The 56,679-nt window shown below is 68.0% G+C and carries 53 protein-coding genes, 4 tRNA genes and 1 pseudogene (1 of these 58 only partly in view); 31 read left to right on the top strand and 27 right to left on the bottom strand.

The window, feature by feature from the left end; all coding sequences use genetic code 11:
* Positions 1-158 precede the first annotated feature (158 nt).
* The gene (locus tag ACWEKR_RS22445) at positions 159-587 is read left to right on the top strand and encodes an HNH endonuclease (protein ID WP_452356242.1); all 429 of its coding nucleotides are present in this window, start codon (positions 159-161) and stop codon (positions 585-587) included.
* Positions 588-788: 201 nt separating this feature from the next.
* Here the strand turns inward: ACWEKR_RS22445 and ACWEKR_RS22450 are convergent, their stop codons facing one another.
* The 6 genes from ACWEKR_RS22450 to ACWEKR_RS22475 all read right to left on the bottom strand — a co-directional run bounded on the left by ACWEKR_RS22450 (position 789) and on the right by ACWEKR_RS22475 (position 6,353).
* On the bottom strand, positions 789-1,436 hold the full coding sequence (locus ACWEKR_RS22450; protein ID WP_452356126.1) for an HNH endonuclease: 648 nt from the start codon (positions 1,434-1,436) through the stop codon (positions 789-791).
* Positions 1,433-2,734 carry an AAA family ATPase gene (locus tag ACWEKR_RS22455; RefSeq protein ID WP_452356127.1) on the bottom strand — a complete coding sequence of 434 codons (1,302 nt, stop codon included), beginning with the start codon at positions 2,732-2,734 and terminating at the stop codon, positions 1,433-1,435. The genes ACWEKR_RS22450 and ACWEKR_RS22455 overlap by 4 nt, the downstream gene beginning before the upstream one ends.
* A 63-nt stretch (positions 2,735-2,797) precedes the next feature.
* Positions 2,798-3,049 carry a hypothetical protein gene (locus ACWEKR_RS22460; protein WP_452356128.1) on the bottom strand — a complete coding sequence of 84 codons (252 nt, stop codon included), beginning with the start codon at positions 3,047-3,049 and terminating at the stop codon, positions 2,798-2,800.
* A 145-nt stretch (positions 3,050-3,194) separates the two neighbouring features.
* Positions 3,195-4,373: an ImmA/IrrE family metallo-endopeptidase gene (locus tag ACWEKR_RS22465; protein ID WP_452356129.1), complete on the bottom strand. Its 1,179-nt coding sequence runs from the start codon at positions 4,371-4,373 to the stop codon at positions 3,195-3,197.
* The gene (locus ACWEKR_RS22470; RefSeq protein WP_452356130.1) at positions 4,288-4,962 is read right to left on the bottom strand and encodes a hypothetical protein; all 675 of its coding nucleotides are present in this window, start codon (positions 4,960-4,962) and stop codon (positions 4,288-4,290) included. The genes ACWEKR_RS22465 and ACWEKR_RS22470 overlap by 86 nt, the downstream gene beginning before the upstream one ends.
* A gap of 281 nt (positions 4,963-5,243) precedes the next feature.
* Positions 5,244-6,353: a tyrosine-type recombinase/integrase gene (locus tag ACWEKR_RS22475; protein ID WP_452356131.1), complete on the bottom strand. Its 1,110-nt coding sequence runs from the start codon at positions 6,351-6,353 to the stop codon at positions 5,244-5,246.
* 65 nt (positions 6,354-6,418) lie between these two features.
* Between ACWEKR_RS22475 and ACWEKR_RS22480 the strand changes: the two genes are divergently transcribed.
* The 9 genes from ACWEKR_RS22480 (at position 6,419) to ACWEKR_RS22520 (ending at position 10,754) form a co-directional block, all read left to right on the top strand.
* Positions 6,419-6,494: transfer RNA gene (locus ACWEKR_RS22480), tRNA-Lys, on the top strand.
* A gap of 682 nt (positions 6,495-7,176) precedes the next feature.
* Positions 7,177-7,440 (top strand): hypothetical protein, encoded by a 264-nt coding sequence (locus ACWEKR_RS22485; protein WP_452356132.1) that lies wholly within the window; start codon positions 7,177-7,179, stop codon positions 7,438-7,440.
* Between the two features lie 34 nt (positions 7,441-7,474).
* Positions 7,475-8,140 carry a TetR family transcriptional regulator gene (locus ACWEKR_RS22490; RefSeq protein ID WP_452356133.1) on the top strand — a complete coding sequence of 222 codons (666 nt, stop codon included), beginning with the start codon at positions 7,475-7,477 and terminating at the stop codon, positions 8,138-8,140.
* A 94-nt stretch (positions 8,141-8,234) separates the two neighbouring features.
* Positions 8,235-8,307, top strand: a tRNA-Glu gene (locus tag ACWEKR_RS22495).
* A gap of 29 nt (positions 8,308-8,336) precedes the next feature.
* A tRNA-Asp gene (locus ACWEKR_RS22500) sits at positions 8,337-8,410 on the top strand.
* A 58-nt stretch (positions 8,411-8,468) separates the two neighbouring features.
* Positions 8,469-8,542: transfer RNA gene (locus tag ACWEKR_RS22505), tRNA-Phe, on the top strand.
* 336 nt (positions 8,543-8,878) lie between these two features.
* Positions 8,879-9,559 (top strand): GAP family protein, encoded by a 681-nt coding sequence (locus ACWEKR_RS22510; RefSeq protein WP_452356134.1) that lies wholly within the window; start codon positions 8,879-8,881, stop codon positions 9,557-9,559.
* Between the two features lie 82 nt (positions 9,560-9,641).
* Positions 9,642-9,824, top strand: coding sequence for a hypothetical protein (locus ACWEKR_RS22515; protein ID WP_195085694.1), 183 nt, complete (start codon positions 9,642-9,644; stop codon positions 9,822-9,824).
* A gap of 210 nt (positions 9,825-10,034) precedes the next feature.
* Positions 10,035-10,754, top strand: coding sequence for a polyprenol monophosphomannose synthase (locus tag ACWEKR_RS22520; RefSeq protein ID WP_228829718.1), 720 nt, complete (start codon positions 10,035-10,037; stop codon positions 10,752-10,754).
* A 270-nt stretch (positions 10,755-11,024) separates the two neighbouring features.
* Here ACWEKR_RS22520 and ACWEKR_RS22525 read toward each other — a convergent pair whose 3' ends face one another.
* Together ACWEKR_RS22525 and ACWEKR_RS22530 are read right to left on the bottom strand one after the other, a co-directional pair.
* Positions 11,025-12,437 carry a 1-acylglycerol-3-phosphate O-acyltransferase gene (locus ACWEKR_RS22525; protein WP_452356135.1) on the bottom strand — a complete coding sequence of 471 codons (1,413 nt, stop codon included), beginning with the start codon at positions 12,435-12,437 and terminating at the stop codon, positions 11,025-11,027.
* Positions 12,438-12,476: 39 nt separating this feature from the next.
* On the bottom strand, positions 12,477-14,945 hold the full coding sequence (locus ACWEKR_RS22530) for a glycerol-3-phosphate 1-O-acyltransferase (RefSeq protein ID WP_452356136.1): 2,469 nt from the start codon (positions 14,943-14,945) through the stop codon (positions 12,477-12,479).
* Between the two features lie 197 nt (positions 14,946-15,142).
* Between ACWEKR_RS22530 and nbtS the strand changes: the two genes are divergently transcribed.
* Entirely contained in the window at positions 15,143-16,453 is a 1,311-nt protein-coding gene (gene nbtS, locus ACWEKR_RS22535) for a nocobactin biosynthesis salicylate synthase NbtS (protein WP_452356137.1), read from the top strand.
* A gap of 54 nt (positions 16,454-16,507) precedes the next feature.
* Here the strand turns inward: nbtS and ACWEKR_RS22540 are convergent, their stop codons facing one another.
* A complete protein-coding gene (locus ACWEKR_RS22540) occupies positions 16,508-18,124 on the bottom strand; it encodes a (2,3-dihydroxybenzoyl)adenylate synthase (RefSeq protein WP_452356138.1) in 1,617 nt (538 codons plus the stop codon).
* Positions 18,125-18,258: 134 nt separating this feature from the next.
* Here ACWEKR_RS22540 and ACWEKR_RS22545 point away from each other — a divergent pair, with 134 nt between their 5' ends.
* The 3 genes from ACWEKR_RS22545 to ACWEKR_RS22555 all read left to right on the top strand — a co-directional run bounded on the left by ACWEKR_RS22545 (position 18,259) and on the right by ACWEKR_RS22555 (position 21,272).
* A complete protein-coding gene (locus ACWEKR_RS22545) occupies positions 18,259-19,137 on the top strand; it encodes an oxidoreductase (protein ID WP_195085689.1) in 879 nt (292 codons plus the stop codon).
* Between the two features lie 96 nt (positions 19,138-19,233).
* On the top strand, positions 19,234-19,704 hold the full coding sequence (locus ACWEKR_RS22550) for a carboxymuconolactone decarboxylase family protein (protein ID WP_159843268.1): 471 nt from the start codon (positions 19,234-19,236) through the stop codon (positions 19,702-19,704).
* Positions 19,705-20,159: 455 nt separating this feature from the next.
* Positions 20,160-21,272: a 3-deoxy-7-phosphoheptulonate synthase gene (locus ACWEKR_RS22555; protein ID WP_195085687.1), complete on the top strand. Its 1,113-nt coding sequence runs from the start codon at positions 20,160-20,162 to the stop codon at positions 21,270-21,272.
* Here ACWEKR_RS22555 and ACWEKR_RS22560 read toward each other — a convergent pair.
* Together ACWEKR_RS22560 and ACWEKR_RS22565 are read right to left on the bottom strand one after the other, a co-directional pair.
* Positions 21,249-21,782, bottom strand: coding sequence for a class I SAM-dependent methyltransferase (locus ACWEKR_RS22560; protein WP_452356139.1), 534 nt, complete (start codon positions 21,780-21,782; stop codon positions 21,249-21,251). The two genes, ACWEKR_RS22555 and ACWEKR_RS22560, sit on opposite strands and share 24 nt — an antisense overlap.
* Complete coding sequence (locus ACWEKR_RS22565; RefSeq protein ID WP_452356140.1) at positions 21,779-22,399, bottom strand: GNAT family N-acetyltransferase; 621 nt, start codon at positions 22,397-22,399, stop codon at positions 21,779-21,781. The genes ACWEKR_RS22560 and ACWEKR_RS22565 overlap by 4 nt, the downstream gene beginning before the upstream one ends.
* A 101-nt stretch (positions 22,400-22,500) precedes the next feature.
* On the opposite strand from ACWEKR_RS22565, the gene ACWEKR_RS22570 reads away from it, so the two are divergent.
* The 3 genes from ACWEKR_RS22570 to ACWEKR_RS22580 all read left to right on the top strand — a co-directional run bounded on the left by ACWEKR_RS22570 (position 22,501) and on the right by ACWEKR_RS22580 (position 25,452).
* Entirely contained in the window at positions 22,501-23,412 is a 912-nt protein-coding gene (locus tag ACWEKR_RS22570) for a sigma-70 family RNA polymerase sigma factor (RefSeq protein WP_452356141.1), read from the top strand.
* A gap of 268 nt (positions 23,413-23,680) precedes the next feature.
* Positions 23,681-24,847, top strand: coding sequence for a pyridoxal phosphate-dependent aminotransferase (locus ACWEKR_RS22575; protein ID WP_452356142.1), 1,167 nt, complete (start codon positions 23,681-23,683; stop codon positions 24,845-24,847).
* Between the two features lie 50 nt (positions 24,848-24,897).
* On the top strand, positions 24,898-25,452 hold the full coding sequence (locus ACWEKR_RS22580) for a dihydrofolate reductase family protein (protein ID WP_452356143.1): 555 nt from the start codon (positions 24,898-24,900) through the stop codon (positions 25,450-25,452).
* Between the two features lie 11 nt (positions 25,453-25,463).
* On the opposite strand, the gene ACWEKR_RS22585 is transcribed toward ACWEKR_RS22580, so the two are convergent.
* From ACWEKR_RS22585 to ACWEKR_RS22595, 3 genes are all read right to left on the bottom strand, one after another.
* Positions 25,464-26,108 carry a LysE family translocator gene (locus ACWEKR_RS22585; RefSeq protein ID WP_452356144.1) on the bottom strand — a complete coding sequence of 215 codons (645 nt, stop codon included), beginning with the start codon at positions 26,106-26,108 and terminating at the stop codon, positions 25,464-25,466.
* 77 nt (positions 26,109-26,185) lie between these two features.
* Entirely contained in the window at positions 26,186-26,731 is a 546-nt protein-coding gene (locus tag ACWEKR_RS22590) for a hypothetical protein (protein WP_452356145.1), read from the bottom strand.
* Positions 26,731-27,168 (bottom strand): DUF6973 domain-containing protein, encoded by a 438-nt coding sequence (locus ACWEKR_RS22595; RefSeq protein WP_452356146.1) that lies wholly within the window; start codon positions 27,166-27,168, stop codon positions 26,731-26,733. Before ACWEKR_RS22595 ends, ACWEKR_RS22590 begins: the two co-directional genes overlap by 1 nt.
* Before the next feature lie 4 nt (positions 27,169-27,172).
* Here ACWEKR_RS22595 and ACWEKR_RS22600 point away from each other — a divergent pair, with 4 nt between their 5' ends.
* Positions 27,173-27,784 carry a hypothetical protein gene (locus tag ACWEKR_RS22600; protein ID WP_452356147.1) on the top strand — a complete coding sequence of 204 codons (612 nt, stop codon included), beginning with the start codon at positions 27,173-27,175 and terminating at the stop codon, positions 27,782-27,784.
* Positions 27,785-27,930: 146 nt separating this feature from the next.
* Here ACWEKR_RS22600 and ACWEKR_RS22605 read toward each other — a convergent pair whose 3' ends face one another.
* Positions 27,931-28,074 (bottom strand): hypothetical protein, encoded by a 144-nt coding sequence (locus ACWEKR_RS22605; protein WP_452356148.1) that lies wholly within the window; start codon positions 28,072-28,074, stop codon positions 27,931-27,933.
* A 365-nt stretch (positions 28,075-28,439) separates the two neighbouring features.
* Between ACWEKR_RS22605 and ACWEKR_RS22610 the strand changes: the two genes are divergently transcribed.
* The 5 genes from ACWEKR_RS22610 (at position 28,440) to ACWEKR_RS22630 (ending at position 35,245) form a co-directional block, all read left to right on the top strand.
* Complete coding sequence (locus tag ACWEKR_RS22610) at positions 28,440-30,554, top strand: acyltransferase family protein (RefSeq protein WP_452356243.1); 2,115 nt, start codon at positions 28,440-28,442, stop codon at positions 30,552-30,554.
* Positions 30,555-30,702: 148 nt separating this feature from the next.
* Entirely contained in the window at positions 30,703-32,361 is a 1,659-nt protein-coding gene (locus ACWEKR_RS22615) for a DNA repair helicase XPB (protein WP_452356149.1), read from the top strand.
* A 41-nt stretch (positions 32,362-32,402) separates the two neighbouring features.
* Positions 32,403-33,071, top strand: a complete 669-nt coding sequence (locus tag ACWEKR_RS22620; protein ID WP_452356150.1) for a DUF3239 domain-containing protein — start codon at positions 32,403-32,405, stop codon at positions 33,069-33,071.
* Positions 33,072-33,124: 53 nt separating this feature from the next.
* Positions 33,125-33,763: a LysE family translocator gene (locus ACWEKR_RS22625; RefSeq protein ID WP_159843294.1), complete on the top strand. Its 639-nt coding sequence runs from the start codon at positions 33,125-33,127 to the stop codon at positions 33,761-33,763.
* A 90-nt stretch (positions 33,764-33,853) separates the two neighbouring features.
* The gene (locus ACWEKR_RS22630; protein WP_452356151.1) at positions 33,854-35,245 is read left to right on the top strand and encodes a M1 family metallopeptidase; all 1,392 of its coding nucleotides are present in this window, start codon (positions 33,854-33,856) and stop codon (positions 35,243-35,245) included.
* Between the two features lie 4 nt (positions 35,246-35,249).
* Here ACWEKR_RS22630 and ACWEKR_RS22635 read toward each other — a convergent pair whose 3' ends face one another.
* Positions 35,250-36,080: a hypothetical protein gene (locus ACWEKR_RS22635; RefSeq protein WP_452356152.1), complete on the bottom strand. Its 831-nt coding sequence runs from the start codon at positions 36,078-36,080 to the stop codon at positions 35,250-35,252.
* A 296-nt stretch (positions 36,081-36,376) separates the two neighbouring features.
* Here ACWEKR_RS22635 and ACWEKR_RS22640 point away from each other — a divergent pair, with 296 nt between their 5' ends.
* The gene (locus ACWEKR_RS22640) at positions 36,377-36,907 is read left to right on the top strand and encodes an LppU/SCO3897 family protein (RefSeq protein ID WP_452356153.1); all 531 of its coding nucleotides are present in this window, start codon (positions 36,377-36,379) and stop codon (positions 36,905-36,907) included.
* On the opposite strand, the gene ACWEKR_RS22645 is transcribed toward ACWEKR_RS22640, so the two are convergent.
* Complete coding sequence (locus tag ACWEKR_RS22645) at positions 36,908-39,202, bottom strand: helicase-associated domain-containing protein (RefSeq protein WP_452356154.1); 2,295 nt, start codon at positions 39,200-39,202, stop codon at positions 36,908-36,910. It lies immediately after the preceding gene.
* Positions 39,203-39,312: 110 nt separating this feature from the next.
* Here ACWEKR_RS22645 and ACWEKR_RS22650 point away from each other — a divergent pair, with 110 nt between their 5' ends.
* Positions 39,313-39,501 (top strand): hypothetical protein, encoded by a 189-nt coding sequence (locus ACWEKR_RS22650; protein WP_195085671.1) that lies wholly within the window; start codon positions 39,313-39,315, stop codon positions 39,499-39,501.
* 83 nt (positions 39,502-39,584) lie between these two features.
* On the opposite strand, the gene ACWEKR_RS22655 is transcribed toward ACWEKR_RS22650, so the two are convergent.
* Positions 39,585-40,211 carry a resuscitation-promoting factor Rpf1 domain-containing protein gene (locus ACWEKR_RS22655; RefSeq protein WP_159843302.1) on the bottom strand — a complete coding sequence of 209 codons (627 nt, stop codon included), beginning with the start codon at positions 40,209-40,211 and terminating at the stop codon, positions 39,585-39,587.
* 407 nt (positions 40,212-40,618) lie between these two features.
* A complete protein-coding gene (locus tag ACWEKR_RS22660) occupies positions 40,619-40,861 on the bottom strand; it encodes a hypothetical protein (RefSeq protein ID WP_452356155.1) in 243 nt (80 codons plus the stop codon).
* Positions 40,862-41,049: 188 nt separating this feature from the next.
* Here ACWEKR_RS22660 and ACWEKR_RS22665 point away from each other — a divergent pair, with 188 nt between their 5' ends.
* Entirely contained in the window at positions 41,050-41,469 is a 420-nt protein-coding gene (locus ACWEKR_RS22665) for a cold-shock protein (RefSeq protein ID WP_452356244.1), read from the top strand.
* A gap of 78 nt (positions 41,470-41,547) precedes the next feature.
* On the opposite strand, the gene ACWEKR_RS22670 is transcribed toward ACWEKR_RS22665, so the two are convergent.
* Positions 41,548-43,083, bottom strand: a complete 1,536-nt coding sequence (locus ACWEKR_RS22670; protein ID WP_452356156.1) for a sulfatase-like hydrolase/transferase — start codon at positions 43,081-43,083, stop codon at positions 41,548-41,550.
* Positions 43,084-43,196: 113 nt separating this feature from the next.
* Between ACWEKR_RS22670 and ACWEKR_RS22675 the strand changes: the two genes are divergently transcribed.
* Positions 43,197-43,790 (top strand): TetR/AcrR family transcriptional regulator, encoded by a 594-nt coding sequence (locus ACWEKR_RS22675; RefSeq protein WP_452356157.1) that lies wholly within the window; start codon positions 43,197-43,199, stop codon positions 43,788-43,790.
* Between the two features lie 21 nt (positions 43,791-43,811).
* Here the strand turns inward: ACWEKR_RS22675 and ACWEKR_RS22680 are convergent, their stop codons facing one another.
* The 3 genes from ACWEKR_RS22680 to ACWEKR_RS22690 form a co-directional block, all read right to left on the bottom strand.
* On the bottom strand, positions 43,812-44,393 hold the full coding sequence (locus ACWEKR_RS22680) for a DUF2771 domain-containing protein (RefSeq protein ID WP_452356158.1): 582 nt from the start codon (positions 44,391-44,393) through the stop codon (positions 43,812-43,814).
* Positions 44,390-46,294: an MFS transporter gene (locus ACWEKR_RS22685; protein WP_452356159.1), complete on the bottom strand. Its 1,905-nt coding sequence runs from the start codon at positions 46,292-46,294 to the stop codon at positions 44,390-44,392. Before ACWEKR_RS22685 ends, ACWEKR_RS22680 begins: the two co-directional genes overlap by 4 nt.
* Positions 46,295-46,385: 91 nt before the next feature.
* A complete protein-coding gene (locus ACWEKR_RS22690; RefSeq protein WP_452356160.1) occupies positions 46,386-47,159 on the bottom strand; it encodes a glutaminyl-peptide cyclotransferase in 774 nt (257 codons plus the stop codon).
* 47 nt (positions 47,160-47,206) lie between these two features.
* Between ACWEKR_RS22690 and ACWEKR_RS22695 the strand changes: the two are divergent.
* Both ACWEKR_RS22695 and ACWEKR_RS22700 read left to right on the top strand, forming a co-directional pair.
* Positions 47,207-47,903, top strand: a pseudogene (locus ACWEKR_RS22695) (DUF3027 domain-containing protein); the annotation flags it as partial.
* A 1,336-nt stretch (positions 47,904-49,239) separates the two neighbouring features.
* The gene (locus tag ACWEKR_RS22700; RefSeq protein WP_452356245.1) at positions 49,240-52,326 is read left to right on the top strand and encodes a sacsin N-terminal ATP-binding-like domain-containing protein; all 3,087 of its coding nucleotides are present in this window, start codon (positions 49,240-49,242) and stop codon (positions 52,324-52,326) included.
* Between the two features lie 45 nt (positions 52,327-52,371).
* Here the strand turns inward: ACWEKR_RS22700 and ACWEKR_RS22705 are convergent, their stop codons facing one another.
* Entirely contained in the window at positions 52,372-52,989 is a 618-nt protein-coding gene (locus ACWEKR_RS22705; RefSeq protein ID WP_228829715.1) for a TetR/AcrR family transcriptional regulator, read from the bottom strand.
* A 126-nt stretch (positions 52,990-53,115) separates the two neighbouring features.
* On the opposite strand from ACWEKR_RS22705, the gene ACWEKR_RS22710 reads away from it, so the two are divergent.
* Positions 53,116-55,173, top strand: coding sequence for a neutral/alkaline ceramidase (locus ACWEKR_RS22710; RefSeq protein WP_452356161.1), 2,058 nt, complete (start codon positions 53,116-53,118; stop codon positions 55,171-55,173).
* 8 nt (positions 55,174-55,181) lie between these two features.
* Here ACWEKR_RS22710 and ACWEKR_RS22715 read toward each other — a convergent pair whose 3' ends face one another.
* Positions 55,182-55,421, bottom strand: a complete 240-nt coding sequence (locus ACWEKR_RS22715; RefSeq protein WP_159843316.1) for a DUF2530 domain-containing protein — start codon at positions 55,419-55,421, stop codon at positions 55,182-55,184.
* Positions 55,422-55,536: 115 nt separating this feature from the next.
* On the opposite strand from ACWEKR_RS22715, the gene ACWEKR_RS22720 reads away from it, so the two are divergent.
* The gene (locus tag ACWEKR_RS22720; RefSeq protein WP_452356162.1) at positions 55,537-55,974 is read left to right on the top strand and encodes a MarR family winged helix-turn-helix transcriptional regulator; all 438 of its coding nucleotides are present in this window, start codon (positions 55,537-55,539) and stop codon (positions 55,972-55,974) included.
* Positions 55,975-55,999: 25 nt separating this feature from the next.
* Here ACWEKR_RS22720 and ACWEKR_RS22725 read toward each other — a convergent pair whose 3' ends face one another.
* Positions 56,000-56,293, bottom strand: a complete 294-nt coding sequence (locus ACWEKR_RS22725) for a hypothetical protein (protein WP_452356163.1) — start codon at positions 56,291-56,293, stop codon at positions 56,000-56,002.
* Positions 56,294-56,426: 133 nt separating this feature from the next.
* Positions 56,427-56,679: the 3' portion of a YccF domain-containing protein gene (locus ACWEKR_RS22730; RefSeq protein ID WP_452356164.1), read on the bottom strand. The gene runs 149 nt beyond the window's last position; 253 of the gene's 402 nt are visible here — the last part of the coding sequence; its start codon lies off the right edge, out of view — the gene reads right to left on this strand; the stop codon is at positions 56,427-56,429.

Below are 56,679 nucleotides of genomic sequence, written 5' to 3' on the forward strand. Positions count from 1 at the left end.
AACTTGTCCGACACGGCCGAACATCATGCACCACAACCGATCACAGTCCATCGCTACCCACCGACAACCAGTCAAAACGACGTGAGACACGGTCTAAGTCTCAGAACAGCTTTCGGCCGTTGCGATGGGATGCGTTCCGGGCTGCGATTACCGGCGCGATGGGAGGTGACTATCTAACCCCGGTAGACGTGACGTCCAAGCAGATACAAGGCGGTCACGCCACGAGACCAGTCCGAGTTCGAATTGGGCAGAGAGCATTCCGGAACAGCCTGCTAGCCAACTACGGGGAGCGATGCGCGTTCACCGGCGATCTCCCGCCAGCGGTGCTGGAGGCATGCCACCTCTACAGCTACGCACAAATAGGGAAGCACCACGAACACGGAGGGATCCTGCTCCGACGTGACCTACACACGTTGTTCGACCGGGGAGTGATCACAGTAGACAAGCACGATCGAATCGACCTCGCCGAACAATTCCATGAATTCCAAATCTACCGCGACCTGCACCAACAACCACTTTCCATTAGCCTCAGTGACGAACAGCGGAGGTGGTTCAGCCTGCACTGGTCTCAATATCGTAAGTCCTGAACATGGTGCGACCTCTTCGAGCGGAGCGGATTGATAAGGCGGGCGCATAGCCGGTGGCTCGTCGAGTCAGACTAACCAGTCTGCCGTATGATATAAAGGGAGCTGACTAGCCGCGTTGGTCTATCGGCTCAGCGATGGCTGGGTCGACGACCCGGCCATCTGTACCGCCTCGGCGAGTAATTCCGGCGATGGCCGGGTGGCTCATAAGGTACCCTGTTTGAGTGGAAAGTCTTCACGCTCTAGGTAGGCCTCAACCGTGGCGGTGAACTCACCCTCGGCGGCATCTAGGCGAATTGCGGATTCCAGAACCCCTCGCATTGGATCATCGGCAATGTGCCACCGTTCGAGCATTTCTTTGATATGCATCAAGCGACGCACCCGCGCGTGGACAAGGTCGATTCGGTTCAATTTCAGCTGCGTGACTGTAACATCTCCCCGCTGGGCGCCAAGCCGCGATGACGCAAAATCGCCGTGGAAACGTAAATGTTCGTCTATGTCGTCTTCGTACGGATTAAGAATTCCATTCGTGGCGTGGTAGAAGTCTCCCTTGTTCGAGTTGCATACGGGACATGCCCACGTGAGATTTGCCCACCGATGGGCAAGCTCGGGATGTATGGCTTTGGGTATTATGTGTTCGACGTGCGGGTATGCCACGTCCGCGACGAAACTTTCGCAATATGCGCACTTTCTATCGGTCTCTTCGCTCAAGGCATCCCGTATCTCCGGGTGTCGCCATTTCTCATGTTTTTTCTCGACCCCGGAGTGTCTGGCCGCAACATATTCAGTCGTCCACTGTTCTTCGTTATCGGCAAGCACCTCAGGCTTGTCCCTCTTTGTCAAACGCCTCATGCGTCCGGGTCCTGCCTCTGGCGATCAGTTACGGCGATCACTGCCTCGGAGAATTCCGGCTCCAAGCCGAACGCCTTCAGCTCGTTCCGCAACTGCCGCAAGCTCAATTCATTCAGACCGCCTGTGGCATAACGGTTGACGATAGACTCGAAGAGATTCTCTGCCCATTTAGGCATCGTGCTTTCTAGACCTAGTACCCGCCGAAGTGTCTCGTCGGCGCCCGCTGCTTTATTTGAATAGTTCAACCATCTCGATTCGACCCGCCTATTTTTGTTGTAGTCCAGTGCGTAAACGGCAGAGTCGGCGGCTGAAGTTACAACGAATGGGCTATGTGTCGCAATGATGAATTGAACGTGAGGGAATGCGCGCAAAAAGCTCGGAATGATTTCACGCTGCAAGCTGGGATGGAGATGGTTCTCCGGTTCGTCGAGGAGTACTGTGAAGCGCTTTTCTGTTCTTGAGCGGAGGAATAGCTGCCATGCCATTTCAAGAATCGCGCTTAGACCCCCGGACGAATCGTCCAGAATGAAGTCGCCGGTCTTCGTCTGTACGATGATGTCCGGTGTTCGCACCTGCATGCCTCTGTAGCCGAGTGAGGATGGCATCACGAAACTTAGAATATCTTGGAAGCCTTCCCATAGTTCAGCTGCGTTTTTATTGTATTCAACATTTGGATTTCCGCGCGTACCGAATACGGCCGCCGAAATCAGGGATTCCTTGAATACCATCTGTGGTGACTTCTGTGTCCAGCCCCCGGACCATCGCGTGCGAATTTCTCCGGTAAACTGCTCGAACAGTGTTCCGGGCTCACTGAATATCGTTGGAATGCTGTCGACGCGTGAATAAGCGCCAGCGGTTACGCGGTGAGAGCTTAGGAATGCTCCGGCCACGGTGGTGCTGTGGGGCATGCGCAAGTCGTACTCGAAGCGCTGGGAATCTGGCGCATTCACTGGGACCATGATTGGCGTAGATTGTCCTGATCCGTATTCTAGTGTGCCGATTTCCGCCCAGTCCCCGTCATTCAATAGCTTCCACCTGCCACGGCGCCGAACGGTGTACCAGCGCTCGAATGATTCGCGGTCGCGTCCGGGGGAGGCAGAAAACTGCCTTTGCCATTTGAAATGGGTCCCGAGAATCCCTAGTATGGTGCTCTTGCCCGTGGCGTTCGCGCCAGTGAGTATGGTAAGCCGTGGATGGAAGTCAATCCGTACATTGGCGAATTGCCGCCACTCCGTAATAGACAACGAGGCGAACCCTGGAGGCAGAGAGCTGGTTGAGCGCGATGAGTCGCTTGTCACAGAGGTACTCTACGTGGCATGAAGCGCTGTCGTCTGGCTAATCTTTCAGCGACCAAGGGTAGTTCAGTCGATGCGAGTGGCGTTGAGGTCGAGGCGGACGTTGTCGGAGCGCGGAACCGCAACGATGCGATCCTGGCGGGCATACCGCTCGTGGGGGATCACAAAGTAGGCGGCGGGTGCGCGAGCCTGCGGCCGTAAGCCGCTGTAGACATGCGTCTCATGTCGAGGGTCCACAATGCTGACCTCGAAGACCGGCTGTTCGGGTTCGGCGATCAGCCTCGGGATGGCGATACCGGTATCGGTGAGCCGCCACAAGGGCTGTAGCGGACGCAGTTGAGCGGCGGCTGGGCTGGTTGCTAACGCCAGGGTGGGGCCGGTTGGGCCTGTAGTGCCTCAAGGAAATCGACTAGTGCGGTCTGCCGGGCCCGTTCGGAGTGGTACTCGCGGATGTGAGCAATAGTTAGACCGCATGTAGCCGGAACCCGCGTGTGGGGTGGCTGGGAAGTGTATCGCTGGTGACCTCGGTTCCTTGAGCGGCTCGCAACTCAGCGCCGAACGTCAGCGCATGCACGTCGCTTAAAGGGAGATTTAGCTCGTCGGCGATTACCCGGGCGCTGACCGTCGAACCCGCCCGCCGGAGCACCTGCGGGAACACTCGCGACATCTCATAGTTCGTCATCCCGCCAGGCTCCGATGACCGGAACCCGCGTGTGGACAAGTCGATACAGATCTGACGGTAGATCCAATCACTGATCCGGCCGGCTTTGTGCGCCGCCAGGGCCAGCGCCATAGCGGACACCTTGAACTGGTTACGCACAGTCAAGATGTCGGCGACGGACGGGGCCGACGACAGATACTCGACGACGCTCGCCGTCGGTATCAGGAACTCTGAGGCGAACGCGTCAGCTTCCCTCTCCACGGCAGCTGTTTCGCACAGCTCACCGTCGTGCAGGACCAGGTGACCGATCTCGTGTGCCAAGTCGAACCGTATCCGTTCTGGCGACTTGCGGCGCGCGAGGAACACATACGGGGTTCCGGATCGCCACATCGAGTACGCATCGACCGCGTCGGCGAACGGCGGCAAACTATAGACGCGGACTCCACGCGATTCGCACAACTGCACAAGGTTCGGCAGCGGCTTGGTTCCGAGCCCCCAAAAACCGCGTAGCAGCTGCGCGGCTGTCTCCGGGGCATTGCCGGCCAGCGACGGAAGCGCCATCTCGGGCAGGACGAACCGTTGGGAGATCCAACGGTCAATCTCCACGCCCGATACCCCGGCCGCAGCTGCGGCATCACGTTCGCGGGCGCTAGCTCGCCGGGCAGCACGGAAACGAACCTCGCTCGAGTCGAACACCGGCGCACCGTCGCGATGGAAGTACGCGACCGGGAAATCCAATGCCCCCGCGAGCGCCGCGGCGACACTCCGCGGGGCTTCACCTGACTCGTACCGGGCGATCGTGCGGGGAATGACCGACAGCTTCCGTGCAAGTTCGGCTTTCGTCATTCCCCGACGCATCCGTGCGATCCGAATCCTGTCCGGATCCAGGTATGCCTCAGCCGACTTCGACGACCCGGAAGTCAACGTCTTGTCCTCCGATGTCGCGCGGCCTCGCGCTGTCACTGTCCGGCCTCCATTCATCGAGGATGACTCGCACTCTCCAACCTGTGAACTGGCCGTCTTTGAACCCGACCGGTAGGGATATTTCCACACGCACAGCATCGGTGTCTCGGTAGTACACGAGGAACCACGGTCCGTGTGGCGGCTGCTTGCGGAGGTCACTGTCGTGATCACCGCTGCTGCCGCGAAGTGCTTGGACGGTGATCAGCGGCACAGTGCCGTTTACTGCCTCTTCCGTGGCTCTTCCTCGGCGGCGCGCAGCTGACGGGCCTCTGGGATGGTCGATGACGCCAGTAAGCTCGTTGCCTCCGACGACGGAGAGAGTGTATGTGCCGTCGGTTCGTTGAGAGATGGGACGATTTTTGGGATCGTCTGGGACCCAGAGATTCGTCACGGCCAGTCGTTCGCGCATTGTGCCGACGACGTAGATCCACCGCATGAGACCCGCTGCCGTGACCGGGTGATGCTTGGTCATGTTGCCAGCCCAGGTATCGCCCACCTCGATGGCGGCCGCGACGTCCGAGGCCATGATGCCCATCTGGCTGAGATATGCGGGGGCGTCCGGAGGTTCGATGACGATCGGGTGATGAAACGGCATTGGCTGGCTCATGGTGCTGATACCTCCGTCGCGCCTCAATTTTCTGTTAGAAACCGGTCAATGACCAGGTCACGGGCAGATTAGCACACCTGCCGTACCGGTACCTCGTTGACGTGTTTGTTCAGAGATGCGGATGCTGGATACCTGAGGGAACCAGGGATCGTTCCCCTCGACCGGGACAATGGCACGTCAAAGGTCGATTCGGATACGAACGCGCACGTGACCGCGTTCCGGAGCTGGTCCGACGACATATTGCAGCCGACTGTTGTCACCAGTCCCGCGAGAGGGCACAACTAGTCCAGTGCGGCACGCACGGTATCCCAGCGCGACTTCGCGCGATGTGCGTACCGCATGGTCGTGGTCACCGAGGCGTGTCCGAGGAGCCGTGACACATCTTCGATAGGGATGCCGCGCTCCAAGAGTCGGCTCGCATAGGTATGGCGGAGGTCGTGCAGTCGGACATGACCGATCTGGTGACGGTGCTTCCCCTTTCCGACGTACGAAATCCGCACCGAAGCCTCGAAACGGTCACGGAGGTTGCTCGAATCGAATGGGCGACCTTGCGTGTGCGCCAAGACCAGACCGGAGTGAACGCGGGCGTTTCGCGGGTACTTCACAGGCATCGGGGCAGGTTTGCCCATCCCTACCCGGTCCAGGCGCGCTCTCAAGATCCTGGTGAGCTTGTCACCGATCGGGATCGTTCGACGCTCGTAGTCCTTCGGCGGATTCATCTCGTGCTCGACGGGGTCGTAGGCCCACTCCACAACAATCTCCCGCCGCTTGAAATTCACGCTCTCCCAGTGCAGGCCCAAGGCCTCACCGAGACGGACGCCGGTGCCGAGTAGCAGCTCGACCACAACGAGGTCGAAGGCCTCCAGGGACGCCTCAATCGCTGCCACTTCCTCATCGTCCAAGTAGCGTTCAGGCATCGGCCCCGGCTTCGGCAGGGTGATTCCCTTGCACGGATTGACGTCGATACGCCGTCCCAGGTGCGCGGCTTTCAATGATGACGACAGCAAGTAGTAGCACTTTGCGACGGTCGACGGCGCCATCCCGCGGTTGGTGAGCTCCGTCACCCACTTCTGTACGTCGTCGGTCGAGATAGACCGCAGGACTTCCTTCTCCCACCGCGGCCGGACGTGGTCGCGCAGGCGGGCTGCATCCGAGCGACTTGTGCTCTTTCTCACAATCCGTGCCGCTTGCCAGCTGGCTTCCCATTGGCCCCAGGTCAGCCTGTCGACCCCAGCCGGGGTTGGTGATCTCCGCTCGCTGACTTCCTTCGCTCCGGCCTCCCGCTCTGCATCCGACTTCCGTGTGAAAGTGCCGGCGCTCCGCTTCTTGCCGCTCGCGTCCCTGTAGACGCCCCTGTACTTGCCGCTGGGGAGCTTTTCCGCCCACGCCATAGCCCCGGTGACCCCTCCAATCGGTTCGTGCCCCACGGCCGCTGTCCGCTATGCTTGCCAGCCGAGCCCCTTTAGCTCAGTTGGTAGAGCTGGTGACTTTTAATCACTAGGTCGTAGGTTCGAGTCCTACAGGGGGCACCATCACGATGGCAGGGCGCGGGGGCTGCGAGCCCCACGTTTGCCCCACGATTCTAGTGTTTCCACTGGTAGAAGCGCCACAACCTGCGGATTAAAAGTCCGTAGCTCTACCAACTGAGCTATAGGGGCGCGGAGGAACAGTGTAGTGGGATCGGGGGCGGATGCCCCAATCGGGGGAGTTCGTGTCGGCGGGCGGGATGGATGGGTGGGGGCGGCGTGGCGGCCCGGGTGTGGCGGGCGGCGATGCCGAGGTGGGTAACGCGGCGTGCGCGGCGGGCGATGCAGGCGGTAAACACTTGCCACCCAGCTTTGTTCATCTTAGCTGGATCTGGATATCATTCAATCATGTTGGCTGGCAATGTCTTTGGATTTGCAGGGGGTGAACGGCTCTGGCCGGGGGAGGCGCGCGGGACGAGTTGGCGGGCGAAACCTGGGCGGCGACCCGTCGTCCGGGCTGCTGGTTCGCTCGCGTGAACAATCCTGGGCCGCTGCCGAATTCGCACACCCTCCGGACCGCCCGGTGTGGTTGCCAAATATTTGCCGTAACAGAAATCGGAATCGGACGGCTATCCGACTCGCCGGTTTGCCGCGTGTCGGAACCGGATTCCGGGTACGGTGACGCCTTGGTGAATTCCGAAAGAATCGCCGACCCGTTCGGCGCCTTGGAATTCGGATTGTCGTTGCTGTGTCCGAGAGTGCCGCGGTCGGTCCGGCCGGCCACGGCTCGCCGGAACTCGATGCCGCAGGAGGAGGCACGTTCGAGACGAAGAAATGCCCGGATGCGCACCCCCTGCGGCGCACCCGGGCAGGCAAACTATACCAGCTGGTGTGGTTCAGGTTTTTCGCGAGTTTTCGTACCGAAGGTTTGAAATCGGTCGAAAACCGGGTTCCACGTATTGATAAAACTCATGAATTCGCGCCGAGGGTCCGTTCCTTCGGGGGTGGCTGATTGGCGGCGAGTAGGCTTCGGAGGCGTTTCGAGCATGGCACGGCAGCAAGAGCGGGCGCGCCGGACACGGGCGGCGATTATCAGGTCCGCCGCCGTTGAGTTCGGGAAGAGCGGCTATGCCGCTGCATCGCTCAACCGCATATTGGAAGGGTCGCGGGCCACCAAGGGCGCGATGTACTTCCATTTCGATTCGAAGGAAGATCTGGCACGCGCGGTGCTGGAGACCGCGGTGGAACGCTACCGCGCGTCCGCCGAGCGCTGGCTGGCCCGAACGGATCTCAGTCCGCTGGACATCCTGCACGGGGTGGTCGACGAGATCGCGCTGCGGTTGGAGCACGACATCATCGTGCAGGCCGAGTACCGCCTGATCATCGAACCCGACTTCTACCGTGACGTGCAGGCCGGTGGCGGTCGCATCCTGGGCCGCACCACCAGGGTGCTCACCGTCCGCGCCATCGACCACGGGCAGCTGCGCGCGGATGCCGATCCCGACCGGTTCACCCGCACGCTCGCCGCCGCGCTGGCCGGCCAGCGGTACATGGTGGCCCTGCTCGGCGGACAGGTGGACCTGCGGGCGCGATTCGAGGAGGCGCTCGAGGTCGTGATCGAGGCGATGGCCACCATGGAATGGCTGGAGAAGTTCCGCAGCGACGGCTGGCGGGCGCAGGCCAGCTTGGAGGAGCTCGGTTTGAGCCTCTGACCAGCCGGTTTGGGATTCGAGTCCGGTCTGTCATAAGCTATCCCAGCTCCCAACGGACAGCCGTTGAAAGCCGGTCCGGAGAAATCCGGGACGAGCCCCCTTCGTCTAGCGGCCTAGGACGCCGCCCTTTCAAGGCGGTAGCGCGGGTTCGAATCCCGTAGGGGGTACGATCTGCGGATCGTTGGTAGCAGAGCATGGCCCTGTGGCGCAGTTGGTTAGCGCGCCGCCCTGTCACGGCGGAGGTCGCGGGTTCGAGTCCCGTCAGGGTCGCAAGCAAGCGCCGGAGATATCCGGCGTTTCGCGTATGGCATTCACTTCGGGTGCCTGCGGCCAGGTAGCTCAGTTGGTACGAGCGTCCGCCTGAAAAGCGGAAGGTCGCCGGTTCGATCCCGGCCCTGGCCACTTCACTCGTAGGCGAGCCCTGTTCACGGAGAGCGTGAACCGGGCTCGTTTCGTCGTTTTCGTGGGGGTGCAACCCCCACGCCCCGCCCGGAGGGCTTCGCCCCCGGACCCCCTTGGCCGTGGTTGGGTTCGGGGGGATCGTCCAGATCATTTCGCGGTGCGGTCGCAATCCGTGTCGTTCGTGTTCTTCGCGCTCCTGGGCCGTGTGCCTCCGCAGTGAGTAAGGCGGGTGTTCTCTGGAGTCGACCGAGCGCCTACGTGTGGTGAATCACACGGTGGCGCATCCGAGTTCGGGCTCGGGGGTGGTCGGCAGGGGGCGGGTAGGCTGGCGCGGCCATGTCGACCCTTCTTCTCGCACTCGCGGGGTTCGCCTTTCTCGACTCCCTCGATCTGCTGCTCATCGGCGTCACCACGGCCGTCGTATACGACAGCAGGCTGAGCCGCCGGTCGCCGCTGGTGGGTGGTCTGAGCCTGCTGGCGGGCGTCTTCGCGGTCACCACCGCGTTCGGGATCTGCACCGTGCTGGGAATCGGATTCCTGACCGATCTGATCGACTTCGAGATCACACCGGCGGTGCGGTACTGGGGCGAGCTTTCGGCGGGCGTGGTGTTGCTCGCTCTCGCGGGCATTCGGATGACCGGAACGACGGCCCCGGAGCGGGCGACCGCATTGCGCCGCCGGCCGTGGGTATTGGCGGGCATCGGCGTGGCCATCGGCATCGCGCAGGCGCCGACAGCGGTGCCGTATCTCGCCGGACTCGCGATGATCTCCGCCCGGAATCCACTGCCGGCGCTGTGGCCACTGATCATCGTCGCGTATTGCGCGCTCGCATTGCTGCCGCCGTTGGTGATACTCGGCCTGGCGATGCGGCGAACGACCGGGGCGCGGCGGATGTATCGAAAAGTTGTTCGCATTATCACTACTTACGGACCGCTCTCGGTTCGTGTGCTTTTCGCGATCTTCGGTGTGGCTCTCCTGTGTGACGCGCTCGTCCATTACCGCAGCCTCTGGTGGTGAATTGCGGCCGCCGTAAGTCCGGCAATGGTGGGCGAACGGGAAACGCGGTTTGCGGGGCGGTGTTCGGTGGGATGCTGGAGGTATGGCTGAGCGCTGGTATTACTGCTTGAAGCACAATCGAGCCGAGCAAGGGCGGCAGTGCTGGTTCCGCGACCGGATGGGCCCGTACCCGGACAAGGCGACGGCGGAGCGGGCCCTCGAGATCGCGCACGCGCGCAACGCGCGCGAAGACGCCCGCGACCGGGCCTGGCGGGACGGGGACTGAGTCTGCCCGAACTCGGCCCGGGCGATCCTTCCCCGGGCCGGAGAAGTTGATCTTGAGCCGCAGGTCGGAGGCTCGGGCGTGGTCACACCTGGTGCGGCCGCTCAGCCCGCGATCAGGTGTATCGAGTACGGTTCTCCAGAACTCGACGAATGCTCGGAGGTCCTGGCGTGGGCTGCGAGCGGAAACCAGGATCAGCAGGGAGGGCGACCCTTGAGGGTTACCGTTGTTGTGCCGACCTACAACGAGCGGGAGAATCTGCCGGTTGCGGTGGAGCGGCTGACCGCGCTGCCGGTGCCCGACCTGCACGTACTCGTGGTGGACGACAGCTCGCCGGACGGCACCGGCGAAGTGGCCGACAAGCTCGCCGCCGAACTGCCGAACGTGGTCGGGGTGCTGCACCGGACCGAGAAGGACGGGTTGGGCCGCGCCTACGTGGCGGGTATCACGCGCGCTCTGGACGAGGGCGCGGACGTGGTGATCCAGATGGATGCCGACCTGTCGCATCCGGCCGAAGTCATCCCGGCCATGCTGGAGAAGCTCACCACCACCGACGCGGGCGTGGTGCTCGGTTCCCGCTACGTGCCCGGCGGCTCGACCGCCGCCGAGTGGAAGTGGTACCGCAAGGCGTTGTCGGCCTGGGCCAACTTCTATGTCAACCTGATCCTGCGCCTGGGCGTCAAGGACGCCACCGCGGGCTTCAAGGCATGGAAGGGCGACACCCTGCGCGCCATCGATGTGGCCTCGATCCGCAGCAACGGCTACTCCTTCCAGGTCGAGATGAACTACCGCACCATCAAGAAGGGGATCGCGATCGCCGAGGTGCCGATCCGATTCGAGGAGCGGACGCTCGGAGCCTCCAAGATGAGCCTCAAAGTGCAGCTCGAATCGGCGCTCATGCCGTGGAAGCTGCTGTTCGGCCGTGCGGTCTGAGCGCAAGCCGCGAGCCACGGGAACGGGGCCGATGCGCAGCGGCTGACCACGCCGGTTATGCCCCGCGACCGAAACGAGCGCCGCGGCCGGGTGAAGGCGAAGTCGGCAGCGATGGTCGCCGACGCCGACGTCACGGCGACCACACTGCAGCCGCACCGGTAGGACCGCAGCACGACCGACGCGGTGGAGGAGACGACGCGTGGGCGCGCCGACCACTGCCCCAGGTCGCCCCCACCGAATCGGCAGCGCTGCCGGCATGCGATCAGCCGGTCAGTACGGCCAATCCAGGAGCGTATCGACGAACAGCTGGCGCACCCGCGCCACGTTTTCGTCCAGATCAGCCGGCTCCCATGCGCTGACATCGATCGGGTCGAGGATCGCCACGTCGACCGTTCCGGGCCGGGCTACCATCGCGTTGCGCCAGCAGATCTCGCCCGCGTTCCGGATGACGACCGGAATGACCGGTACCCCGGCCTGCATCGCGATGTGGAACGCGCCCTTCTTGAAAGGTCCGACCTCGGGGGTGTAGGAGCGGGTGCCCTCCGGAGCCACCGCGACCGACAAACCGCCGCGCAGGGTCTCGACCACCGGCCGCAACGCCGCCTTCGCCTGCGCGGTGTTCGCGCGATCGATGAACGTCACCCCGACGAAGCGCATGAGCGGGCCGAAGACCGGATTCTTGGTCAGCTCCTTCTTGCCGATCGCGGTCACGCCGCCGCCGAGCACCTCGGGCACGATGATGATGTCGAACTGGCTCTGGTGGTTGAACAGGAAAACCGCCGGCCGCGGCGATTTCGCGTTCTGCGCGCCGGTGACGCGCACGCGCACGCCCGCGATGCGCAGCGTATTGCGCGCGGCGTGCGCCATCAACGCGTCGGCCATCTGCTGCCGGTCTTTCGTCGGCGCTTTCGACGCGACGCCGTACAGCGCGCCCCCGAGCAATCCGGCGAAGCCCGCGGCGGTGCGTGCGTAATCGCCCGCGCGCGGCGATCGGCGCGGCCGGAACGTCAGGCGGTCCCACTGCCGCCGGTCGGCGATCCCGGCCAGCTCGTCGTCGGGGTTCACCGCCACCGGATGCCCGACCAGCGAGAGCATGGGTGCGTCGGCGATCGCGCCTGCGTAGGCGTAGCTGCGTCCGAGATCCACCCCGTACGCGTCGGCGAACTCCGTGATCGCCTCGGCTTTGCCGTTTCGCCATAGCGTTCTACCGTCGGGATATCCGGTGAGCACACCGTCGGTGGTGGCCATGGGCGTGTACAGCAGGTGTTCGATGCCGAGCTGCGCCGCGGCGGGCGCGACGTGGAATCTGGTCAGCGAGGTGGCCAGCACGATGGTGTGCCCGGCCGCTCGGTGGGTCCGGATCAGCTCCCACGCTTCGGGATACAGGTATCCGTACCCGGTGCGCTTGAACTGACGCCTGCCCAGCTCGTCCAGTTCCTCTTCGGAGCAACCGGCCAGCGTCTCGGACAGTTCGCGGAGGAACCGGCTGTATTCGCCGTCGGTCATGTGGTTGTGCAGTCCGCCGAGCAGCACGTCGGCGGGCTTGCGGCGTGGCCGCCGCCGCGAGCCGGGGCCGTCGACGACCGCGCCGCCGAAGTCGAAGACCGCCGCGACCGCGGGGCCTTGCGGCCCGGAGCGGATGGCGGCGAGCGCGGCGTCGAGGTCAGCGCGCGCGTCGGTCATCGATCCTCCTGCGTACCGTGATGTTGTCGAAGCGATCGTTCACCGCGCCGCCCGATTGGACGGGTCCAGTGCGGCGGCCTGCGCGATACGGGCGCCGATCACACGCAGCCGTTCGGCGAATTCCGTCCGTCGCCGGATCAAATCCTTCCCAGCCGACTCCGGATCGTCCTCGGGCACCGTCTCCAGCAGGCCGTAGTTGTCGGCGAGCTTGAGGGCGCTGGTGAACAACTCGGTGGAAACCGACTCGGGGCTGTGCAGCCGTTGCTGCAGCATCATCTGCTTGCCGACCGCCACGCATTCGGCGATGAATTCTTTGCGGTCGAGCTCGTCGCTCGGGTCGCGGTCGGCCAGCCGTTCGGCCACCACCAGCTGCGCGTCGACGAACGAGCGCAGCACGCGGTGGGCCATGGTGAAGCCGGAGGCGGTGAGCTTCGCCAGGATGTCCGAGCCGTCGGTGTCCCGGCGGGAATGGCTGTACCAGTCCGGATCCACCAGCAGCATCTCCGCGACCATCTGGTCGGCGAACTCGCCGCGATCCGGGAAGAAGAACTCGAACTTCAGCAGATCGCGCAGCCGGAATGCCTCGTCCCAACCGGTCCGCAGGGCGTCGGCGTCGTCGCTGTCGACCGCGGCCAGGATGGACAGCTCGAGGATCGCGCGATTGACGAACCAGTGCACGGCACTGTTGCGGTAGAAGGCGGCCTCCAGGTGCGCACCCGACTCGATCGAGTACACCGGCTCGATCCCGCCGCGATACACCGTGACCACCTTGGTCAGCGAAAGCTGTTCCAGCACCACGGCCAAGCCCTGCTCGTCGCGCAGGGCCTCGAGTTCGCCACGCGGCAGTTCGCGCTTGTCGATGTAACCGAGCACGGGGTTGAGCACCGTGCGCACCTCGCCGAGGGTGAGGGCGCGCCCGTCCACACCCAGCAGCGCCAGGGTGACCAACGCGTTGACCGTCACCGGGGTGACCGCGTTGATGCCGACCGCGACTTCGAATGCCAACCGCTGCACCGCCCTTCGCTCCAGTTCGGCGATCTCCGGCGGTTCGTTGTCGACGACCCCGGCTTCGGTGCGCGGCGGCGGGATCGGCTCCGTGTGGTGCAACGGGATGGTCAGCGGCGGGGCCGTGAGCGGATCGCCGTGTGCGGAGAGCCGGTCGCGGGCCGACAACGGCTCGCCGAAACGGACGTACACGTGCCCGGCGGAATGCTGCTGACTACGGATGTAGCGCGCCAGCCAGGTCAGGCCCTCCGGTTTCTTCTTGCCGCCCTCCTGCTCTGTGGCGATGGCGCCGAGTTCGTTGAGCCGCTCGTAGGTGATCGAGACGGGCACCAGCATGACGTCATCGATGCGGTTGGAACGGACGGCCGCGGCCAGGTAGTTCAGCAAGCCGTAGCGCGGCGGCCGCAGCTTGCCGGTGCGAGTGCGGCCGCCCTCGAAGTACCACTCCAGGTTGAAGCGTTTGGCCAGCAGATAGGCGAAGTACTCCTCGACGACGACTTTGTAGACCTCGTCGTCGCCGAAACTGCGCCGGATGAACACCGTTCCGGTGCGCCGGGCGACCGGGCCCATCGGCCAGAAGCTGAGGTTCGCACCGCCGATCACGTGGTTCGGCGGGAAGTCGTTGCGGGCAAGCACGTCTCCGAGCACGAACGCATCGACGTAGGAGCGGTGTGAGGGCAGGAACACCAGCGGGAAGCGGCGGTTGAGATCGCGCAACCCGGCCAGGCCGGAATCGTCGGAGTCCACCTTCCAGGTCGAGGCGTGCACCGGGCGCATGGCTTGGGTGAACAGGTCGGAGATCAGCCTGCTCTGCGCGGCCACGAGTTCGTTGAGCGCCTTCTCCGCGCGGCGGTACACCTCGTGCGGGCTCGCCCCGATCTGGTCGGCGATGAGTTCCAGCCTGCGCAGGACGTCGGGGGAGTCGAGGATCTCCTCCGCGACCAGCTTGGGCACCTTGTACCGGTCGCCGATGATGGTGCGCTCGGCGCGTTCGAGCGCCACCACCGCCGCGCGCACCACGGCGCGGGCGAACGGATCGGCGGTGCCCTTGTCGAACAGGGCCGAAGCTTCCGGGTTGTTCGCGCGCAATTCGCTGAGGCGGGCCGGCGCACCGGTCAGCACGACGTACCGGTCCGGTGACTTGGCCAGCAGTCTGCGCTGGACCAGCCGATTGGGCTTGCGCGGGTTGGTCAGCAAGGCGAGATCGGCGAAGGTGACGCGGCGCACGCCGTCGCGTTCGGGCGGCAGCCACAGCACGCGGATCGGCACCACCAGCGGATCGTCGCGTCTGCCGACCAGCCGGGCGGCGACGGCGCCCGCGTCCAGGTCCAGCTGTGTGACCGGCGCGTCGGTGCCGAACTCCGCGCTGATCCCGCCGTCGGCGAGCCACTTGCCGACCAGTTCGCGTTCCACCCCCGAGGCGGCGTCGATCAGGGCCACCACCGATTGTGGTGCGGTCCCGGGCCGGGCTGTCGCGAGTGAATCGCCGCGGTGATCGATCATTCCACTATTCAATCCCGGAGGGTCTATTCCGCGCAGGCAGTCGGCGCGGTGAGTTCGTTGCGGACGCGAATGGCGTGTCTCGCGAAGAGGCGTGGCGAAAGCGCTTGCCGCTGTGGCCGCGAGCACACCCGCACTGCGATGGAGGTAATGCTAACCTTACCTCCATTAGTTAGGCCAGGGTAACCTTTGGAGGATCGTTGTCGACCACGGAACGCCTGCGGGTTGAGTATGTGACCGATCCGGCGGCAGCGATGTCCCGGCTGGCAGGGGCGGATCGGTTCGGCGAGTATGTGATGTACGAGCGTCCGGGGGAGTGGGTGTTCGCCGCCGATCCGATCGGCAGTGTCGAACTGGACGTCCGCGAACTGCGCATCGCCTGGGAAGGGCAGACCACCACCAGCCCGTGGGAAGGCAATCCCGCGGGAGTGATCGACCGCGCGCTCGCCGCGCTGCCTCTCGACGGGCGGAATGCCTACGGCTGGATCGGATTCGAGTTCTGCGCCTGGGCGCTCGACGCCACCGAGCACCTGGACCCGCGCACCACGCTGGCGCATCTGATGGTTCCCCGGATCGAAGTGCGGGTCGGGGAATTCGGCGTGCGGATATCGGGCGCGACGCCGACGGAGACCGGAGACATCCACGACCTGATCGCGCAGTCGCAGAACGCCGAACTGCCGCAAGCGCATCCGGCCGACATCCGCATCGACCCCACCGGCTATCGCGACCGGGTGGCCGAGGCGGTCGGCGAGATCCAGGCCGGGCGATACCAGAAGGTCATCCTGTCCAGGAAGGTCGACCTGCCGTTCGCCGTGGACGTTCCGGCCACCTATCGGCTCGGACGCGCGCACAACACTCCGGCACGGTCGTTCCTGCTGCGGCTCGGCGGTCTGGAGGCGGCGGGCTTCAGCCCCGAACTGGTCGCGTCCGTGGACGACGACCGGGTGGTGACCACCGAGCCGCTGGCAGGCACCCGTGCTTTCGGCCGCGGCGCCGCGGCAGACTCGGCCGCGAGGGCCGAGCTGATCACCGACCCGAAAGAGATCGTCGAACACGCCATCTCGGTGCAGACCTCCTTCGCGGAGATCGCGGTCGTCGCCGATCCCGGCACGCCCGCGGTCTCGGATTTCATGGCCGTGCGCGAGCGGGGCAGCGTGCAGCATCTGGCCTCCACGGTGCGTGGGCGGCTGGCCGCGGACCGCTCCAGCTGGGACGCGCTGGAGGTGCTGTTCCCGTCGGTGACCGCCTCGGGGATTCCGAAGCGCGAGGGCGTCGACTCGGTGTTCCGCCTCGATCACGACCCGCGCGGGTTGTACTCCGGTGCGGTGGTCACGGTTTCGCCGACCGGCGCACTGGAGGCGACCTTGGTGTTGCGCGCGGTGTACCAGAACGCCGAGGGAGCCTGGCTGCGCGCGGGAGCGGGCATCGTGGGCCAGTCCCGGCCGGAGCGCGAGTTCGAGGAGACCTGCGAGAAGCTGGGCAGCATCGCGCCTTACGTCGTCAAGGCGTAACGGAAGGCGGGGGCAGTGCACGAGCGGTGCGCTGCCCGCCGGTCTCCAGGCGCCCTACAGGTCGGCGCGCAGCGCCTTCTTGTCGATCTTGCCGACCGCGGTGACCGGCAGTTCGTCGCTGCGGCGCAGCACATCCGGCAGTTTGTAGGTGGCCAGCCCCCGCGCGGCGAGGAAGGTCTTGATCTCCGCCAGCGTCGGCATCTCGCCGTCGACGACCAGCACGGCGCACACCTTCTCGCCCAGAGCCGCGTCGGGCAGCCCGACGGCGGCGGCATGCCGGACGGCGGGATGGGCGAGCAGGTGTTCCTCGAGTTCGTCGCAGGAGACATTCTCGCCGCCGCGGTTGATCACATCCTTGATCCGGCCGGAGACCACCAGATGCCCGCTGGGCAGGCGGCGGACGAGATCACCGCTGCGATAGAAGCCGTCCGGGGTGAACGCGCGCGCGTTGTGCTCGGGCGCTCGGTAGTAGCCGCGAATCGTGTACGGACCTCGGGTCAGCAGTTCGCCCTCCGCGCCGGGGGCCACTTCGTTGCCGTCGCCGTCCACAACGCGGATCTCGTCGGCGGGGGAGAGCGGACGGCCCTGGCTGGTGTGCAGCAATTCGGCCGGATCGTCGAGCCGGGTGTAGTTGAGCAGACCCTCGGCCATGCCGAAAACCTGCTGCAATGTCGCGCCCAGCGCCGGGGTCACTTCCTTCGCGTTGACCTCCGCCAGTCGTGCGCCGCCCACTTGGAGCAGGCGCAGCGAGCTCAGGTCGGCCTCTTCCCATTCGGTGGCCGCGCACCAGAGCTGGGCCAGCGGGGGCACGACGGCCGTGACCGTGACACGGTGCCGCTCGATCGCGGCGAACGCGTTCTCCGGGCTCGGGTCGCTGACGAAGGCCACCGCACCGCCGACCGCGACGGTGCCGAGGATGCCGGGGCAGGCCAGCGGGAAGTTGTGCGCTGCGGGCAGCGTCGCCAGATACACGTCGCGCTCGGTCAATTCGCACACCTCCGCACTGGCGGTGGCGTTGTAGGCGTAGTCGTCGTGCGTGCGCGCGATCAGCTTCGGCAGGCCGGTGGTGCCGCCGGAGACCAGCATCAGGGCGATGTCGCCCGGATCGATCTCGGGCAGCTCGCTTCCGTCGCGCGGAATCGAGGCGAGGTCGGTGAACGGGCCGGGATCGCCGAGGACGAGGACATGGCGCAGCGACGGCACCGCCTCCCGCACGGTCGAGGCCAGTTCCCGGTAGTCGAACTCGCCCGTCCGGTCGGCGACGATGTAACCGACCGCGTCGGAAAGCCGTGCCAGATGCTCGATTTCGGCCTGTCGATGCGCGGGCAGGCCCAGTACGGGAATGATCCCGGCGCGCAGCAGGCCGAACAGCACGGTCAGGAACTCGGGCACGTTCGGCAGCTGGACCACCACGCGGTCACCGGGCGCGATGCCGAGCGCGAGCAGTCCATGGGCCATCCGGTCGGCGGCGGTGTCGATATCGGCGTAGCTGCGCGTGCTCGCCGCGTCGACCAGCGCGGGGCGCCCGGGATGGCGTTGTGCGGTCGAGCGCAGGAGGTCTCCCAGCGGGCGTCCGGCCCAGTAGCCTGCCGCTCGATACTCCGCGGCCTTGTCGGCAGGGAAAGGTACGTAGCCGTCGCGATGCGCGGACTCGGTCGGAGTGGAAGTCACGGTCAGCCTCACAGGTTCGAGCAAAGGTTCCCTTATATAGGTTAGGCAACCCTACTTGGAAGGCCGGCGCATGGAATAGGCCGCGGCGTGTTCGAAGCTGCCGCGCCGGGCCGTCGAGCACTAGACTTTTCGTCATGACCAGGTGGGACACCTCGAACATCCCCGATCAGAGCGGTCGGAAGTTCATCGTGACAGGGGCAAACAGCGGCCTGGGGGCCGAAACGGTGCGCGCGCTTGCCGCCGCTGGGGGCGAGGTGGTCCTCGCCTGCCGGAACGTCGCCAAAGGGGAGCGGGTGGCCGCCGGGCTCGGTGACCGGGCGGAGGTACGCGAACTGGATCTGGCCGATCTCGCTTCGGTGCGCGCGTTCGCCGAGGGCATCGATGGGGCCGATGTGCTGATCAACAACGCGGGCGTGATGGCGCTGCCCGAAGGACGCACCGCCGACGGATTCGAAAAGCAGATCGGCACAAACCATCTCGGCCATTTCGCGCTCACCGGGTTGCTGCTGGGCAAGATTTCCGACCGTTTCGTCACCGTATCCAGCGGCGCGCACCAGGTCGGCAAGATCGACTTGGACGATCTGAACTGGGAGCGGCGCAAGTATCAGCGCTGGGCCGCCTACGGGCAGGCCAAGCTGGCCAACCTGATGTTCGCTCGCGAGCTGCAGCGCAGGTTGACCGCGGCGGGATCCGGGAAAGTCTCGGTCGCCGCGCATCCCGGCTACGCCTCCACCGAGTTGCAGTCGCACACCGAGTCGTTCCTCGACCGCGTGATGTGGGTGGGTAACCGGGTGTTCGCGCAGAACGCCGCGATGGGCGCGCTGCCGACGTTGTACGCGGCGACCGCCGACGTCCAGCCCGGCGGCTACTACGGGCCCACCGGACTCGCAGGCATGCGCGGATACCCGGGGCCGTCCGGCTCGTCGAAAGCGTCCAGGGACGAGAAGGTCGCCGCCGACCTGTGGCAGCTGTCGGAGAAACTGACCGGAGTCACCTACGATTTCACGAACTGAAGTTTTTGTGACCCACGTCCCATATCCTCGTGTCACACTCCACCTTTCCGCGTCGTCCTCTTGATGAACCACAAGGAACGGCAAAGGATGGGAATCATGGAACAGCGCTTCGAACTCTTCGCCAACCCGGTCGGCGGCAGCTTCATCAAGCGGCTCACCATGGCATCCAAGGTGATCAACGACTCCACTCTGGATGCCGCGACCTACGAACTGGTGAAGATTCGCGCCAGCCAGATCAACGGCTGCGGCTACTGCACCGACATGCACACCAAGGACGCGGCGCACGCCGGTGAGACCTCCGTGCGGCTCAACCTGATCGCCGCGTGGCACGAGGCCACCGTCTTCACCGAGGCCGAGCGCGCCGCACTGGCGCTCACCGAGGAGGCGACCCGGATCGGCGACGGCCGTGCGGTGAGCGACGCGGTGTGGCAGGAGGTGCGCAAGCATTACGACGACGACCAGATCGCCGCCCTGATCGCCGCCATCGCGATGATCAACGCTTGGAACCGGATGAACGTCATCGCCCGCACGCCCGCCGGTGATTACGTGCCCGGTCAGTGGGGGTGAGCCGGTTCGTCGGACACGGGCCGCGCCGTTCGCGGCCTCCTTCCCGCGGGACCGCGAACGGTGCTCACGCGCGACAACACCGGCCGATCAACGGTTTCCGAGCGAAGGACCGCCACGCGGCGTTCGTTCGCGGCTCGATGTGTATGCCGGCGGCGGCCAAGACTGCCGGGACGCGCTCGACAGCTGCCGGTGGCGTTCCGGACTGGGCCGGTCGACGACTTCGGGCGAAACACGCCGCGCCGACACCGTGGCAGATGACACAGTTCACCGATCGGTTGCAGGCTGGTACTGTCCCTCACGTGCAGCGCGTGTATTTCTGGTTTAGCAAGCCGGCCCAGGGTGGGCTGGTCTGCGGCTACCACGTGCGCTGACGAACTTCCACCCCGAGCCGGACGATGGACCGGCTCGACGGGATTCGCATCCGTGGGTCGGCCTCGAGAAAAGGACCCCACGACATGACAACCGCAGCCGACGTCGACGCACGGCATTCCGATCTGGATGATCAACGCACGCTCAACGTGAGCCCGCTGCGCTCGCCGGCCGAAGTGCGTCGCGTGCATCCGATCACCGACGCGCTCGCCGACACCGTCCGCGCGGGACGCAAGGCCACTGTCGACGTGCTGAACGGCGCGGATGATCGCCTGATGGTGATCGTCGGTCCGTGCTCCGTGCACGACCCGGCCGCGGCGCTGGACTACGCGCGCCGTCTGGCGGCGAAGGCCGCCGAACTCGGCGACCGGCTGCACGTGGTGATGCGGGTCTACTTCGAGAAGCCGCGCACCAGCCTGGGCTGGAAGGGCCTGATCAACGACCCGCACCTGGACGGGTCGTTCGACGTCAACACCGGATTGGGCTTCGGCCGCAAACTGCTGGTCGACATCACCGCTCTCGGTCTTCCGGTGGCCTGTGAGTTCCTGGACCCGATCACTCCGCAGTACATCGCGGATCTGGTGTCCTACGGTGCGATCGGGGCGCGCACCGCGGCCAGCCAGGTGCACCGCCAGCTCAGCAGCGCGTTGTCGATGCCGGTCGGGATCAAGAACGGCACCGACGGCGACGTCCAGGTGGCCGTGGACGGCGTGCGCGCCGCGGCGGCCAGTCACGTGTTCCCCGGCACCGACCTCGACGGTCGTGCCGCGCTGATCCGCACCACCGGCAATCCGGACTGCCACGTGATCCTGCGGGGCGGCAGCACCGGGCCGAACTACGACGCGGCTTCGGTCGCCGAGGCGTGCCTGCGACTGGAGAAGGCGTCGTTGCCGCAGCGGATCGTGGTGGACGCCAGCCACGGCAACAGCAACAAGGACCACAACAAGCAGGTCGACGTGGTCACCGACATCGCGCGGCGGCTGGCGGCGGGCGAGCCCGGTGTCGTCGGCGTCATGCTGGAGAGCTTCTTGGTCGCCGGACGCCAGGATCTGACCCTCGGCCACGCCGACGAACTCACCTACGGGCAGTCGATCACCGACGCGTGCCTGGACTGGGAGACCACCGCCGCGCAGCTGGACCATTTGGCCGACGCGGTTGGGCGGCGGCGCGCGTCGTCAGCAGCCGAGCACACCCAGTAAGTCGCCGGAGGCGATGGTCCGGACAGCGAAGCCTGCCTCGGTCAGGTGTTCGGTCAGCCGGGCGAGCGGCGGCTTCGGACTGGTCGGAGCCGTGGCGTCGGGTGTGCCGTACCCGTAGAACAGGCCCAGCGTCGCGCCCGGCGCCAGCAGTCGCCGGATCAGTGCGAGTTCCGCGGTGGGGCGCTTGGTCCAGAACAGGTTGACATTGACCGCCAGTATTTTGTCGAAACTCGCCGCCCCGGTCGCGCGCAGCAGCCGGTCCGGGTCCAGGTCGGCGAGGTCGGCATGCACCAACCGGACCCGGCCCGACTCCAGCCGCGCGGCATGTCGTCTGCCTGCCCGGGAGACAGCGGTGGCGGAGCGCTCGACGCCGACGACCATGCCGTCGATCGCCTGCTCGGCGAGGTAGCCGATCGAATCACTGGACCCGGGGCCGATTTCCAGCACCCGGTCGGCCGGCCGCACCGCCATGGTGCGCACGATCCACGCGAATCGCGGGTCGGTCGTCATCGTGCGCGAGCTTCGCCCGGCGCCTGGGCGCTAGACGTCCGGCGGTGGCGGAATTCGGCGGGCCAGTCGTCCGCCGGACCGGGCGGGTCGGTGCGCAGGCGGGCGGCGAGCCAGTGATCGCGGCGTCGACCGCGCTGAATGCTGCCGAGCCGGGACAGGCCCTCGTAGTGAAACCCGGCGCGGCGCGCGACCGCGGCCGACGCGTAGTTGCCCACGAACGCGCGCCAGGCGATCCGCTCCAGGGCCAAGCCGTCGGCGCGAAACCCGAATTCACACACCAGATCGACCGCCTGCGTCATCAGGCCGCGCGACCGCTGGGCCGGGGCGAGCCAGAAACCGATCTCGGCCGCGCTCTGGTCGCGCTCGCCCAGACCGATCATGCCGATCACCGGTCCGTCGGCGCGCAGCCGCAGAGCCCAGGTGGGGCTGCGCGCCGCCCAACCCGGGACGACCATCTCGTCGATGAAGGTCACGGCGCTGTCGCGGACGTACGGCACCGGGATGGTCACCCACTCCGCGATGGCCGGGTCCTGACAGCACGCGGTGATGGCGTCGACATCGGCCGCCGTCGGAGCCGACAGCCAGATTGTTCCGTTCGACAGCGCGTGGTGGTCCATCGCGTCATGCTGTCACGGAAGGGCCCGGCGAATCATCCGGAATCGCCTGCCGCCGATGCGGCGCGGGGCGGCTGTCGACCGGACCGTAGACTCCCCCCTCGATGGTTGCCGCGCTACTTTCCGACCTGTTCGAGTCCCATCGGGCGCATTTGCTCTCGGTCGCCTATCGGCTGACGGGCAGCGTCGGCGATGCCGAGGACGCGGTTCAGGAAAGCTGGTTGCGTTTGGCGGGCGCGCACCAGTCCGAGATCGACGATCTGCGGGCTTGGCTGACCACCGTGGTGAGCCGGATCTGCCTGGACCGTCTGCGGAGTGCGGCGGCGCGGCGGGAGAGTTACGTGGGGCAATGGCTGCCGGAACCCGTGGTCACCGCACGCACTCCGTCGAGCACTCCGGATCCGTTGGAAGCCGTGGTGCGCAAGCAGGAGTGCCGGTTCGCGGCGCTGGTCGTGCTGGACACCCTGACGCCGCCGCAGCGCGTGGCTTTCGTGCTGCACGACGGGTTGTCGGTGCCGTTCGACGAGATCGCCGACATCCTCGGCATTTCGGCCGATGCCGCGCGGCAGCTGGCGGTGCGCGCCCGCAAGGCGGTGACGCGGGCGCCGCAACCGGTGCCCGATGCCGAGCACGAGGCCGCCGTGCAGCGCTTCCTCGTCGCGCTGAGTTCCGGTGACGTGGCCGCCGTCGCCGCGGCGCTGCACCCGGACGCGGTGATGATCGGCGATGCCAACGGCACCACCGCCACCGCGATCAACGTCCTGCACGGTGCCGATCGCATCGCCCGCTTCTACCTCGGCCTGGTGCGCAAGTACGGACTGGCGGAGGCGTCGCCGGTGTACGAATTCGTCTCGGTGAACGGGCAATTGGGTCTGAAAGTAGCGGCGCGTCCGGCGGAGGAAGGCCGAAGCGGCTATCCCGCGCGGGTGGTCGGCTTCACCGTGCGGGACGGAGCGGTCTGGGGGACCTACGATCTGGCGAACCCGGCCAAGCTGGGCGGCATCCGGCTGGGTTGAATCCGGCGGGGAGGACATCGACGCGGACCCCGGCACGCTCGCCGAGCGCCTCGGAGGCGGACGGAGCGAGATGTAAGCGTGCCCGGCTGGTCCGTGATGCGGGGGACAGCTCGACCTGCTCGCCGCTGGACCACCGTCCACGGGCTTCCGGTGGTGATTCCGGACCGCGTCTGTTCGCGCGGAGCCGAATCGATCGCGCGCGGAACTCCCGACCTTGCCCGCTGACAGGGGGCGCGGAGCGATAGAGAGAGGGGGCTACTCTCCGGTTATGCCCTCGCGACACCAGACCGTTGCCCGCCTGCGCCCTTTCGCGTCCACCATATTCGCCGAGATGACCGAACTCGCCGTCCGGCACGACGCGGTCAACCTGGGCCAGGGCTTTCCCGACACCGACGGGCCCGCGAGCATGCTGGAAGCAGCGCGTCGCGCCATTGCCGACGGACTCAACCAGTACCCGCCGGGGCGCGGCATGCCGGTGCTGCGCCGGGCCGTGGCCGACGACCGGGCGCGGCGCTACGGGACCGATTACGACCCGGATTCGCAGGTGCTGGTGACGGTGGGCGCGACCGAGGCGATCAGCGCGGCGGTGCTCGGCTTGGTCGAACCCGGCGAAGAGGTGGTGCTGATCGAGCCGTACTACGACTCGTACGCCGCGGCGGTCGCGCTGGCCGGAGCCCGGCGGCGCACGGCACGCCTGGTGGCCGGCGGGGATCGGTTCGTCCTCGACCTGGACAGCCTGCGCGCCGCGATCACCCCCGCGACCCGGATGCTCATCGTCAACTCGCCGCACAACCCGACCGGCACGGTGCTCGGCCGCGCGGACTTGCAGGCGATCGCCGAGATCGCCTGCGAACACGACATCCTGGTGCTCACCGACGAGGTCTACGAGCACTTGGTCTACGACAACGCCGAACACGTCAGCCTGGCCACCCTGCCGGGCATGGCCGAGCGGACGGTCGTGGTGTCGAGCGCGGCGAAGACCTTCAGCGTCACCGGGTGGAAGACCGGGTGGGCATGCGGGCCCGCCGAGCTGATCGAAGGGGTGCTCGCGGCCAAGCAGTTCCTGACCTTCGTCGCGGGCGGGCCGTTCCAGCCCGCTGTGGCACACGCGATCGCTCACGAGCTGGGCTGGGTCGCCAAGCTGCGGGAAAGCCTGTCCGAGAAGCGTCTTCGGCTCTCCGCCGCGCTCGCCGACACCGGGATGCGGGTGTACCGGAGCGCGGGCGGCTACTTCGTCGTCGCCGATATCACTCCGCTCGGCGCGGGCGACGGCCTGGCGTTCTGCCGTGCACTGCCCGAGCGGCTCGGTGTGGCGGCGGTGCCGGTGAGCGCGTTCGCCGACGACACCGCCGCATGGAGTCACCTGGTGCGTTTCACTTTCTGCAAGCGGGACGAGACGCTGGAGGAAGGGGTCCGGCGGTTGCGTCGCGGCTGATCGCGAAACCTTGCCGCGATCTGTCAGGTTTCGCTGGCATCGTGCGTGCCATGGCAACCCAGTACTACACGGCGACCAGTCTCGACGGATACCTCGCCGACACGGACAACTCGCTCACCTGGCTTTTCGAGGTCGACGGAGCGGATGACGCGCAGGCGGGCATCGCGGGCTTCTTCGCGCAGGTCGGCGCCATGTGCATGGGCGCGACCACCTATGCGTGGATGGTGGCCAACGAGCCGCCCGAAAATTGGCACAAGAACTACGGTGATCTCCCGTGCTGGGTGTTCACCCACCGGGAGCTGCCGGCGATACCCGGCGCGAATCTCCGTTTCGTCTCCGGTGCGGTCGAGGCGGTGCACCGAGAGATGGCCGAGGCGGCCGGTGCGCGCAACATCTGGGTCGTCGGCGGCGGCGATCTGGCCGGGCAGTTCGCCGACGCGGGACTGCTCGACGACATCATGGTGAGCGTCGTCCCGGTGACGCTGGGCGCGGGCGCTCCGCTGCTGCCGCGCCGCATCCTGTCCACCCGGATGCGGCTCGTCGGCGTCGAGCAGGCCGGTCAATTCGCCGAACTGCACTATCGCCTGACTTCCGGCCCGAGCTGAGGGGTGCGGCGTCAGGCCGGTATCGGCCGGGCGCGGTCGGTGGCGAGGAGTGCGGCGACCGCGCCGAGCATGGTGCCGGTGACGTAACGCTGGGTGCGCAGCCACAACGGGCGGCCGGTGAGGAAGCTCGCCAGACCGCCCGCACCCAGGACGATCAGACCGTTCACGGTGAGTGCCACCGCGATCTGCACCGCGCCCAGGCACAGGCTCTGCAACCAGACCTTCCCGTGCTCCGGCGTGACGAACTGCGGGATCAGCGCCATGTACATGATCGCGATCTTCGGGTTCAGCAGGTTGGTGACCAGTCCCATGGTGAACAGCCGCCGGGCGGGATCCGTGGACAGCGTCGTGGGCGTGAACACCGAGACGCCGCCCGGCCGCACCGCCTGCCAGGCCAGCCACCCCAGATACGCGGCTCCCGCCAGCTTCACCGCCAGATACAGGCCCGGAACCACCGCGAACACCGCCGTGATCCCCGCCGTCGCCGCCGCCAGATACACCCCGAACCCGGCCGCCACCCCGGCCAGCGAGACCAACCCGGCCCGCCGCCCCTGCGACACCGTCCGCGACACCAGGTACATCATGTTCGGCCCTGGCGTGAGCACCATCCCCAACGCCGCTACCGCAACCCCGGCCACCGCCGCCATCTCTATCATGACCCGATCGTCGCCCGCTCCCATCCCCTTTGTCGCGGTCCACTCGCCACCCGCTGGACGTGAGCGAACGGGTTGGCTTACGCCGGTTGGAAGTACCCGGTGCTTCCAGGTGATCGCGGTGGCACCGGCTCCAGGCGGGTGTCGGGGCGCAACACGTCGCCACTGCGATACCGGTGGAAGTACTCCTTGCTTGTGTCCGTGCGGATCGATTGCAGTGGCCTGTCGCCGTCGAAGAAGACGTAGAACACTTGCGCAGGCCCGTCGCTGCCGACTGCGGTCGGGAGGTTCGGCCAGCAGTAATCTTGGAGGCCGCTGGCTTGATTCATGCGCTCCCGGGTGATGCCGGCTTTGGCCACCACGACCCGATCCCAGGTAGCCGACCAGCCCGCCGCCTGCGTCAGATCCGCTACGCTCACCTCCTCGGGCCTGCCGAGGGCTTCGGAAACCGCACGGTCGAGGCCGCTCCTCGCGCCCAACGGCTCGGCCGTGGACAACATGTCGAATGAGCCGGTGCAGGTGGCGCCGATACCGTTGTCGTGTCCGCTCTGCGATGAAGAACACGCTGTCATGGTCGCGACGACGATCCCGAGAGTCGTCAACGAGGCCGTGCGTAAGGCATTCATCATTTCGCTCCTGGAAGAGGAATGTCCGATGGGTTCGGCGAGACCGTGTCGCCGATCGGAACGCGATTACTCCACTCGATCTGCTGCCGGTTGTCGATCACGATCGCCTGCCCCGCATCGATTCGCCGGCGGACCAGGCGTTGCAGTTCCTCGGGTGAAGGATCGGGATGATCGACCGCGATTTTGCGGCCTTGCTCGTTGTTGTAGAGGTCCATGGCTTCACGCGCTGGGGTGTTCGCACCCGTTCCCTCGTGGGCTGTGGCGAACGATTCCGTCCATTCTTCGCCGTATTTCTGGGTCATCAAGGCGTTCCAGTACATGTGACGATAGGCATCGCCATGATCGTCTGCCCAAGCCGAGGGAATATCGGGGTATGCGGCTTTCGCCGCGTTCTCGGCCTGTGACTTGAGTTCGAAAAATTCGGCGACGTCCGCCACGCCGGTGGGTTTCCATGAGAAGCGTCGAGACGAGTGCCGCCTCTTCCGGTGTCATGAGTGTCGGCTGGAAGTCGGGGTAGAGCAGGCGGATTTCGGTCAACAGCAGGCCGGAGGGCCACAGACTGGCACCCGACTTCGACGGTGTGGTCTGGTATTTGTTGAGAATCTTGGCCAGTTCGGGATCCTCCGGCATCGCGGTGGCGCCGCGTTTGACTTCGTCCGACAACTCTTCCAGCCAGCGTCGCACCTGATCGGCGCCTTCCTTGTCCGCCTGCTGTACAGCCGTGAGCGCAGCCCTGATCTGGGCGGTGAGATACGCCTCGTAGCCCTCCTTCTCGACGAGACCGGAAGGGCCAAATTTCAAGAGGACTTCCCCACTCGACATCCGGGAGTCGACGCCGCCGTCGTCTCTGACGAACAGATCGAATTCCGACTCTTCCGCCTCGGCCTTCTTTTCGCGGATGACATCGATGTAGTCGACGATCGACGCGATGTGCTTGTAGATCTCCAGTTGGATTCCGGCGAGCACTTCTTTTGTGCGGCGGGCATGCTCGCGATCCTGATGTCCCCGGTCGCGCGCCGATTCGCCCGACTTTCCTCGATAGTATGTATATGACATGTCTATCGACACTGCGGCTTTGTGGGTATGGTCGTCGAGCTGAGAGGCTTTCTCTTTGAACTTGTCCGCGATCGCGATCGCGGCACGTGGATCCCAGGACAGGACCAATGGAACAGTGAGCGCGTCGACATAGTTTCCTCCGCTCACTTCTGTCCCGCCTGCTTCAGCCGAGACGCGAATTCGGCGTCCTGCGCCAGGAAGGTCTCGACCGCAGCGTCCGCGCTGTCGGCGAAACCGCGCAACTGACGCGTGTGGTACTCGATCACCTTCTCCAATGCTCCACTCAAAGAGTCGATCGTCGCCGCGATGTCCGACTTCGGGAGCGTCGGCTCCGCGCGCAGCCTTGGGCCAGGGGTACCAACTGCGCGGTCGCATCGGCATGGCCACGAACTATACGAGCGAGTTCGCGAGTCTGTTCCGGATCAAGGTCGAAATCGCCCATGACGCCCCCTCTTTCGGTCTGGCCCTCGAAGCCGGGATCATACCTGCCGACGCTGCGCCGATGCCGCCGCGACAGCGATGGAGAGGGCCGAAGACGCAGGCGGAGGCGCGTGCCCGGCGGCGAGTCGCCGGGACTCGCGCGGCCGGACCGATGACAATGCTGCGCATGGCGGCCACGGTCAGCGGGTTGGGGAATCGGCGGGCGGAGCCGATGGAAGGAGTGTCGCCGCGGGCGGCATTCCGGCGGGATGTCGAGGGAATGCGGGCGGTCGCGGTGCTGGCCGTGGTGCTTTTCCATGCCGGTGTGCCGGGGATCGGTGGTGGATTTGTGGGGGTGGATGTATTTTTCGTGATTTCCGGTTTTCTGATCACGGCAATGCTGTATCGAGAAGCGGCGGCCGGTGGCACTGTCGGGCTCGTCCGTTTCTACGGTGCGCGGGCGCGCAGGCTGCTGCCCGCCGCGGGTGTCGTGCTCGTCGCCACGGCGATCGGCGCGGCCGTGCTGCTGTCGCCGCTGCAGGCCCGCCAAGCGCTCGGCGACGGGATCGCGAGCGCGCTGTACGCCGGGAACTACCGGTTCGCCTGGCAGGGCACCGACTACCTCGCCGCGGACGCGCCACCCTCGCCGTTCCAGCACTTCTGGTCGCTCGGTGTGGAGGAGCAGTTCTACCTGATCTGGCCGGCGCTGGTGATCGTGACGGCTCGGCTCGTGCGACGCCGGGGCAGCGGTTCGGCCACCGCGCTGCCGTACCTGATCGTCCTCGCTGTCGTCGCCGCGCTCTCCTTCGCGGTCGCGCTGACCTGGACGCGCACCATGCCGCCGTGGGCGTTCTTCGCACTGCCCGCGCGGGCCTGGGAGCTGGCGGCGGGCGGCGTGGTGGCGCTGTCGGCCGTCTTCTGGTCCCGGTTACCGAAATCGGTGTCCACCTGCGTGGGGTGGACGGGAGCCGGTTTGATCGTCGTGGCCTGCGTTCGGCTCGACGAGAAGACTCCGTATCCGGGCATCGCGGCGCTGCTGCCCGTGCTCGGCGCGGTCCTGGTCATCGGGAGTGGCTGTGCCGCGGCGCGATCCGGCGTCGGTCGCGTCCTCGCGGTGTCTCAGATGCAGGCCATCGGCAGGCTGTCCTACTCCTGGTATCTGTGGCACTGGCCGGTGCTGGTGCTGGCCCCGCATGCGCTCGGCCGGCCCCTCGGGCTGGTCGGCGCGCTGGGCGCGGTCGCCATGGCCGGTGGGCTGGCCGCGCTCACCCAGCGGCTGATCGAGAATCCGGTTCGCTTCGCCGCCCGTCTGCGCGGTTCGGGCGGGCTCAGCCTCGCCTGCGGTGGCGCGAGCACCGCGCTGGCCGTCGGTGTCGCGCTCGCGCTGCTGGTGCTCGTGCCCCCGCCGGTCGGGCGCGGCACGGCGGCGCAGAGCCTCACGCTGACGACACCGATCGCGCCGGCCACTCCCACCGATCCCTACGATGCGGCGATCGAGCAATTGACCGCGCAGACCCAAGCGGCGGTCGCCGCGTCGGCGGTGATCCGCGACGTTCCGTCGAACCTCACGCCCGCGCTGTCGAACGCCCGCGGCGACCGAGCGGAGGTGTTCGACAACGGTTGCTTCCGTTCCTGGACCGACGTGAGTCAAGGCGAGTGCGCCTCCGGTGATATCGCTTCGGCCACCACGGTCGTGTTGGTGGGCGACTCCCACGCGGCGATGTGGCAACCGGCGTTCGAGGAGATCGCCACATCGCGCCATTGGCGGCTGGAGACGATGGCGAAAGTCACCTGCCCGCTGCTCGACCTGCCGATCACCAGCCCCTACCTGGGCCGCGAGTACACCGAATGCGAGCAGTGGCGCGGACAGATCATGACCCGGCTGCGGCAGGACCGTCCCCGGCTGGTCGTGGTGAGCATGTCCCGGCGCTACGGCGGCGACTTCGGCTTCGTCTCCTACGATCCGGCGTGGATCGACGCCGTGCGCCGCCTGGCCGCCGCGCTGCGCGCGACGGGCGCGGCGGTGCTCGTGCTCGGCGGGATACCCGATCCGCATGCCACCGTGCCCGCGTGCGTGGCCGAGCATCTCGACGACGCGTCGGCCTGCGCGCCCGCCCGGACGGTCGCGGTCGACGACGCGGGTATCGCCGCTGAGCGTGCGGCTGCCACTGCGGGAGGCGGGCAGTTCGCCGACCTGACCGCGCTGTTCTGCACGGCGGCCCGCTGCCCGGTAATCGTCGGGAACGCTCTGGTCTACCGCGACGACAACCACCTCACGATCGGGTACGCCACGACGCTGGCGCCGGTCATCGGCGCACTCGCCGACCGTGCGCTCGCGCACGGCTGAGCAGTGGGTGCGGTTCGCGGGAAGACATGGCGCCTTTCCGGCGTTACACCCGGTCGCTGCCTGCCGCGCTTCGCGGGAAGGGCCGGTAACCTGCGAGGTTGTCGGAGGGGTCGGGGAGAATGGCGGGGAATCTAGCTGAGGAGGGACTGTGAACGACGGTCCGCTGATCGTGCAGAGCGACAAGACGCTGCTGTTGGAGGTCGACCACGAAATGGCCGATTCGGCGCGGCAGGCGATCGCGCCGTTCGCCGAGTTGGAGCGGGCGCCGGAGCACGTGCACACCTATCGGGTGACGCCGCTGGCGCTGTGGAACGCGCGCGCGGCAGGACACGACGCCGAGCAGGTGGTGGACGCGCTGGTCAGTTTCTCCCGGTACGCGGTGCCGCAGCCGTTGCTGGTCGACGTGGTGGACACCATGGCCCGTTACGGCAGGCTGCAGCTGGTGAAGCATCCCGCGCACGGGTTGACGCTGGTCAGCCTCGATCGCGCGGTGCTGGAGGAGGTGCTCCGGCACAAGAAGATCGCGCCGATGCTCGGCGCGCGCATCGATGACGACACGGTGGTGGTGCACCCGTCCGAGCGCGGCCGGATCAAGCAGATGCTGCTGAAGATCGGCTGGCCCGCCGAGGACCTCGCGGGCTACGTCGACGGTGAGGCGCACCCGATCGAACTCGACTACGCGACCGATGGCTGGCACCTGCGCGACTACCAGCAGATGGCCGCCGACTCGTTCTGGGCGGGCGGCTCCGGCGTGGTGGTGCTGCCCTGCGGCGCGGGCAAGACGATGGTGGGCGCCGCGGCGATGGCCAAGGCCAAGGCGACCACGCTGATCCTGGTCACCAACACGGTGGCGGGCAGGCAGTGGCGGCGCGAACTGCTCGCGCGCACCTCGCTCACCGAGGACGAGATCGGCGAGTACTCCGGCGAGCGCAAGGAGATCCGCCCGGTCACCATCGCCACCTACCAGGTGATCACGCGTCGCACCAAAGGTGAGTACAAGCACCTGGAACTGTTCGACAGCCGTGACTGGGGCCTGGTCATCTACGACGAGGTGCACCTGCTGCCCGCCCCGGTCTTCCGGATGACCGCCGATCTCCAGTCCCGCCGGCGGCTGGGCCTGACCGCGACGCTGGTGCGTGAGGACGGCCGTGAGGGCGACGTGTTCTCGCTGATCGGCCCGAAGCGCTACGACGCGCCGTGGAAGGACATCGAGGCCCAGGGGTGGATCGCGCCCGCCGAATGCATCGAGGTCCGGGTCACCCTGACCGATGCCGAGCGGATGGCCTACGCGACCGCCGAGCCGGAGGAGCGGTACAAACTGTGCTCCACCGCGCACACCAAGATCGCCGTGGTCGAATCGATCCTGGCGCAGCATCAGGACGCGCCGAGCCTGGTCATCGGGGCCTACCTGGATCAGCTGGACGAACTCGGCGCCGCACTCGACGCCCCGGTGATCCAGGGCTCGACGAAGACCAAGGAGCGCGAGGAACTGTTCGACGCGTTCCGGCGCGGCGAGATTCCGGTGCTCGTGGTGAGCAAGGTGGCGAACTTCTCCATCGATTTGCCCGAAGCGTCGGTGGCCGTGCAGGTCTCGGGTACCTTCGGCTCGCGGCAGGAGGAGGCGCAGCGTCTCGGTCGGCTGCTGCGTCCGAAACACGACGGCGGCCAGGCGCATTTCTACTCGGTCGTCGCGCGTGACACACTCGACGCCGAATACGCCGCGCATCGTCAGCGTTTTCTCGCCGAACAGGGGTATGCCTACCGCATCACGGATGCCGACGACTTGCTCGGCCCCACCATCGGATAAGCGGAGGCATATCCTCCGCAAGCTGTGCTAGGAATGAGGGCGTGCGACGCTTCGAATTCGCGGTGGACCGCGAGCACGCCCACGCGGTCAACGAAGTCTTCGCCGACCTTCGCCGGCTGCGTCTCCTGGCGATCGCCGCCGCGGTTGTCGCGGCGACCGGGACGGCGGTTCTCATCTGGCTGGGTCATCCCTGGGCGTATCTGCTCGCGGTCGCGTTCGCGCTCGGGGCGGTGACGGCGTTGTGGGTGGCCCTGTGGACGCCGTGGCATTCCAGCATCGACAAGCTGTACGCGGACGGTGAGCTGGTTCCCGCGGTGGTCTCGGAGGCGCGCCCCTCCGGCGTGGTGCTGCTCGCCTTGGTCGATGTGTCGACGCCGGATACGAGCGATCCGCGCTATGCGTTGGTGACCAGGAAAGTCCGCGACCTCCCCGGTCACACGGCCAGGGCGGGGGAGCGCGTGCCGTCGGTCGCCGTGCGCACCGACCGCGCGCCGCGGCAGGTGGGTCAGCGCTGGCAATCGGTGAGCGCCATGCCGATCGCCTGGGGCACCACCGACGGCTCGGTCATCGCCCGCGCCCGCGCGGCGATCAGCGAGGCCGAGTGGCGGCTGCTCACCCACAATCTGGCGCTCGCCGAGAAGGTGCGGCGCACCGCGACGAAACGGTTGCTGCTCGACCCGCACCACCTGCCCGGCGACCTCGGTTCCTGAATCCGGCTGCGCTCGCGCGCTTTACCGGTTGCGGCGGCGTTTAGACTCGAAACATGGTTCCAGCGTCCGATCTGCTGGCTTTCGTCGCCGCCGCGGTGGTCATCATCGTCGTGCCCGGCCCCGGGGTGCTGTTCACCATCGGTCGCGCGCTCACGCTCGGCCGCCGCGCGGCACTGCTCTCGGTGCTCGGGCACGCGGCGGGCGTCTACGCGGCTCTGGTCCTGGTCGCCTTCGGTCTCGGGACCCTGCTCACCGCGTCAGCGCTGGCGCTCACCGTGGTCAAGTTCGCGGGCGCGCTGTATCTGATGTATCTGGGAATCCAGGCGATCCGTCGGCGTTCGGCGTTGCGCGAAGCGCTGGGCGCCTCGATCGAACCGGAGCCGCACACGCGGGTGCTGCGCCAGAGCGCGATCGTCGGGTTGACCAATCCCAAGGCGATCGTCTTCTTCTCCGCGGTGCTCCCGCACTTCGCCGACCCGGCGGCGGGTTCGCTGTCGTGGCAGTTCCTGCTGCTCGGCACCGTGTTCCTGGCCATCGCGCTGGTTTCCGACAGCGCGTGGGCGCTGCTGGCCGCCTCGGCGAGGTCCTGGTTCGCCAAGTCGCCGCGCAGGCTGGAGGCGGTCGGCGGCGCGGGCGGGGTGATGATCTTCGGCGTCGGCGCGTCGGTGGCGCTCACCGGAAGCGGCGACTGAAGCCGTTACCATCCAGCGAAGTCGGTGCGCCGGTACCGGCAGCAGGCGGGGTGGAAAGGGGTGGTCGTTCGTATGAGGTTGTCGGCCCGTATGTGCGCCGCGGTCGCGTGCGTGGTCGTCGCGGGGTCGTGGGTGCCCGCGCACGCCGACCCGCCACCCGATCCGCTGGTCGGCGCACCGGGACTGGGCGACCCGTACTACCCGCTCGACGGCAACGGCGGCTACGACGTCCACCACTACGACGTCGGGATCGACTACGACCCGCCGAGCCGTGCGCTGGCCGGCACCGCCACGATCACCGCGCACGCCACCCAGGCCCTGCGCGTGTTCAACCTCGATTACGCGGGACCGGAGGTGCGCACGGTGTCGGTGAACGGGCTTCCCGCCGAGTTCGAGCGCAACGGCGAGCACGAGTTGACGGTGACGCCTGCGCTCGTCCTGCTGCCCGGCCTGCCGTTCACCGTCACCGTCGAGTACGCGGGCCCCGCGGTGAACACCAACGGCGAGGGATGGACCTTCGCTCCCAGCGGCGGCGCGTTCGTCGCGGGCGAGCCGCACTCGGCGACGAGCTGGTACCCGCTCAACGACACCCCGCTGGACAAGGCCACGTTCAGCCTGAACGCGACGGTTCCCGCGGAGTGGGAGGTCGTCTCCAACGGCGTGCGCGTCGAGAACGTGGTGGACGGTGCGAAGCGGACGGTCCGCTGGATCAACGCCAAGCCGGTGCTCGGCTACCTGACCACCGTCGCGATCGACAAGTTCGACTACCTCGAGCAGCGCAGGGCCAACGGCATTCCCTTGATCAGCGCGTTCGCGCCGAACGCCGAGGAGCGCCAGCGCGAGCTGGAGCAGCGTCTGCCGGAGATCCTGGACTTCGCCGAAAAGCTCTACGGCCCGTATCCGTTCGAGGCGGCGGGCGGTATCCACCTGGACGCCGACATCTCCTTCTCGCTGGAGACCCAGACCCGCCCGATCTACGCGCCTGCGATCGACCTGCAGACCGTGGTGCACGAGATCGCGCACCAGTGGTGGGGCGACTGGGTGTCGGTGCGCCAGTGGTCGGACATCTGCCTGAACGAGTGCTTCGCCAGCTACACCGCCGACTATCTGTGGCCGGAGCGGATGGAGGGCGAGAACGTCGACGACGACTACCGCGAGACCATCCAGAAGTATCGCGACAACCAGAAGTTCTGGAACGTTCCACTGGAGAACCCCGGCGTCGGGAAAGAGTTCACCTCCGTCTACTACCGCGGCCCGCTGTTCCTGCACGCACTGCGCAAACAGATCGGCGACGAGGTGTTCTTCGGGGCCGTCCGGGACTTCCTCGCCGTGCACGCCTACGGCAACGCCTCGATGCCGGAGTTCCGCGCTTTCGTGCAGTCCAGGTCGCCCATGGACCTGACCGGCTTCTTCCACGCGTGGCTGAACACCACCGCGCCGCCGCCGCAGGAGTACCTGTTCCCGGGCGTGTTGCGCAGCTGAGACCTCAGCCGTCCGCCACGCGCTGCCCGGCCTTCGCCACCCTGCGTTCTGCTCGCTCCACCTGACGGCGTGCCGCCTGCAGTTCGTCTTTCGCCGACCGCTCGGCCGACTTGCGGAACTGCCGCTGCTGTTCGGCGTGCGCGAGCTCGTCGCGCAGCGCGGCCACGCGTTCCTCGGCCGCGGACAGTTCCCCGGTCGCCTCCGCGAGCGCGGCGCGTGCCGAATCCTCGTCGGCGCGCGCGGTTTCCAGCGCCTCCCGAGCCTCCGCCAGCTCCCGGCGGACACTGTCGTCCGGCTTCTGCCGGGATGCCGCCCGTCCGCGCCGCGCGGCCGGTTCGGGAACCGCGAGCAGATCCGGGCCGCTCGGCCCGAAGCCCTCGTAGCTCGCGGCCGTGACGAGCGTCCCCGCGCGCAGCCGGTCGGCCACCTCCGCGTCGGCGAGTGCCGCGGTCAACGTCTGGCCGAGTTCCCGGACGACGCCCTCGCCGACCGGATGCCCTTGTTCGGCGGCGAGCGCCCCCGCCTTCTTGGCGAGGGCGTTGACCAGTTGCTGCCGCTGTGCGGTCAGCTCGCGCAATTGTTCGGCGGAGAGTTTCCGCTGAGCGGCGGCCAGGGCGGCGCCGAGCCGCAGCAGTGCGTCGACGTCGTCGGGCGCGGCGCGCGACAGCAGATTGGCCGCCCAGGCGGTCAGCGTGGGTTTGCGCAGCTTGCCGATGGCGGCCGCGAGCTGCTTGTCGCCCGCGTGCTTCGCCGCGGCCGCCCGGTCCGCGCGCGCCGCGACGAACTCCGTGGGCGCCAGGCCGTACAGGTCGCGCGCCACGTCCTCGACCGTCATACTGCCCAAGCGTAACGACCGGGTCTCGGCCGACGACACACTCCGCATACCGGACATCAGTCCAGTTGCGTAGAAAATGCGAAAGGCGTTGCTAGTGAATTACTCTGCGTTCCTGCTGCTCGGCCGTCTGCTCCCCAGCATCCTGGGTTACGCGCTCATGGGGCTGTACGGTACGCACAGCATCTGACGCGCGCCGTTCGCCCTCGCCCGGTGAGCTGATGCGGCCGCCGCGGTCGTACGGGTATCCTCACCGCGTTCACGAGCCCGTGAACGTGTTCGGTGAGAGAGGTTTTCAGGTGAAGTTTCCAGGAGCGAGGCTGCTGGCACGCATCGTGCTCGCCCTCGTCGCGGTAGCCGCGGTGGTGGTCGCGGTGGCCGGCTGTTCGATGATCGAGGACGCGGGCAAGTCGGACACCGCCAAGGCCAAGGTCGGCGACTGCATCAACGTCATCGAGGGCTCGGCGGTCGATTCCAAGACCGAGCCGGTGGACTGCTCGTCGGACAAGGCCGTGTACAAGGTCGCGCAGTCGTCCGACAAGAAGACCGACTGCGCCGCCGACTACACCTCCTACGAGGAGACCTTGGCCGGCGGTACCACCGCGTTCCTGTGCCTGGCGCCGAACTTCAAGGAAGGCAGCTGCTACAACGAGAGCAGCACGACCGGATACAAGCACGTGGACTGCGCCTCGCCGGACGCCACCTTCAAGGTGCTGAAGCGGATCGACGGCCAGGCGGACGAGTTGCTGTGCGGTGCGGACGCCGACAGCTTCCGGCTGATCGAAACCGACCCGAAGGCCACCTTCTGCACGGCCAAGCCGAAGGGCTGATCACTCCAGCAGGGCGACCGACGCGATCCGGTGCAGCGTGAAGTGCCGGACCGCGCCGGTCACGGGGTCCAGCGCGTCGAGCTGACCGTTGCCCACTTTCAACGGTTCCACCACCCGCTGCGTGGCGACCCCTTGGGCGTCGACGTAGCCGATGTTCACCGACCGCCGCACCCGCGCCGCGAGCTGGAGCAAGGCGAGGGTGGCGGCGGTGTTGGTCCGGGTGCCGTCCGGGCGCACCGCCTGACCGGACCTGGCGCTGGCGGCGCGTTCGCCGGCGCGCAACTCGGTGACGAGCAGTTCGAGCTGCTCGGTACTGGGCGGGGTCGGCCGGTACGGCTGCCGCGCGGCCGGGCGCACCGAGATACGCGCGCCGCGCGGCCGCAGATCGACGATCGCGCCGGCCGCGTTCTCACCCGCGGGCGCGAATCCGGCAGCGCGCAACCGCTCCAGTAGTTCGCCCAGCGGCGCTTGGGCGATGGCGACGGTCGGCGCGATGGCCCGTAGGGCCAACTCGCTCGCCACCGGCGCCGAGAGCACCTGGACCAGCAGCGCCGGATCGTCGCTGCGGATGAACGACTGCGCCATGCCCGCCCGCAACTGACCGTGGCGCCTGGCCACGTCATCGATCAGATAGGTCAGCGCCTGCGGGATCGGCGTCCGGGAATGTGTGGCGAACAGCGCGTGCAGCTCGGCTGCCGTCGAACCGGCGTCCAAAGCGCGACGCACCGAGGATGCGCCGATCCGATACACCGTTGCTGCGCCCGCGGATTCCACGTCGGCGACGAGAGCCACGCGCCGTTGGAGGTCGGCGGTCAACGGGCCCGGCGCGATCACCGTCAGATCCGCCTGCACCAGCACGTGATCCACCGGCTCCGGCAGCGCCGCCTCCATCTGCGCCTCCGCATCGGCCGCGCTGGTCGGCGCCGCGTGCAGGAGTGCCCGCGCCGCCGAGCCGAGCGCGCCCCGGCCGACGAATCCGAGCGCCGCCGCCTCGGCCAGCGTCTGTTCGACCACCTCCGGTCGGAAGTTCCTGCGCCTGCGGGGCTGCTGCCAGGCAAGTACCCGGCCGATGTCCGCGGGGTCCAACGCCGTGCCGGACGGATACTCGGCGAGCAGGGCGAGGATCGCGCGCCGATCGCGCGGCGCGTTCGGGCTGCGCAGCTCCAGTGCCAACGCCGCAAGGGGCTTGTCGTTGGCATCGCGCATGCCGATCATCCACGGCATCCGATCCAAGTCCAGCCAGGTCGATCCGAGCGTGACCCAGCGCCGCGCCGGCGGCGATTCCAGCCAGGAGTCCACCAGCGGTGTCGGCGCCCAGAAGTCGTCGGTCGTATCGAAGTCCGGCGGCGGGTCCGGCAAACCTTTCTCGATCAGTTTCGCGGCGGCCAGCAGCTCGACCAGCAAACCCGCGCGGGGCTCGTCCACACCGGCCTGCTTGGCGATGCGGCGCAGTTCCCGCACGCCCAGGCCGCCCGCGCGCAGGGCGGGAGCGGGGGCCTGGCCGAGCACATCGAGCACGGCGGCGCAGTGCCGCAGCAGCTCGCCGACCTCGCCCGCCGCGACGGCGTTCACATCGGCGGGCGTCTGTTTGACGGTCTGTGGTTGCGGCGGAGTCAGCGCATGCGGGTGGGTGACCGGTTCCCGCCGCAGCACCTGCCCGACGGTGACGGGAAGCTCGACCGTCTCGTCATCGATTCGGTGCAGCAGCCTGCGCGCCAGCAGCCGCTGAATCGGGCGGTCCGGCGGCGTGCCCGGTGCGGCGTCCTTGGTGCGCCCGCGCGGTCCGGTAGTGGCCAGCTTGTCCAGCAGAGCTCGTTCGGCCGGAAGGAGTTCGGGCAGCGCCGCGACCACCTCGGGTTCGGTGAGGGCGTCGGGGATCTCGGTCGCGGTGCCGATCGGCCACGGCAATGCCTCGGCGGCCGCCGGAATCAGGTGCAGTCCCTCGTCGGCGTCCAGCCAGACCAGCGCACGAGCGGTCAGCCGCTCCAGCGCGTGGTCGATCGCGGCGGCCGGCACCCGTTCGCACAATTGCACATGCAGTTCGGCGCGGCGGAGCGGGCCGCCGTCGGTGCGCGTCACCCCATGCGTCGCAAGGGTTTCCACGATGGCGAAATCGAGGGTGTTCAGGTCTTCGGTGGCGCGCAGCACCGACGCGCGCTGTTCGAGGCGGGCGGCGAGCACGGCCATGGAAGAGGGCAGCGGCACGGCCAGGTCGGGCCGAAGCTGCAACAGCCTCACGAGCTGGGCATCACTGCGGGCACCGAGCCATCCGGCGAGGGAGTCGGTCGCGGTCATCCGATCCAGCCTACGATGCTGGGCGGTCGCCCGCCGGAGTGCGGCGGTGCGGACCGGGCGGTGCGGGCTGCGGCGCGTGCGGGGAGAACGGCCCATGCCACAATGAGGTCGTGGTGAACAAATCGAAGAAATCCTACGTCGACAACGGCTGGCCGAAGGTCGCCGACGGTGACCACGCGGTCACCGAGCTCTCCTCGGCCCGCTCCGGTGGTCTCTCGCCCTACGGCGAGGACACCGAGTTCCCGGTCCCCGCTGAGCAGTTGCCCTACATGCACCCGAGCACGGTGATCAACCGCTGAGCGCGCGAACGGAACGTTCTCGGCTACGGAGAAGGGCCCCGCATCCATAGTGATGCGGGGCCCTTCTCGACGTCGCGTGGCGATCAGGAGGGCAGCAGGCCCTTGTTCGCCTCGTAGAAGTTCACGATCGCGGGGTCGAGGGTGACTCCGCTGGACTTGGCGGCATTGAAGAAGTCGAGAGCTTCCTTGGGCACCTGGACGCCCTGGCTCTGCACGACCTCGAGGGCGCGGTCGACGGCCGAGAAGATCTGCTGGGTGTCCGCCGGCGCGGCCTGGGCGGCCTGCGGCGCGGGGTTCCAGCGGGGGGTTTCGGCCTGGGCGGGCGCGGAGCGCGGGGTGGGCGCGCTGCTGAGGCCGAGCTTGGACGAGCAGGAGGGCCAAGCGCCCCAGCCCTGCGAGGCGAGCACCTTCTCGGCGACCGCGATCTGCTGTTCACGGCTGGCCTGGTTGGCGCTGGCGGCGTACTCCTGGCCGCCGTGGGCGCGCCACGTGCTCGGCGAGAACTGCAGCCCGCCCTGGAAACCGTTGCCGGTGTTGATGCCCCAGTTGCCGCCGGCCTCGCACTGAGCGAGTCGATCCCAGTCGGAGTCGGGTGCCGCGCTGGCGTTGCCTGCGAAAGCCACACCAGCGGTGCCGATGATGGCGCCGGTGACGGCGACCTTGGCTACCGTGCGGCCGGTCGAGCTTGGCTTGCGATGGCGTCCACTCATATCGGGTTCGTCTTCCTCTCGACGCACCTGCGACGTCTTCGGTTCTGGTTCGGACTGAGAGGTCGTCCGTTCCGCCCTCGCCCCTACGTTTCCGTCGGGGGTCCGGTACCCGCGGGGCGAGGCTCGGTGCGGCGGGCCGGTGGTTCGCCGGGTGTCCCGGCTGGATAAGACCGTACGTCGAACCGCGGGAAAAATCACTATTTGGTAACCGGCGTGTACCAACGGGTCTCGACTCGGTCTCAACAGCGCGAGAGGCTTTCGCGCAGCTAGAGGCGCTACGGCGGAGTCCGGTCAGTGCGGTCGCCGCGCCGTGACCTTCTCGTAATGTGACGAGGATCACATGTCCGAGTGGGTAACGATCGTGGCGGGTAACCCTTGTACGCCGCTTCGGAAGCCGGGCTCCGGTGCTATCGGGACCTGCGGCCCGAGCGCAGTGTGAACACGAGCGCGAGCACGAATCCCAGCGGGGCGAGCATGGCCCCGAAATAGAGCCACAGGCCCGGCTCGCCGTCGGTCAGCACGGGGATCGCGAAGATGACGACGATGGCCAGCAATCCGAGCGCGAACATGGCGAGCGCGAGCTGCAGCAACCAGTCGCCGCGCCGCTTGGGCGCGCCGCCGGATGGGGTCGGAGCGGAGGGGTTCGTCACGGCTCGACGGTAAAACTGATGTGCTTGCGTTATTCGCACCGGGGTAGACTCGATGGCAATCGCGTCCTGCAATCGTGCTGGGCGCGTTCTTTTCGCACAAGAAAAGGGCCGGTCGCGGGATCGGCCCGGCAGACGGATGTGCTCGGGCCGTAGGGGTCCGAGTTTTCGATGATGAACGGGTGAGCGCAGTGCCGACCGGCAGGGTGAAGTGGTACGACGTCGAAAAGGGCTTCGGCTTCCTTTCCCAGGACGAGGGTGAGGACGTCTACGTCCGCTCGTCCGCGCTCCCTCAGGGTGTCGAGGGTCTCAAGCCCGGCCAGCGTGTCGAATTCGGCATGGCCGCGGGCCGTCGCGGCCCTCAGGCGCTCAGCCTCAAGCTGCTCGAGGCGCCGCCGTCGGTCCGGCAGGGTCAGGAACGCAACGCGCGCAAGGAACCTGCCGCGCGCAGGCACACGGCGGACGAGTTGCACGGCATGGTCGAGGACATGATCACCTTGCTCGAGGCGAAGGTGCAGCCCGACCTGCGCAAGGGCAAGTACCCGGATCGGAAGACGGCGCAACGCATCTCGGAGGTCGTCCGCGCGGTGGCGCGCGAACTGGACCGGTAGTCGCCGAGGCGTTCGCATCGCTGCGCGTTCACGCGGCCGTGCGCGGTGGCCGCCCGGAGGCGCACGCGCAGCGGCGGATCACCGCCCGCCCAATTCTCGGGTGACAAGCGAATCGACGAGATCGTTCATCTCCTCGATGAGTTCGGCCGCGCCTTCGTTGTGGGCGAGGTTGCACATCTCGTGGGGATCTTCCTGCCGGTCGTAGAGCTCGTACTCGAAATCGGCGCGGGATCCGGCGATGTCCTGGGGCGTCGAGTAACGGGCGAAGCTGTAGCGGGGCGTGATGGCGCCTCGGAGGCAGTATTTGACGCCCGGTGCTCGACCGCCACTGGACTCGGCATCGGAGGTGACCAGGATCGCGTCGCGCAGCGAGCGTGTAGGGTCGGCCAGCACAGGTGTGAGGTCTTTGCCGGTGAGCGGGCTCCCCGCCGCAGCGTCGAGCCCGGCCAGGGCGGCCAGGGTGGGCACCAGATCGATGTGCGAAGTGAGTGCGGCCGTGGTCGTTCCGTGCGTCGCCGGATTACGGGGATCGGCGATGACCAAGGGGACGCGGTTGTTCTCGCGGTAGATCATCGCGCCCTTCTGGCGCAGTCCGTGCGCCCCGCCGAGCTCGCCGTGGTCGGCGACTCGGACCACGACGGTGTCGCTCGCGCCGCCGCTGCGGTCCAACGCCTCGAGGACCTGGGCCATCAATTCGTCAGTGCGGCGCAGCAATTCCAGATACCAGTTCCCCCACTGCCGCCACTGTGTGCGCCCGAGCGCCGAATCGACGTCATGGGGCATCGGGCCGCCGACGGCCTCGTTCATGGTGCGCCACACGGACTGCACCCGAGGTTTGGCCGACAGATCCGACTCGAAGTTCGGCGGCACGTCGGCGCCGTGCTCGGGGACGTCCTCCAGTCGGTAGAAGCGCGGGCAATACATCATGTCGTGCGGATTCACCATGCTGACCACGCACATCCACGGCTGACGGTCGCCGCCGTGGCGCCGTAGCCAGTCGACGGCGTTGCCCACCACGCCCGGGTCCGCATGGGTGCCCTCGTTCGGCCCACCGCCGGACAGAATGTCGTAAGCCTCATCGAATCCGTATGCCGAGAGCGCGGAGCCGTCGGTGCCGACCGGCTCGGAGAGGTGCCATTTCCCGATGTAGGCGGTCCGATAGCCGGCGTTCTTCAATACCGTGCCGATGGTGGGGATCGTGGTGTCGAGGTCCGGGCTCCAGGCATGCAGCGGCCCGAGCGCCGCGCCCATGAGGTCGTTGCCCCGGACGTTGTCCGTCATACCGGTGGCCGGAGCGTGCTGCCCGGTGAAGAACGCCGAGCGCGCAGGCGAGCACGGCACCGTCGGAGAGTGGTGCATGGCGAACCGGACGCCCGCGGCTTCCACCCTGGCGCGAGCGGGCAGGGTGAAGCCCGGCGGCAGGACGACATCCGCGCGCTCCTGATCGGTCATGAGCACCAAGATGTTCGGCCGCGACGCCGGCGTGGCGGCCGCCACGCCGGCGCGCACGCCGCTCAGGACGGGCACGGACGCGGCCGCCATCATCGCGAGCATCCGGCGTCGGTTCGGGGCCGGTGGGCGAGAGGACGTGGGGTGCGGTTCGAAGTCGGACACGAAGCGGAACCTTCCTGCTGCACAGACGGGTGCCACCCACTCTAACTGATTAATTGACGAAATCACTCAGTTGAACTTTTTCGCCGGTGGGGCCGGCGCGATACCGTGCACTCGTGTCACGAACCGAGACGACCTCCGTCACGCCACGCGGAGAACAGACGCGGCAGGCCATCCTGGACGTCGCCACGCGCCGGTTCGCCGATCAGGGTTTCCGCAATACGTCGGTGGCGGCGGTGGCGCGCGAGGTCGGGCTCGCGCCCTCGGCGGTGTATTTCCACTTCGCCGACAAGGAGGCGCTGTTCGTCTCCGCTTTCGACCGTGATGCCGCGCGACTGTGCGACGACGCGCTGGCCCGGTCGGGACCGATGGACGAGGCGTACTGGCAGCAGGTGGTCGGCCGGTTCGTGACCCGGCTCGATTCCTACCCGCTGGTGCATCGGGTCCTCGCGGGCCAGGAGCCCGGGTTGCTGGTCCGATTGGTGGACGGCGTTGTGCCGCAGCGCATTCGGCAGATGCTGGAAGCGTCGCTGCGCGCCGGTCAGCAGTCCGGGGACATCGCGGCGGATCTCGATCCGCGCGACACCGCGATCGCGCTGGAGGCCGTTTTCACCGCGGTCGTGATCACCGTGGTGCAGGTGGGCGGCAGCGGTTCCTCGGAACGCATCGACGCCGTCGCGCGCCTGGTGCGCACCGCGCTCACGAAGTAGCGCCCGAGGCGGCTCTCGCCGCTATGCCGTGCTGATCGACCAGGTGGCGTGCGGCACGTAGAACTCCCGCCCGGTTTCGTCTCGGGCGAGGATCGGCAGCTGGAACTCGACGCCGACGAGGCGCAGGTCGGGCTCCGGCTTGGAATCGATGGTCAACGCCAGCGCGCGGTCGGGATAGTCGTTGCGGCTGATCACCTGGTCGACTTTCTCGCCGCTCGGCAGGACGTAGACCAGTTGCGCGAGCCACGGCGCGTCGGCGACCTGCTTCGGGAGCGACAGCTGCAAGGGGTAACCGGCGGGAACCTCCAATTCGGCGGTGCGGCCGCGATGGCAGTCCGGCGTGTCGGGAGCACAGCTCAGCGTCGAGAACACCGTGCCGGGCACGTTCTGCTCGGGCAGGACGCTGCAGTGCTGCATGGTCACCGCGCAGTAGCTGAACGGCCGCACGGTGATCGTCTTGCCGTGCGCGTAGGCGGTGAGGGTGACGTCGGGTTCCTCGGCGTTGCGGACCAGCACCACCAGCACGCCCGCGAAGGCGACGGTGAGCACGAGCAGAGCGGCCGCGACCAGCGCGGCGATCGTGCGTGCGTTGAGCTTGCTCACCAGATCGGGTCTCCTTGCCCTCGTCGAAAGCGTTTGGTGTCGCCGCCGCGCGGCATCGGGTCCGGCGCCTGCGGCGCGCTCGCCGGATATCCGTACGGCTGGGTCGTCGGCACCTCTTGGTCCGCGTGCTGGGGACGGTTGCCACCGAGGCCGGGCAGCAGCGAATGACCTCGGAAGCTGAGGAAAGTCTGCACCAAGCCCAGCACGAGGACCGCGGTGACCACCGCGAAGCCCTTCCAGTAATCGGTCGGCAGCAGCACCCCGGCCGCGCCGCCGACCACCCAGCTCAGCTGCAGCACGGTCTCCGACCGGCCGAAGCCGGAGGCGATCGACTCCGGCGGCAGGTCGTCCTGGATCGAGGCGTCCAGCGAGACCTTGGCCAGCGCGCTCGTCGCGGACGCGACCAGGGCGGCCACCGCCGCGCCGAGCAGATTGTTCGCGAACGTGGCGAACAGCGCCACCAGCGCGCACGCCGCCGTGCAGCCGAGCACGATCAGCGCGGGCCTGCCGAGCTCGAGCCGGGCGCCCGTCGCGTTGCCCGTGAAATTGCCGATGGCCGCGGCCGCGCCGACCACGCCGAGCATCAGGGCCTGCTGCATCGGCCGGTGCTCGGTCGCCTTGGCGACGAACGCGACATAGAAGGTGAGGAAGCCGGTCAGCACGCGGATGGCGCTGTTGCCCCACAGTCCCGTCACCACGGCCCGGCCGAGCGGCTGCCTGCGTTTGCGCGGCGGGACCGGCGACTCGTCGCCGGACGCGAGCACCTCGGTGCGCGCGTCGGCGCCGTGATAGCTCAACGTCGCGGGCACCTCGCCCTCGGTCACTTCGACCCAGGACGGGATACGCAGACTCAGATAGGCGCCCGCGCAGGCGATCAGCGCCGCGAAGACCAGTGCGCCGTTCGAGCCGGCGATCGCGGCGGCCAGGCCGGCCAGCGCTCCGGCGCCCAGGGTGCCGCCGACCAGCCCGAACACCGTCAGGCGGGAGTTGGTGCGGACCAGATCGATGTCCGGTGGCAGCACCCGGGGCGTCACCGCGCTCTTGAGCACCGAGAACGATTTGCTGCCGATCATCATGCACAGCGCCAGCGGGTACAGCGCCCAGCTGTCGAACTGGAAGATCAGCACCACCGCCACCACGGTGCGCACCGCGAACGACGTCGCCAGCGCCAGGCGGCGGCCGCGTTGCAGACGATCGAGCATCGGTCCGATCAGCGGGGCGATCACCGCGAACGGCGCGATCGTGATCAGCAGGTAGAGCGCGACCTTGGTTTTGCTCTCCGCGGTGGCGCTGGCGAAGAACAAGGTGTTGGCCAGCGCGACCGCGATGGCGGCGTCCAGGGCGAAGTTCGCCATGGTCGCGTAGGTGAGCGCGGTGAGGCCCGACTTGTCCGCGCCGTCGGCCTTGGCCGCGCGCTGGAAGGTCGCGATGCCTTTCTCGGTGAGCTCCCGGCCGCGCATGGCGGCCACCCGGGTGACCGTGAGTTTGCGTGGCATCCGACGCGCGCCGGCCGCCTCGTTTCCGGCAGGCCGGTCCTGGCCCTGGACGGCGCTCTCGGGTTCGGCGCGATCCGGCGGGTCGGTGGGACGAGGTGGTTGCGGACGGTGCGGGAAGACGTGCCGGGGTGTGCGGTCGAAGGATTCCGGCTGCTCGGCATCACCTCCGCGTGGGAACGGTTTCGTCCGCGGAGGTTCCGGCGACGCTTCCCGCCGCGGCCCCGGTTGCTCGCCACGCTCCGGGGAGCGTCCAGGCCGCGGTCCGAGCGGTGGCAGTGACCCGCGGCGTCGCGGCGCGTCGGGCGGCGGATAGCGGTCGAATCCGGGATGCCGGTCGAACGGCGGGACCTCCTCGCCTTCCCACCGATCACGGTCGGGACCGGAGGGTTCGCGGGGCGTAGTCACGACTCCAATTCTGGCGCACTCCCGTGCTGGGCGTTCATCCGCGCTCCGGGGCGGCGGAAAGTGACCCGTCGTCGTGACCGCCGAGTCGCGCTCAGGCGGGCGTGAAGCGGACCTCGAACATGGTGGGCCAGTTCTTGCCCGTGATCAGGAACCGGTCGGTGCCGGGTAGTTGGGCGATGCCGTTGAGGGCGTCCGCGTCGGCCCGCGCGGTCGCGGGGAGCAGACCGGCGGCGTCGGCGGTCGCCAGCACGGCGCCGGAGTCCGGGTCGATGCGCAGGATCGTGTCCGTCGGCCAGTCGTTGGCGTAGACCGACCCGTCCGCAGCGCACTCGAGTTCGTTGAGTCGCGCGCCGTTGCGGCTGGTCAGTTCGATCGAGCCGGTCGGGGCGAAGGTGACCGGATCGCGGAAGGTGAGCCGGTCGGTGCCGTCGCTCATGACGAGTCGTCCATCCGCGGCGCACAGACCCCAGCCCTCGCCGTCGTAGCGCACCCGGCCGCGTTCGGCGAGGGTGGCCGGGTCCCTGGCGATGGCCACGCCGTCGTGCCAGGTCAGCTGCCAGAGCGTGGCGCCGGCAAGCGTGATGCCCTCGCCGAAGAACGGGGCGGGCAATTCGCTCCTGGCCAGTTCCTCGCCGGTCGTCAGCCGGGACGCCCGCACGCTCGACGCGCCCGCCAGGCCGGTGCCCTCGTAGAGGACGTCGCCGTCGACCTCCAGCCCCTGGGTGAACGCCGTCGGATCGTGCGGACGGGTGCCGAGCACCTCGATGTTCATCCGTGGCGCCGGGTCCGCGACGCCGCCGCATCCACCTACGACGAGCAGACCGACCAGCACACCGATGGCCAACGCACGGCGATTGCGCTCCATACGGCAAAATGTAGGCCGTGAGCGCAGTTTCTGTTTCGGAGTCCGGCGTGCGGCCGATTCTGGCTGATGCCGTCGACCTGGCCCGCCGAGCGCTCCTGGAGTTGGAACCGTCGGCCGTCGGCGCGCACCTCGGCGTGATCGCCGAGGACGAGAGCGCGGCGACCCACCGCTTCGAGGCCACGCTGCCCGGTTATCGCGGGTGGCAGTGGGCGGTCGTGGTGGCCGCCCCGCCCGGCGCCGACTACGCGACGGTCAGCGAGTCGGCGTTGCTGCCCGGGCCCGAAGCCTTGGTCGCACCCGAGTTCGTGCCCTGGGAGCAGCGTGTTCGCCCGGGGGACCTCGCGCCCGGCGACCTGCTCGCTCCGCCCGCCGACGATCCGCGCCTGGTGCCGGGATACGTCGCGACCGGCGATCCGGTGGTCGACGAAGTGGCCTACGAGGTCGGTCTCGGCCGCAGCAAGGTGATGAGCAGAGAAGGCCGCGAAGAGGCCGCCGAGCGCTGGTACGCCGAGTACGGTCCCGATTCGGATATGGCCAAGGCCGCGCCCGCCACCTGCGGAAGCTGCGGGTTCTATCTTCCGCTGGCCGGATCGCTGCGCGCGGCGTTCGGTGTCTGCGGCAACATCATGGGCGCCGACGGGCGCGTCGTCCATGTGGCCTACGGCTGCGGTGCGCACTCGGATACCGAGGTCCCCACCGGCAACGGGTCGCCGCTCTACGAGGCGTACGACGACGCGGCCATCGATCTCATCTCGCTCGAAACCGACCAGGCCCCGCAGAATGTGGCCGGTGCGCCGATGTCCGCTAACGATCGGCTCGCTGCGGCCGAGCAGACGGAGGACGCCGCGGCGACCGCTGCGAGCGTCGGAGACGCTGCGGTTGCCGAGGCCCCTGCGGCTGCCGAGCGCCCGCTCCCCGGCGACATCGTGGTTGCCGACACCGCTGTGGCCGCCGAGGGAAGCGAACGAGTGGACGCCGCAGTGGCCGACACCGCTGTGGTGCCCGCGGCTGTCGCTGCCCCAGACGCCATCCGCGGGTCACGCACGACCGAGGAACCGGCCGTCACGGAGCAGGTCGCCGCTGACGAAGGTGTCGGGTCGACGGAGAACCGCGCCGTCGCGGACGAAATCACCGTCGAATTCCCGAGCGCGACCGACGCCCAACCCGCCGACAGCACGGCCATCGACACCGATGAGGTGAGCGTCGCCGAGGTCAGCGAAATCGACACTTCCGCCGCGTTCACCGAATCGAGCGTTCTGCCCGCTGCGCGGACGGCGCCGAGCGCGGACGCGCCCGCTGTCCACGACAGCACGTCCGATGCCGCTGCGGCTGCCACGATCGGCGCTTCGGACGAGCAGAGCGTGGCGAAGGAAGACACCGGCATCGACCCGGCGCTGGGTTCCGGCGATGCGGCGGACACCACCGCGGTTGCCGGCGAAAGCGGCATCGCGGATGCCACCGCACCGCTCGATACGCAGAGCCCCGCGGGCTATCCGGTGGAGGTCGGTGCGCAGGCAAGTCCGGTCGAAGTCGATTCGATCGCGCACGAGTCGTCCTTGTCGGCGAGTCCGGACGCCGAGGCCGCATCGAGCGAGGCCGGTTCGGGCGCGGATGCGGGGCAGGGCGCAGTTCCCCCGGTGAGTGGTGGCAGCGAGTCCGCATACGTCTCGCCCGACCAGGGCAGGTCCGCTGGGGAAGCGAGCGCGACCGGATCCACTGCGGCCGAGTTGCTCGGTGCCGATGTCGCGGCAGAGGAGCAGGAGCCGAATCATCTCGACGCGCGCTCGGACGCAGCGCAGATCGCGCCGAACGCGGCCGGGTCCACGCCCGCTGTCGAACCACCCGAGCAGCCCTCGTCCGGTTCGCATACCGACCGGATAGGCGACACCGGATCGACCGCGCCGGAGACGAACGTCGAGGAGCGTTCGTCCGACTACGCGCCCCGCGGCGCTTTGGACGCGTCGGTGGCCGAGCAGGGCGACACGGGGTCGCCGGCCGACGACGGGCCCGGTGAACGGCCGGAGTACCGATCATCGCCGCGGAGCTGAGCGAGGCCGCCGACCCGTTCGGCACTTCGGCGCTGCGTGCTGCGGTTCTCGCCGCATGGCGTGATTCGCCGACGCGGCTGCGGGAGGACGCGGCGACCGAGAATGACTTGGTGCGCGCCGGTTACCGCGACCGACTGCTGACCGAGCTGGCGCAGAACGCCGCCGACGCCGCGCGCAAGGCGGGTGTGGCCGGCGCCGTCGTCGTCCGGCTCGACGGCCGTGACCTGTACATCGGCAATACCGGTGCGCCGCTGGACGTCTCCGGTGTGCACGCGCTCACCGCCCTGCGCGCGTCGGGGAAATCGGCGGGGGAGACCGTCGGCCGGTTCGGTGTCGGGTTCACCGCGGTGCTCGCGGTGAGTGAAGACATCGAGCTGCGGTCGGTCTCCGGTTCGCTGCGCTTTTCCCGTGCCGAGACCCACGAAGCGCTGCGCCGCAACGAGATCCGGATACCCGAGGGCACTGTGGGCGAATTCGTCCCGCCCGCGTTGCGGTTGGCCTGGCCCACCGGGGCGCGACCGTCGGAGGGGCTCGACACCGAGGTGGTGCTGCGGTTGCGCGCGGACGTCGACGCCGACGCGCTATTGGCCGCGATGCGCGCCGAAGCCGTCGACCTGCTGCTGGAACTGCCCGCGCTGCACCGCATCCGTATCGGCGCGGACGAACTCGTCAGCAGCGCCGAGGACATGGGCGGCGGCATGCACGAGGTATACGTCGACGGTCCCGGCGACGTGCAGCGAACCTGGTGGCAGTACCGCACACCGCGCGCCCGCTGGCTGCTGCCGGTGCGCGACGGCAGGCCGGTGGCGGCCGCCCCGGACGTGCTGCGGGCGCCGACCAGATCCGATGAGGAACTATCCCTGCCCGCGCTGCTCGTCGCGGACATCCCGATGCAGCCGGACCGCCGTAGGCTGCTGCCCGGCGCCCGGCTCACCGAACTGGCGGTCGGCTACGCCGAGTTCGCCCGTGCCCTTCCGCCGCGCGATCGTCTCGTGCTGGTTCCCGCACCCGGTTTCGCTCGAAGCGAGGCCGATGGGCTATTGCGCGAAGCATTGCTGCGGGAATTGCAAACGCATCCGTGGCTGCCCGTGAGAGCCACCCGTCGGCGCACTGATCGGAAAAACTCCTCTGACACGGCGCGGCTCGCCGCCGACCTCGAGCCCGGCACCGCGGCCGATGCCGAATGGGACGGCACCGCCTCGCTCACCGGTGACGAACTGCGGCAAAGAGATGCGCAAGCCGTGGCTCGTACGGAACCGCCGGACGAGCCGGTCGTCGAACCTGCCGCCGCGTCCGGCGATCGGGCGCAAGCGGCGATCCGGGCGCCCGACGGGTCGAGTGCCGGGTTCGGCGCCGAACCGGGCGATATCCGGACTGCCGAGCCGATCGCCGCTTCGAGCGGCAGGTCGGCACCCGCCGAACCGGGCGTCCTGGAGCCGCCGTCGACCACCGCGCCACCGCAATACCTGGACGTCGCCGTCCCCACCCGCGCGTATGTCTTCGCCGGTCTGACCTCGGAATTGGCCGACCTGCTGGACGAGGTGGTCGGTCCCCTGGTGATTCCCGACCTCTCCGGCCGGGCGCACACCGAGGCCATGGCTGTGCTCGACGTGCACCGCCTCGGTCTGGCACGGCTCGCGGAATTGTCCGGCGGCTTGGATCGGCCGCCGAGTTGGTGGCGGTCGTTCTACGCCGCGCTGGAACCGTTCGCCGGAGATCCGCTCGCGGCGGAGGAACTCGGCGCGCTGGCGGTGCCGCTGGCGGACGGCAGGCTCGTCACGGGGCCACGCACCGTGGTGCTGGACGATCAGCTCGAGGTCGCGATCCCGGTGCATTGGGCCCGGCTGGCGCATCCCGAGGCCGCACATCCCCTGCTGGCCCGGCTCGGCGCGCGCTCGGCCACCGCCGAGGATCTCCTGACCGACCCGGGCTTGCGCGCCGATCTGGAGGACCACCCGGACGACCCGGACACCGCCGACGCCATCCTGCGTCTCGCCGCGCACGCCGACCGAGAGACGCTGCCGCCGTGGCTGAGTTCGCTCGAATTGTCCGATCTGGAGGGCGAACTCCGGCCCGCCGACGAACTGTTGCTGCCCGGCGCGCCGTTGCGTGAGTTGCTCGTGCCCGACGCGCCGTTCGGCACGGCCGATCCGGAGCTGGTCGACCGCTACGGGGCGGACGCGTTGCGCGCGGTCGGCGTCGGCTGGGACTTCGGTGTGGTGGTGGAGGCCGATCCGACCGGACCGGACCATGATCTGGACGACGAGGAACACTGGTGGTCCACGTTGCCGGACGATCCGCCGGAGTTGGTCGCCGTCCGCGATCTGGATCTGGTCGACGACGCGGCGTGGCCGGAAGCGTTGCGGCAGTTGGCCGCGACGCCGCGCACCCGCCGCCTGCTCATCGACGCCGACGGCTATACCGCGTGGTGGCTGCGCCGATACGCGCGGATCGACAGCACACCGCTGGGACTGTTCCGCCATCCCGCCGACGTCGAATTCGACGGACTGTTACCGGTATTCGCCGTGGCCGGTGTCGACCCGGACGCCTGCCGCGCCGTCCTGGCCGATCCCGACACGATCACCGAGGAGCTGGCTGCCGCGCTGCTGGAGGCGCTGGCGGATTCGTCGAGAACACCCTCCGCGGAGGTGGTTTCGCGAACCCACGCGCGCTTGGCGGCTGCCGTCGCCGCGGAGCGGCTCGATCTCGCCGATCTGCAACCGCCGGATCGCGTGCGCGCGCTGTCCGGTGTCGTGGCCGACCCGGCAGACGTCTTCGTCCTCGACCGGCCGTGGTTCGGTTTGGCGGTGCCTGCGGATCGTCTGGTAGTCGGCGATACCGAAACGGCCTCGGCCCTGGCGGCTCTGCTCGACCTGCCGCTGGCGTCCGAAGCGGTGACCGCCGAGGTGATCGATACCGGTCGCCGCACGACGTGGGCGGCGGAGCCGCTGGGCATCGTGCTGCGGCAGCTGTTCGCCGTGCCCGCGCAAGCTGGCGAGCTGGTCGTGCACCGCGACCTGACGGTGCGGCTGAGCGGTGCGATCGAGGCCACCGTCGAGGTGCCCTGGTGGCAGACCGGCTCGGCCGTGCACGTCCGGGCACCGCACCTGCGCGGTTGAACCGCACCTGCGCGGCTGAACCGCACCTGCGCGGCTGAACCGCGGCTACTGCGCCGCGTATCCGGTGAGCATCTCGCTCAGCAGATCGAGCTGGCCGCGCACGCTCTCGCTGTCGTTGTCCACCAGCCAGCGCAGCACCACACCGTCGATGACGTTGAGTGTGAACCGGCTCAGCGTCTGCACCGGGACCGACCACGTATTGCCGGTCGCATCGCGCGCGTGCTCCAGGATGTCGGCGACGGTGGAGTCGTTGAAGTTGTACTGTTCGCGCGCGATCGCCAGTTTCGCCGGGGTTTGCTCGCCCTCGCGCAATGCGTAAGTGGTGGTTTCGTAAGTGAGCAGCTGCCGTTCCGGAGTGGCTTCAATGTTCAGCCACATGAGTTCCAGTCCCGCGCGGATCAATTTTTGAAGGGCTTCTTTTCCACTTCCGACGTCCTGCCATACCGTTTCGTTTGCGTCGACGGAATCGCGCAATTCCATCGACAACGCTTTGACCAGCTCGGTCATCAGCGCGTCCTTGTTTTCGAAACAGTAATGCACCACACCCAGCGAGACACCGGCCGCCTGAGCGACATCGCGCGTGGTCACGCCCGCGACGCCCTTTTTCTCGGCAAGACCGATCGCGGCCTCGATAAGGTGGGCCCGTCGTTCTTCGACGCTCAATCGGGAGGACACCCAAGGGAGTTAAGCGCCCATGGCCCCCGCAGTCAATTCGCCGGCCGGAAAAAATCGGACTGGACGAGTGACCAGTTGTGTGGTTCGCTGCATCGGGACAGAAGGGAGACGGGTATGCCGGTGTCACGCAGAACTGTTCTGGCCCGGACCGTGCTCGGTTCCGCGACCCTCGCGGCCGCGGCGGTGCCCGGGATGAGTGACGCGCTCGGCGTTCCGGCGGCCGCCGCCCCGGATTCCGGCGACTACGAGATCGGCGTCGGCATCTCCGACATCACCGGCCCGGCCGCCGAATGCGGGATGATGGGCTACTCCCAGCTCGAGCAGCAGACCGCGGGCATCCACCTGCGCCCGCGCGCGCGGGCGTTCATCATCGGCGGCGCGGGACGGCGCGTCGTCTTCGTGGTCGCCGAGAACGGGATGATCTTCCAATCCGTGCACCGGGGCGTGCTGACCGAAGTGGCCCGGCGCTTCGGTGGGCTCTACACCGAGCAGAACGTCCTGCTCACCTCGACGCATTCGCACGCGACCTGCGGCGGCTCCAGCAACGACTACGCCTACAACCTGTCCATCCTCGGCTTCCAGCAGCAGGTGTACGACGCCGAGGTGAACGGGATCGTCGAGGCGATCGCCGCCGCGCACGCCGATCTCGGCCCCGGCTCGCTCGCGCTCGGCCGCACCGAGTTGCACAACGCGAGCGTGAACCGCTCGCGGGTGGCGTGGGAACTGAACCCGCCTGCGGACAAACAGCATTTCCCGGAGGCCATCGACCCCGCGGTGACCACGCTCGTCCTGCGCAAAGGCGGCGCGACGGCCGGGACCATCACCTGGTTCGCCACGCACAACACGTCCATGACCAACGCGAACCGGCTGATCAGCTCGGACAACAAGGGCTATGCCGCGTTCTCCGCCGAGCACATCGAGCACGGCGTGCGCTACCTGGACGGCAAGCCCGAGTTCGTCGCGGCCTTCGCGCAGACCAACGCCGGGGACATGTCCCCGAATCTGAACCTGCGTCCGGGCTCGGGGCCCACCGAGGACGAGTTCGAGAACACCCGCATTCTCGGCGAGCGTCAGTACGTGGCGTCGAAAGACGCGATGGCGCAAGCGCGCCCGCTCTCCGGACCGGTCGACGCGATGCTCTGCTACATCGACTTGGCGGACATCGCCGTGGACGGCCGTTTCACCCCGGACGGCCTCCCACGACGCACCGCGCCGGCCGCGGCGGGCGTCTCGCTGATCGCGGGCAGTGTCGAGGACGGTCCGGGCTTGCCCGGCGGCCCGATCCCCGAGGGCGTGCGCAATCCGTTCGTCGCGGCGCTGGGCGAGCCCGCCCAGCCCGCGCCGGACTGGCTGGCGGACGCGCAGGCGCCGAAAGCGATCGCGGTGCCGCTCGGGCTGCTGCCGCCGGTGGCGTGGGTGCCGAATGTGCTGCCGATTCAGCTCGTCCGCATCGGCGAGCTCTATCTGGCTGCCGCGGGTGGCGAGTTCACCATCACGTCGGGCCTGCGCATCCGCCGCGCTGTCGCCGCGGCGCTGAACGTTTCGCTCGAGCGGGTGCTGATGCAGGGATACGCGAACGCCTATCACGAATACGTCACCACGCCCGAGGAATACGACTCCCAGCAGTACGAGGGCGCTTCGACATTGTTCGGTCGCTACACCTTGTGCGCCTATCAGCAGGAGTTCACCCGCCTGGCCGCGGCATTCGCCGCTCGCAGCCAGGTGCCGCGCGGCCCTGCGCCCCGCGACGTGTCCCAGCTACAGCCGAACGTCCAGCCGGGCGCCGGTCCGGACGCGGCCGCACCGGGCCGCGGGTTCGGTGACGTCCTGGTGCAGCCGCGCCCGTCCTACGCTCCTGGAGAGCAGGTTCTGGCCGAATTCGTCTCGGCGCATCCGAAGCACGACAATCGCCGCAACGGGACGTTTCTGGAAGTGCAGCGCAGGACGGCGTCGGGCACTTGGGCGCGGGTGGCCAACGAGGGGGAGTGGGCGGTGAAATACCACTGGAGCAAGCGCGGGCTCGCCGAGTCGGTGGCCCGATTCACCTGGGACATCCCGGTCGACGCCGAACCGGGACGCTATCGCTTCCAGCATTACGCGACCCGCCTGGATCCCGATGGCGCGCTGTACCCGCTCACCGGCACGACCGACGAATTCCAGGTCCGTCCGTAAGCGCGCAGTCACAGACCCGTTTGCGCGCCCTTGTCCCCGCGCCGCGCGCCGCGCCGCTGGACCAAATAGATCACGAGTGCGATCAGCCCGACCACCAGTCCCATCAGGCAGACCGGCCGAGCCGACGCCCACCGGTCGCCGCCCGCCCACACCACGACGGTGGCGATCAGCCACAGTGCGCTGCCGACCGCGAGCACGGGGCGCGGATCGGTCAGGCGCGGCGGCAGCTGCGGGACTTTCTGTGTCACGGGCCCAGCCTAATCCGCCCTGCTGGGTGCGGCGCTGCGGCCGAGCGGAGCGGAGTGGTCGCGGCCTGGCGGGAAGCCGCGACCGGCCGCCCATGGTCCCGTATCGTTTGGCACTGTGACAACGCCATCGGATGTCAGAGCCCTCGCTGGTGAGCTCTCGCTGGCGGTCGTTCGACTGACGCGACACCTGCGCGGCCGTCGTGCCGACTCGCAGATCTCGCTGACTCAACTCTCCGCGCTCGCCACCCTGGCGCGCGAGGGCGCGATGACGCCGGGTGCGCTCGCGGCGAAGGAACGTGTGCAGCCCCCCTCGATGACCCGGGTCATCGCCTCGCTCACCGACCTGGATCTGGTGGAACGCAACCCGCATCCGACCGATGGCCGTCAGATCATCGTGTCGTTGTCCTCAGCGGGCCGCGCGCTGATCGCCGACGAGGCCAGCGCGCGGGAGGCGTGGATGACCGAGCAGCTGTCGACGCTCACCGAGGAGCAGCTGGTCGTGCTAAACCGCGCCGTGGCGATCATGAAGCAGATCGTCGCGGAATCCGAATGACCCCTGCGGGATTCGGCGGCAGGGCTCAGCGGTTCGCCCGCACCAGCCGCAGGACGATCCCGCCGCCCCACCGCAGCAGGCCGCCCGCGATGGCCAGGCACAGGACGAAGGCCGGATAGACCAGCACCCCGTAGTCGTCGGCCCAGCGGGGCAGATGGGTGAACTGGGTCGCCGCGCCGATGAGCAGTAGCAGCCCCAACGTCACGGCGATCGGCGCGAGCGGCGCGGTGTCCGAGTCGGGCCTGCGGGCGGTGCGGTCGGTCATGGTGGAGCCCTCCCGTGCGGTCGGCTCGGCGCCCGCTCGGGGCGCGTTGGGCACTGGAAAAAAATCAGTTACCTTCTAGCTAACCTTCGCACGGAGGTGTGATTTCGTTAACACCATGTGATGCAGATCACAAATGTGTCGCGAATGGGGCTCTGCCCGGCGCGCCCCCCGGACCGGATGCCGGCGGCTACCGCGCGCCGAACGGCTGATCGCTGTCCACGATCTCCCGTCCGAGCGGGAACAGCGAGAGCGGGATGAACTTCAGGTTGGCCCAGCCGAACGGGATGCCGATGATCGACACGAACAACGGAATGCTGGTGAGCAGATGGCCCAGCGCCAGCCACCAGCCCGCGACGATGAACCAGATGATGTTGCCGATCAGCGACCCGGCGCCGGCCCCCGGCTTCTCCACGGTGGTCCGGCCGAACGGCCACAGCACG

The organism is Nocardia sp. NPDC004573 (assembly GCF_053602135.1).

Bases quoted from the DNA above. Each gene is read 5' to 3' on its own strand.
- ACWEKR_RS22580 (WP_452356143.1), top strand. From the start codon at position 24,898: ATGGCAACCCAGTACTACACGGCGACCAGTCTCGACGGATACCTCGCC.
- ACWEKR_RS22630 (WP_452356151.1), top strand. From the start codon at position 33,854: ATGTGCGCCGCGGTCGCGTGCGTGGTCGTCGCGGGGTCGTGGGTGCCC.
- ACWEKR_RS22590 (WP_452356145.1), bottom strand. From the start codon at position 26,731: ATGAATGCCTTACGCACGGCCTCGTTGACGACTCTCGGGATCGTCGTC.
- ACWEKR_RS22465 (WP_452356129.1), bottom strand. From the start codon at position 4,373: ATGAATGGAGGCCGGACAGTGACAGCGCGAGGCCGCGCGACATCGGAG.
- ACWEKR_RS22645 (WP_452356154.1), bottom strand. From the start codon at position 39,202: ATGACCGCGACCGACTCCCTCGCCGGATGGCTCGGTGCCCGCAGTGAT.
- ACWEKR_RS22575 (WP_452356142.1), top strand. From the start codon at position 23,681: ATGCCCTCGCGACACCAGACCGTTGCCCGCCTGCGCCCTTTCGCGTCC.
- ACWEKR_RS22450 (WP_452356126.1), bottom strand. From the start codon at position 1,436: ATGAGGCGTTTGACAAAGAGGGACAAGCCTGAGGTGCTTGCCGATAAC.
- ACWEKR_RS22565 (WP_452356140.1), bottom strand. From the start codon at position 22,399: ATGGACCACCACGCGCTGTCGAACGGAACAATCTGGCTGTCGGCTCCG.
- ACWEKR_RS22555 (WP_195085687.1), top strand. From the start codon at position 20,160: ATGACAACCGCAGCCGACGTCGACGCACGGCATTCCGATCTGGATGAT.
- ACWEKR_RS22530 (WP_452356136.1), bottom strand. From the start codon at position 14,945: ATGATCGATCACCGCGGCGATTCACTCGCGACAGCCCGGCCCGGGACC.
- ACWEKR_RS22690 (WP_452356160.1), bottom strand. From the start codon at position 47,159: ATGGAGCGCAATCGCCGTGCGTTGGCCATCGGTGTGCTGGTCGGTCTG.
- ACWEKR_RS22610 (WP_452356243.1), top strand. From the start codon at position 28,440: ATGGAAGGAGTGTCGCCGCGGGCGGCATTCCGGCGGGATGTCGAGGGA.
- ACWEKR_RS22560 (WP_452356139.1), bottom strand. From the start codon at position 21,782: ATGACGACCGACCCGCGATTCGCGTGGATCGTGCGCACCATGGCGGTG.
- ACWEKR_RS22510 (WP_452356134.1), top strand. From the start codon at position 8,879: ATGTCGACCCTTCTTCTCGCACTCGCGGGGTTCGCCTTTCTCGACTCC.
- ACWEKR_RS22445 (WP_452356242.1), top strand. From the start codon at position 159: ATGGGAGGTGACTATCTAACCCCGGTAGACGTGACGTCCAAGCAGATA.
- ACWEKR_RS22545 (WP_195085689.1), top strand. From the start codon at position 18,259: ATGACCAGGTGGGACACCTCGAACATCCCCGATCAGAGCGGTCGGAAG.
- ACWEKR_RS22470 (WP_452356130.1), bottom strand. From the start codon at position 4,962: ATGAGCCAGCCAATGCCGTTTCATCACCCGATCGTCATCGAACCTCCG.
- ACWEKR_RS22585 (WP_452356144.1), bottom strand. From the start codon at position 26,108: ATGATAGAGATGGCGGCGGTGGCCGGGGTTGCGGTAGCGGCGTTGGGG.
- ACWEKR_RS22515 (WP_195085694.1), top strand. From the start codon at position 9,642: ATGGCTGAGCGCTGGTATTACTGCTTGAAGCACAATCGAGCCGAGCAA.
- ACWEKR_RS22655 (WP_159843302.1), bottom strand. From the start codon at position 40,211: ATGAGTGGACGCCATCGCAAGCCAAGCTCGACCGGCCGCACGGTAGCC.
- ACWEKR_RS22710 (WP_452356161.1), top strand. From the start codon at position 53,116: ATGCCGGTGTCACGCAGAACTGTTCTGGCCCGGACCGTGCTCGGTTCC.
- ACWEKR_RS22475 (WP_452356131.1), bottom strand. From the start codon at position 6,353: ATGGCGTGGGCGGAAAAGCTCCCCAGCGGCAAGTACAGGGGCGTCTAC.
- ACWEKR_RS22625 (WP_159843294.1), top strand. From the start codon at position 33,125: ATGGTTCCAGCGTCCGATCTGCTGGCTTTCGTCGCCGCCGCGGTGGTC.
- ACWEKR_RS22550 (WP_159843268.1), top strand. From the start codon at position 19,234: ATGGAACAGCGCTTCGAACTCTTCGCCAACCCGGTCGGCGGCAGCTTC.
- ACWEKR_RS22635 (WP_452356152.1), bottom strand. From the start codon at position 36,080: ATGACGGTCGAGGACGTGGCGCGCGACCTGTACGGCCTGGCGCCCACG.
- ACWEKR_RS22525 (WP_452356135.1), bottom strand. From the start codon at position 12,437: ATGACCGACGCGCGCGCTGACCTCGACGCCGCGCTCGCCGCCATCCGC.
- ACWEKR_RS22570 (WP_452356141.1), top strand. From the start codon at position 22,501: ATGGTTGCCGCGCTACTTTCCGACCTGTTCGAGTCCCATCGGGCGCAT.
- ACWEKR_RS22490 (WP_452356133.1), top strand. From the start codon at position 7,475: ATGGCACGGCAGCAAGAGCGGGCGCGCCGGACACGGGCGGCGATTATC.